Origin of the sequence: Providencia sp. wls1922 (genome assembly GCF_009706505.1) — a bacterium.
GTDB lineage: Bacteria > Pseudomonadota > Gammaproteobacteria > Enterobacterales > Enterobacteriaceae > Providencia > Providencia lanzhouensis.
On sequence record NZ_WLUG01000031.1, the window covers coordinates 1 to 57,671 of the forward strand.

A 57,671-nucleotide genomic window follows, 5' to 3' on the forward strand; every position below is an offset into this window, starting at 1 on the left:
CTGCTTTTTCTTTCACTGCTTTTGCAGATTCTTTATCGGCAGCTTTAGCTTTATCTGCTTTCTCTTTTACAGCTTTAGAGGTTTCTTTGTCAGCAGCTTTGGCTTTATCCGCTTTCTCTTTTACAGCTTTAGAGGTCTCTTTCTCTGTTGCTTTTGCCTTATCTTTCACCGCTTTCGATGTTTCTTTCTCAGCAGCTTTTGCCTTATCAGTTGCTTTTGATGCTTTATCTTTTGCAGTTTTACTCATGTTGTCACCTGTCTCTTTGATAGAATCTACCGCAGATGGTTTGCTGGACTGCTTTGCCACACCCGCCCCAATACCTGCACCAATACCTGCACTTTTATTGATTGAGTTTTTTAGCTCATTTGTACAGACTTGCTCTGAACGACTGGTTGTTCCGTCATTACAGATAAATTGCCCGCTATCACAACGAGCAATTCCGCCTTTAGCGCCTGAACAAGGGTAGTTACTTGCATTCGCAGAACCCATTGACGACATCATGACCGCCATGACAGTTAATAAACCTACAGATAATTTACGCATTGCTTTGCCTCATTAATAAGGGATATTACTAACTGAAGTGTAGGATATTTTTGAAAAAGCGAAAGAAAACCTACTATTTTTTTAAACAAAAATTTAGGTTTAGTTGAAGTTAAGACTATAGATAAAATACTGAATATATTAAACCATTATTAAATCAATGAATTACAAAATCAATAAACATAAAAAAGCCAGCTTGCGCTGGCTCTAGAAAATACTTTTTATTTTTACTGCTTGGCACCAGAAAGCATCTTAGTGTTTTGATTCGAAAGGTCTATTGCCATTTTCACCGTTTCATCTAAATACGGATCTGGCGCTTCATAGTCTTTCGGTAAATCATCAATTGACTTCAATAACGGTTTGCCTAGTTTTGCATTGCGTTCATTAATACGTTTCAGTTTGGTCGCATCAATTTCATCATCTTCTTTCTGACGTTGAGCATAGTTCAGAGAAATCAGATTCTTAGTTGCTTTCAATGACTTGTAACGCGCAATATCTTCATCGATATATTTGAACTCAGGGTCAACACTGATACGGGCTAAATGCTTGGTTTTAATCGGAGATAAATCAGCATTAATGTCCCCAGATTTAGTGTAATTCGCAGCCGGGATGCTATCCCAAGGCAATGCGTTATCTTCAAAGCTTTCACCTGTTTCTGCTGGATCTTGCCCTGTTGGCATAACCACATCTGGAGTCACACCTTCACGCTGAGTACTTCCACCATTTACACGATAGAACTTCTGAATAGTGTATTGCACTGAACCTAATGCTGGCCATTCTGGTTTTAGCATTTGGTCATAAACGCGGCTTAAACTTCTGTGCTGCTGTACCGTTCCTTTACCAAAAGTCGGTTCACCCACAATTAAAGCGCGACCATAATCTTGCATTGCTGCAGCAAAAATTTCTGATGCAGAAGCACTAAAACGATCAACCAGAACAACTAATGGACCTTTATAATAGATAACATCATCGTCATCCGCATCTTGGCGAACTTGACCATTGTTATCACGAACTTGAACAACCGGTCCTTTGTTAATAAACAGCCCAGATAATGCGACCGCTTCTGTTAATGCCCCACCGCCATTACCGCGCAGGTCAATAATCAGAGCCGAAACATTCTCTTTCGCCATTTTTTGTAGTTCAGTTTTGACATCGTTGGTCAAACCGACATAGAAACCTGGAATATCTAATACGCCAACTTTCTCTTTACCTTGCTGTTTGATAGACAGTTTTACCGCTCTATCTTCCAGTCGGATCTGTTCGCGAACAATTGTCACGATACGTGGCTTAGCACCTTTCGTATCTGAAACGACTTCTAAACGAACTTGGCTACCTTTTGGCCCTTTGATTAAGGCAACGACGTCGTCTAAACGCCAACCCACGACATCAACAATAGGTTTACCAACTTGACCAACACCAATGATTTTGTCGCCAACTTTTAGCTCTTTACTTTTAGCTGCAGGACCACCCGCAACTAAAGAATTAATTGTCGTATTATCATCATCTTGTTGTAACACGGCACCAATCCCCTCAAGGGATAAACTCATTTCTGAGTTAAATTGTTCAGTGCTACGAGGTGATAAATAACTGGTATGTGGGTCAATTTCGCGAGCAAACGCATTCATAATTAATTGGAATACGTCTTCGCTTTGTGCCTGAGATAAGCGTTTCAATGCAAAATTGTAACGCTTAGTCAGTTTGTCTTTGATCTCTTTGTCATCTTTGCCCGTTAATTTCAAACTTAACCAATCATAGCGAACCTTTTGGTCCCATAAACGGTCTAGTTCTTCTTTATCCTTCGGCCAAGGTGCTTTAGTTCGATCAACCTCAATAGAATCCGTCGCGTTTAAATCAATCGGTTGATCTAAACGCGCGAGTGCATATTTGAAACGTTCAAAACGACGTTGCTGAGAAAGGTTATACAGGTCATAGAACTTATCTAACTTGCCATCTTCAAGCCATTCACCCGTTTTTGCTTTATCTTTTGCATACTGGTCAACATCGGATTGAAGTAAAACATTATGTCCGTAATCAATCATATTGAGATAACGGTCAAATATTTTCCCAGAAAACTCTTTGTCTAAATCGAATTGACGATAGTGAGAGCGCGTAAAACGCGATGTCACACGCTCACTCACGGTTCCGTGCTGTGTATTCTGCTTTAAAAGAGGTAACTGAGCAGCAGTGACCGGAGTCACTGCCTGAGTATTAGCTATTGCTGTGCCGAAAGTCGCGAGACTCACAACAAATGCAACTTTGAGTAATTTGTTCATGACCTGAGTGACCTCCGTATCAGAACTTTAAATGTTCCGCGCGCACAATCATTGCCAGACCAGATGGCAATTGAACCCTAACACCATCTTTGGCAATTTCCAGCACAGAGGCATCCATCATACTGCTACCCACTTTCACTTTCAGAGTCTGACCGACTTTCAGTGTGTTGATATCAGTAACTGATTTCAAATTCTCTTCAGCTGGATTGCTACGAGGTTTTTTCGGAGCTGTATTTTGTGGGCGTTCTTTTTTGTCTGATGGACGGCGACGAGATGAGTTCTCTTTGTTCGCATCATTTTGACGAGGTGCTTTGTCGCTAGGCTTTTTCGCAGCAGGACGCTTTTGCGTTTTTTGTTGCTCTGCGCGTTGGGCTTGGACTCTCGCTTTCGCTTCAGCTAATTGTTGACGCGCATGGGCAATGTGCTCTGCATCTAATTCACCGCAGTCATCTCCATTTAAGTCAACACGTTTTGCGCCTTCTTTAACACCGTAAAGGTAACGCCAGCTAGAGGTATACATACGTAACGCAGAACGTAATTGCGTTTTGCTAATACCATCCTCTTCGGTCAAGTTCCCTACGATATCTTGAAAAATTCCGACTTTAAGCGGACGTGCTTCGCCTTCAGCGATAAAACAGCGTGGAAAACGCTCTGCCAAAAATGCGATAACTTCTTTACTACTATTCAACTTAGGTTGATTTTCCATGAAATTTCCTGATAACAACGATTTTGCCAACCTCACGGGCATGAACAAGCGGACATTATAATCGTGTTGCTGACAATTGCCACGTTCCTATTGATTTTACATACCAATAATTAATAATATTTTGGTATAGAACACATTGCCAAGTGCTGGCATAACTGGTCTGTAAGGTATTGAAGCCCTTTTTCATCCTCTTCATCGAATTGACCGATATTTGGGCTATCGATGTCTAAAACCCCAATTATCTTGCCATTTACACTCAGAGGAAAGACGATTTCCGAGTTACTAGCCGCATCACACGCGATGTGACCTGGAAAAGCATGCACATCTTCCACACGATGAACTTGCGCTTTGGAAAATGCAGCACCACAGACGCCTTTATCGAACGGGATCCGTACACAAGCGACTTTACCTTGGAATGGACCAAGAACCAGTTCCTTTCCATCACTCAAGTAAAAACCAACCCAGTTAATACCGGATAAACGTTCAAATAATAACGCACTGCTATTCGCTAAACTGGCAATTAAATCATACTCTCCAGCGATAAGTGCAGATAAACTATCTGAAAGTTCGTGATAATACTTCTTTTTATCCATATTTATTTTCAGTTATACGTAAACAAGTAAAAAATATTAGTAAGCGTAGACCGTAGGTTAGCAAGTTGTCACTTTTACGTAAATTTTTTTACACTAGATTACAAGCAAATTAATTCATACAATCAATATATATGACCCACATTAATCATACTGCCATGAATTTGCAACGTTGTTGCCATTGTAACCAAAAAATAGTGACTCCGCCTTTTCAACCGCGGCAAGTCATTGTTTGCCCAAGATGTTCTAGTCAATTAAATGATGGGCGTTCATGGTCACTCCGTCGTCTTGCACTATTATCTATCACTTTATTGCTTCTTGCGCCCATCGCTTTTTGGCAGCCATTGATTTCTATTCATCTATTTGGCACCCAAATCAATGCTAACGTGCTTGATGGCGTCCGCTTAATTAGCGAGCAAGGTGACCCTTTTACCGCCAGCATTGTGGCTTTTTGTGCGATAGCTGCACCGCTACTTTTGCCTATTTCGATTTTATCTTTGGTATTAGCACGTTATCTGGCCATCAACATGCGCCCCATTTTACTGATGATGAAGCATCTCAAAGAGTGGGTCATGCTGGATGTCTATCTTGTCGGTTTGGGTATCGCCGCGATTAAAATGCAAGATTACGCGACGGTTTACGTCGGGCATGGGTTGATTGCGTTTAGTACTATGTCTGTGATTAGTATTATTATTTTAATCCACATTAATCTCGATGAACTGTGGCGACGGCTTTATCCTTTAGAAGAAAATACAGATGCTCCTCATGCAGAAACCTGCCTAGCTTGCCATTTTACTGGCGAACCCAATAAGAAAGGCAAATGTCAGCGCTGCCACCGCCCACTTCACCATCGTGAACCCTTGAGCTTACAAAAAACATGGGCCGCACTGATTGCCGCCATGGTGCTGCTAATCCCTGCTAACCTATTGCCCATTTCGACGTTTTATTTAAATGGTCGACGTCTAGAAGACACAATTTATTCTGGGGTCGTTTCCTTAATTGACTCAGGAAACTGGCCGATTGCCATTATTGTTTTTATTGCCAGTATTTTGGTGCCCTTCGTAAAGATTATCATCATGATACTGTTACTATTTTCAATTCAATTTAAAAGCCATACAGACCCCGTGTTACGGATGAAATTACTGAAATTCGTTTCATGGATTGGGCGCTGGTCGATGTTAGATTTATTCGTCATCGCCTTGATGATGACCTTAGTTAATCGCGATATGCTAATGTCATTTACTATGGGGCCTGCGGCTTTATATTTTGGTACCGCTGTTATTTTAACTATCCTTGCTGTTGAGTGGTTAGACAGTCGATTAATATGGGATTCTTATGGAAAATCAAAACCATCAAAGTGAAGCTTCGGATGAAGTTTCGGAGGCTATCAGCCGTAAAAGGACGTCAATTTCGCCCTTTTGGCTGCTTCCCATCATCGCGATCATAATCGCAGGCTGGCTGCTATTCCAACAATGGGTGGAACGTGGCACGCAAATTACCATTCAATTTTCGTCTGCCTCTGGCGTTGTTGCAGGTCGAACGCCAATTCGCTACCAAGGTGTGGATGTTGGCATGGTGCAAACCGTTTCTATTAGTAGCGATATGAAAAGCGTAATTGTCACTGCCAATGTGAATAAAGACATGCGCACTGCACTCACTTCAGGAACGCGTTTTTGGTTGGTGACACCTAAGGCCTCTTTAGCCGGTGTATCAGGCTTAGATGCTCTGGTAGGTGGGAACTATATTGGTATGCAGCCAAGCACTGGCTCGCCAAAATCACAATTTGTGGCGCTTGATACGCCACCTCAAAGAAACTTAAACGAAGGTGAATTACTCATTTACCTTACCGCGAAAGATTTAGGCGCATTAAACGAAAACTCTCCTGTTTATTACCGTAAAGTTCCGGTCGGTTATATTTCTGATTATTCCTTATTACCTGAAAATAAAGGTGTATCCATCGCGGTTATTATTAAAAAACGCTACGTGAATCTCGTACGCTCGGATAGCCAATTTTGGAATATCTCTGGTATTGAGGGTGGATTTGACCTAAATACTGGTGCCAGTATCAAAATGGAAAGCCTTTCGGCTGTGATCAATGGCGCAGTCGCATTTGATTCCCCAGAAAACAGCCTGCCAGCGCAAACAGGGCAACAATATGAATTGCAGCCGAGTAAAGAAGATGTCAAACCGCTTGATCAGCAAGGCAATATAGACTTGCAACTTACCCTCACCGCATTGGATACCTTTGGGGTGAATGTAGGACAACCTGTTATTTACCGCGGAATAAAAATCGGCGAAGTGTTACAACGTCACTTAACGGATGACAATGTTCAGTTCCAAATTGCCGTGTTTAATGAATTTAAACATTTGGTTAAACAGGACAGTAAATTCGTCGCCAATAGTCGTGTCGATGTGCAGTTAGGTATGAGTGGACTGCAATTTCAAGGCGCGACACCTCAAGAATGGTTGGAAGGTGGCTTACATATCATTCCAGGAAAAGGGAAAGATACATTACCAGAGTCATTCCCGTTATATCGTACCGATGAAAATGCCAAAGCGGGTATTTTAGGTTCCGCACTACCGACCACCATTACGCTAAACACCAATACCCTTCCCGACATCCAACAAGGCTCAGTGGTGTTATATCGTCAATTTGAAGTCGGTAAAATTGTGTCAATTAAACCAAACAATGACGGCTTTGCAGTGAATGTGTATATCTCAGGTCAATATCGTAACTTATTGACCCCACAAAGCGTATTCTGGGCTGAAGGTGGCGCTAAAGTTCAGTTAAATGCTGGAGGTTTAACGGTTCAAGCTTCCCCGCTCAGCCGTGCTTTTAGTGGTGCAATTAGCTTTGACAATATTCAAACTGGCTCATTAGATACTTCACGTCAACATACACTTTATCCATCAGAAACGGCTGCAAAAGCGATTGGTAGTGCGGTGACGTTGACAACCTTTGATGCGTCTAAGCTGTCGGAAGGCATGCCTATTCGTTATTTAGGTATTAACATCGGACAAATCGAATCGCTGAAACTATCTGCGGATAACCGTGAAGTGAAAGCGAAAGCGATTCTATATCCTGAATATGTGGAAAACTTCACCAAAATTGGCAGCCGTTTCGCCATTGTGACCCCTGAACTTTCGCCATCAGGGGTTAACAACCTCGATACGCTGATCCAACCTTATATCAGTGCAGAGCCAGGGCGCAGTAATAAGAGCCGTTTCCAATTTGAATTGCAAACTGCCAACATTACAGACTCCCGTTATCTCGATGGTTTAACCATTATTCTTGATGCCAGTGAAGCGGGTTCTATCCAGGTGGGAACGCCAATTCTATTTAGAGGATTAGAAATCGGAACCGTAACGGGGCTTTATTTGGGAGAGCTTTCCGATCGCGTTTATGTTGCAACACGCATAGGTAAAGAATACCAATATCTGATCCGCGATAATACCCAGTTCTGGTTATCTTCCGGTTACAATCTCGCCTTTGGTTTAACAGGCGGCGTAGTGAAAAGCGGTACATTCAAGCAGTTTGTTCGTGGTGGAATTTCGCTGGCAACCCCGCCAACAGTGCCACTGGCACCTAAAGCTAAGCCTGATCAGCATTTCATTCTGAAATTAGAGCCACCTGCGGACTGGTTAGACTGGGGAACCCCTATTCCCAAAAAATAATCCCTCACAAGGCGTCATGTTTCACAGCATGACGCCTTTTTTATCTCCCATCGCTAAAAATATATTTTGGAAATGAATTCCATTTATACTATGCTTAATTTCGTTGGACTGATTTTTTATTGTAAAAATAAAGAGTAAAGAGGAAACGTTATGAGCATAGTTAAATTGAAAATCTCTTCCTATGAAATCAATGATGCAGTCATGGCTGATAAGCGTAGTGATACTGTGAGTATTCCTTGCGATTCCGATTCTGAGTTTTGTATGCAATTGGATGGTTGGGATGAACACACGAGTATCCCTGCGACACTGGATGAAAAACCGGTTCTGCTCTATCGCCAGCGTTATGATAAAGAAAATCATCATTGGCTAATGAGAATTGCTTGATGAAGATGGTGGTATTCAATAGAACGGTTAGATGGGAAATAACACAAAAAAAAGAGGCCTGGTAGATTCCGATTACCGGGCCTTGGGAAATGGCTCTGGCAGAGCCGTGCGCTAAAATTGCCATTGAGACGTAACAAAGTACTCCCTAATACTAGCGTTCAGCTTACGTTCTTACCACTTAAATTAGCAATTAATTTACATATTTTTAACACAATTTATTGCTTAATTTTCTAAGATTGAGCTATTTGCATGATAAGTTAAACCTATCTAAGCAATCAGCAAAACCTTTCAATTGCCATCTCCTTGATATTTCTAGCTAAAGGCTAACTACATCCTATTTGCTCTCACACAGTTTCTCGGCGGCTTGCTTCAGCGGTAATACTCGCTCTTCAACTGATTTAGTGGTTTCGATAGGCGCTAATAGCACATCAATCGGTTGTGCTTGGATCTCTTTCTTTTCCATTTGCGCCGTTGCAATATCATTCAATGGATGCTGCATTAACGTAGATGGGTTGATGACCACCAATGCGCCATTCGCTCGACACTCTAACATCACTTCTTCACGCTTTAGCGGCCAATCGTCGCCAAACTGTTTTTTACTGACACTCGCCAATGGCGCAGCTATCGCCGTACTGAATGTTCCACCCAGTACTAACGCACAAATTATGAATTTGAATTTCATTGAAAATGACCTTGTCAAACGGGGTTATACAAAGATATGCGCCATTATACAGGTTGATAGGTAGCAAAAATAGCCACCGCAAGGATGGCAATCGTACCAAGCAGCAATTCAGCCCAACTATTTATTATCAAATAATTAATCTGCCCTTGCTGTTGAAGACGTGGTACCACCCAATAACGATTCGTTAATGCCAATAGCACCATCAACCCAACTAACGCAATTTTTAGCCATAGCCAAGATTGGTATTCGGATAGTGTTGAGGTGAATGGCCAGCCCGGCAATAAAATCAGGCTATTAATAATTCCCGTTATTAGTACACAAATCACAGCAATATGCCCTAATTGCGAGTAACGCTTCATTGATACAACAATTTGCGTTTCTAGCCCTGCTTTTAACTGTTCTTTACTACGTAAAAATTGAATACAAATAAGGAAAGGCCACAAGCCCCCAAACCAATACGCACAACTAATTAAATGAATGAATTGATTAGTTTGATGAGCAATTCCCAGCCACCCTTCATGCATCGCCGCATGACCAATAAAGGCATGCAGACCCAGAATAATGACGGAGAAACCAAGAATGAGATAAAGTTTTAAGGTGATCGGGCGTATAAACAGAACGGCAAATAAACCGACAGCACTGAGGATTTCCCAACGCCAGATTTGACCAAAGGTAGTGCCAAGTACACCTTGCCAAATATCCATATTCAACGCATCTTCCCAGCCATCGCCCATCAAACCAGATTGTGCAATCATCCAGCAAAATGTGGTGATGATAGTAATAACTGCGCTAAATATAATGCTTTTTTTCAGTGCATCTTGGAGTAGTACGCGAAATTGCCCATGGGAAACTATCACCGCAAACATCGACATTCCACACATCAACATTGCGGCGATAAAATGAGCAAATCGCGTTAAGGTATAAAATGCTTCCAGTGACATATTATTTCACAGTGAAGCTATAGTTCCCTTTGGTTTTATGCCCATCAACAGAGACAACGCTCCATTGAACATCGTACTTACCTGCGGCTAATTTGCTTTCAACAGGAATAATAACTTTGGTGTTATTGCTAGGATCTAACGCGGCTTTACCCGTCTTGATTATTTGCTTGTTCTCATCCGTTACATTGACTTTAGTAAAGTTAACTTCAATACCTTCAGAAAAGTTTAATGTGATAGCTTCTGGTGCCTGCTCTAATGCCGCGCCCTCAGCAGGTAATTGATCTTTAAGATGCGCATGAGCAAATGCTTGTTGGAATGACATACCTAAGAACAGTACAGCGACCGCGCTTAATTTACGCCAAGAAGATTTTATTTGGTTGATTGGCATAGTAACCTCTTAATTTGCAGGTGAATTTAGATATATTGCCAATCATTATACGGAAAATAATATGCTACGCAGCGATAAAATCAGATTTTATCATTCAGCTTGTGAGGCTTGGCACAAAATGCGAATAAAACTCACTCGCAAAAATAAAACAAGCGCCATTCATCTCTGAATTGGCGCTTGATAAGTAACCCGAAAATCGAGTTATTGAAAAGAATAATTAAACGTGCGCAGCTGCCGCTAAACCTTTCAGATCTTTATCCAACAGGAATAATGATTTACCAGACTCACCCACCATGCCCAGTTTATCCAGTACAGATTTGAACAGTTTCTCTTCTTCATGCTGCTCTGCAACATACCATTGCAGGAAGTTGAATGTTGAGTAATCTTGGGTGGTCATGGCTAAATGCGCAAGTTTATTGATTTCTGAAGTAATTAATTGCTCATGCTCGTACGTTTTATTGAACACATCAGCGATAGAATTAAAATCTTCTGGTGGTGCAGCAATCGCGCCTAAACGTGGTAATGCCCCTGTATCGCTAAGGTAATTAAATAAACGCTGCATGTGCTCCATTTCTTCTTGTGAGTGAGCTTTCAAAAATGCAGCTGCACCTTCAAAACCTTTATCACTACACCAAGCACTCATTTGCAAATACAGATTAGCGGAGAAAAACTCAAGATTCAGTTGTTTATTTAACGCTTCAATCATGTCAGCTTTTAACATATCTTTACCTTAATGATGATGATTTTATGAAGTTATATCCCACAGTAACATAATAAATGCATTCAGAAAACATTCTTCCCATAAAAATTAATTTATTGATTAACAATAACTTTTTGTAAAAATAACACGAATCAGTCGCATTAGCTTTTATTCATCGTAATAATCCTAATTGCTTACTATTATCATGTTTGAATTTAATTTTATTCGCTAACCATCTCACTATTTCATCAAGATTTTTTGAACTTCAATTGCTACAATTCATGCTGATGTAGTTAACCGTTAGGATTTGAAATGAGCCATAATCTTGCCACCCTCCCAAAAGAAGAGATGGACAAAATTAACGTTGACCTTCTAGCTTCCGGTGTTGCTTTCAAGGAACGTTATAATATTCCCATTATTCCTGAAGCCATCGAACGTGAGCAGCCAGAACATTTGCGAGATTATTTTCGTGAAAGACTGGTTCACTATCGCCAATTATCAATGAATTTCGCTCGAATGCCTTACGAGCCAAGAAATCGCTAGGAATGAAATTTTAGGCACAAAAAAAGGAGAATGTAATTCTCCTTTGACCATTTTCAAACCTATAGTTTTGGAAATGGCTCTTTTGGGTTGTAAAATTAACAAGGAAAATCAATGTATTGATTTTCGCCTGATAACACAAAGAGGGAACAACCACGTTTTATCCCTCTTTGTCATCAACCTCAGGAGAGTTAGACTCTCCTTTTTCATTCTATAAACCCACAGATTATTTGCTGGTGTTATAGGTGATAGTATTGTTTTTACAATCCACAGCGACACGATAATGCAGATCGGATTTCGACCCTCTGACCACTAAAGGCAGCGAGTAGCCATCTTCCGTTTTCGTCACTTCACTGTCGTTGATCCATGCAACCGCTTTTTTACCCACGGCCGCTTTATCATCTGCCCAGCGTGGTAACCGGTTATTCATAAAATCATTTTTAACCTGTGCCGCAATTTGTGGCTCAGTAAGATTGCCACAGCTCACAAATGCAGCAGCTTTACCTTCTTCCTTGTTAGCACTGAATGCAAACGAACTTAATACAAGCGCACAACTGCCTAAAACCATTGCTATTTTTTTATTAACATTCATACCGTCCTCCGGCATCTACGAAATGTAGATGAAATTGAGATCCATTGTACTCACCAAAACTGCAGCATCATTAACAACGCGCGTATAGGCAGACGTTGTCTATTTAGTGTAGTTGTAAAAATAAAACCTATGAGCAAAATGACTTAACTGATATGAATTTATCAGAAATATTTTTAAATGTTAATAGGATGTTTATTAATTATTAATTTTCGTCATCGAATCGAGCAACAATTTGCTCTTTACCTTGATGGTTTTCCCTGATTTCTTGAGCAACCAGCGCAATCGCTTCTCCGCTGCTCATGCCTTCTGCCATCAGTTGGTGAATGCGTTCAACCGCTTCTTGTTGCTCTGCGTGGGAAAGTGCTGGCATACCTGAAAACATAATCAACCTCTTTAAATTGCAGACTTATTTCATACGTTAAGATTTTCAGCAAATTTTAACAGCTCTTGCCTTAATAAGGTAAGATTATATGGTAATCTGGCATTATTCACTTGTGGAACCTGATTTTAATTGATTGATATGGCTATTAATAAAATACAACTCCCTTACAGCCCCAATGTGGCATTAGATTATTTTGCATCGTTATCGCACCAACCATGGGCCATACTGCTTCATTCTGGTCAAGCTGAACACTCTCATAACCGTTACGATATGATTGTCGCTGATCCAGCTGTCACCCTATTAACGCGCGGTTTGCAAACGGAAATTCAAGCGCAAAATCAGCCGGCTCAGTTTTCAGAAAAAGATCCCTTTGCCCTTTTACAGCAATATATGGATCAATATCAAGCCGCCAAATTTACTGATGAAACTCTGCCGTTCCAAGGTGGCGCAATGGGAATTTGGAGCTATGACTTAGGTCGCCGTATCGAAAAACTTCCTGAACTTGCCACGACAGAACTGCAATTTCCCGATATGGCGGTGGGCATCTATTTATGGGCTCTTATTGTTGACCATCATGAACAGCGTGTGACCTTATTCAGCCATCAAGATGTCGAGCAACGACTCACTTGGTTACAGGCTCAAAAAGCCTCTCGTAAAAGTGCCTTCTCACTGACGTCTCCATGGCATGCCAACATGACCGAAGCGCAATACCATGAAAATATTGCCCGTATCCATCAATATTTACGTGAGGGGGATTGCTACCAAATCAACCTAGCTCAGCGCTTTAAAGCCAAATATAAGGGCAATGAGTGGGATGCATTTTTAACACTGAACGAAAGCAACCGCGCCCCATTCTCCTCGTTTATTCGCTTACCCGATAATGCGGTTATCAGTGTTTCTCCTGAACGCTTTATTTTATTAGAGAAAGGTGAAATTCAAACTCGCCCGATCAAAGGCACACTCCCTCGCTTAGACTCACCCGAGGAAGACCAACTCCAAGCAGAAAAATTAGCCAATTCGCCAAAAGATCGTGCTGAAAACTTGATGATTGTGGATTTGCTGCGTAATGACATTGGACGTGTTGCCAAGCCGGGTACCGTACGCGTTCCTGAGCTTTTCAAAGTGGAGCCTTTTCCCGCTGTTCATCACCTCGTTAGCACCATCACCGCCACATTAGACAGCCAATACCAAGCCACTGATTTACTGCGTGCCTGCTTCCCCGGTGGTTCCATTACGGGCGCACCTAAAATTCGTGCAATGCAGATTATTGAAGAATTAGAGCCCAATCGTCGACATGGATATTGTGGCGCAATCGGCTATATTAGTTTCTGTGGCAATATGGATACGAATATCACAATCCGTACGCTGATAACTGATAAAAAACAGATTTATTGCTGGGCTGGTGGCGGTATTGTTGCTGATAGCCAAGCAGATAAAGAGTACCAAGAAACCTTTGACAAATTACGCCTGATTTTGCCAAAACTAGGAAAACTCAATAGCGATGACTGAGCTAAATAGCTTTATTAACCGTTTTCAATTTACACTCCCGCTTTCTCGCCAACCCGCCACATCGGCGGGTAAAGCGGCCGCAGTGCTATTGCCAATTATTAATAAATCCAATCCGACATTATTGCTCACGCAACGGTCACCACTATTACGTTCTCATGCCGGTCAAGTGGCATTTCCAGGCGGTTCACGCGATCCTGAAGATTCAAACTTAATTGCGACCGCATTACGAGAAGCCTACGAAGAAGTCGCCATTCCACCAGAGAAAGTACAGGTCTTAGGGCAGCTTGCACCTATTTCCAGTATTGGGGGTTATCAAGTCACCCCAATTGTGGGTCTTGTACCCAATAATATTCGCTATCAGGCGAATCCTAGCGAAGTTTCCTCTATTTTTGAAATTCCCCTGTTTGATGCATTATCCCTGCAGAAACATAAATATGTGGATATCAATCGCTCTGGCCGCGAAAAACGGGTCTTTTTCTACTGGTATAACAATCACTTAGTCTGGGGCCTCACTGCATCCATCCTGCACCAGCTTGCCCTACAACTGGATTAGCCTTCATAGTCAACAATCCTTTTATTCAATCATTTTTTCACTATCCAAAATACAATTAGTGCTATTTATAACCAATCCACCTTATGTAACTACCTTATTTCAAAAAATACTTTAAACTTACTGGTTAACACTACGAAATAACAGTAAAGTAGCGCCCTTTAAAATAAATCACTATATCTTCATCTTTTGTTTAAGGAGTCCTGCGTGATAAGCGTTTTCGACATGTTTAAAGTGGGCATTGGCCCTTCAAGCTCTCATACCGTTGGTCCGATGAAAGCTGGGAAAGAATTTGTCGATGATTTGGTCAATAAGCAATTATTGCCATCCGTCACCCGTGTCGCAGTAGACGTTTATGGCTCTTTATCCCTAACAGGTAAAGGTCACCATACCGATATCGCCATTATTATGGGTTTAGCAGGTAACCTCCCTGCTACCGTTGACATTGAATCAATCCCATCCTTTATCAAGAATGTGGAAGAAACAGAAAAGCTGCTATTAGCCAATGGCACTCATACTGTTGATTTCCCACGTGAGGGTGGCATGAATTTTCGTCAAGATAACTTACCGTTACATGAAAACGGTATGACTATCCACGCCTTTACTGGCGATAAGGAAATTTACACTAAAACTTATTATTCCATCGGCGGTGGTTTCATTGTCGATGAAGAACATTTTGGTCAAACCTCTTCAGACAGTAAACCTGTCTCTTATCCGTTTAATTCCGCGAGTGAATTACTCCTAAAATGTAAAGAATCTGGCTTATCGATTTCTAGCCTGATGATGAAAAATGAGCTGGATTTGCACCCTCGTGAAGAAATTGACGCTTACTTTGCGGATGTATGGAAAACCATGCAAGCCTGTATTGAACGCGGTCTGAACACTGAAGGGGTCCTTCCAGGTCCATTGCGCGTTCCTCGTCGTGCACCGGCACTGAACCGCTTAGTGACCTCTGCAAGTAAACTGTCTAATGACCCGATGAACGTGGTTGATTTAATCAACATGTATGCATTGGCCGTTAACGAAGAAAACGCAGCGGGTGGTCGTGTTGTTACAGCGCCAACTAACGGTGCTTGTGGTATCGTTCCGGCTGTTTTGGCCTACTACAACCATTGCGTTGAACCCGTTACACCAGAACTTTACTTGCGCTATTTCTTAGCGTCCGGCGCCGTTGGTATTCTGTATAAAATGAATGCGTCTATCTCTGGCGCAGAAGTGGGTTGCCAAGGCGAAGTTGGTGTTGCCTGCTCAATGGCGGCGGCAGGTTTAGCAGAATTATTTGGCGCAAGCCCAGAGCAAGTCTGCATTGCAGCTGAAATTGGTATGGAACACAACTTAGGTTTAACCTGTGACCCTGTTGCCGGACAAGTTCAAGTACCTTGTATTGAACGTAACGCAATCGCCTCTGTTAAAGCTATCAATGCCGCACGCATGGCTTTACGTAGAACCAGCGAGCCTCGCGTTTCTCTCGATAAAGTTATCGAAACCATGTACGAAACAGGTAAAGATATGAATGCCAAATACCGCGAAACATCTCGTGGTGGCTTAGCTATCAAAGTCCAGTGTGATTAATCAGTAAGATTAAGCTTCCCTCTTCATTACTCATTTAAATGGTGAAGAGGGAGCTTTACCCTCACTCTTTCTGCGCTTATTTAATTTTTTTAATTAAGTCTATTAAACTCCAACACCTTCATCAAAATAACATCTCCCCTCTTTTTGCTTTTCTCGTTTCAGCTTTCGATTTTTATCGTCTACGAACGTTTTATTTCTTCAGTACTCTCACGCGGGATTCTATTTTTTGAATCGCTATTTCCATTCTGTTATTCCTTTAAATTCTATTGGTCAGCCCTATTTTTGCTCACTTTTTACTCTCCATGACGAATTTCTTATCAAATAAACCGATTTTTTGTTACCGATAACAGAGTGTCACTCTTTCTTATTGAAATAAACCAAAATTATACTCTGTAAATATTTATATATTTAGAGTTATAGGTTTATTTATCAGTAATATTTGGATCTGTTTTTATTTTTCTGACGCGAAACAAGTTTTTTAGATTAATCCTAGTGATATGATCAGACTGACCATTCAGCTAATAATTGCACTTAACTAATTATTAGCTAGCCACTTAGTTTGAATTTATTCAGCTACTATTTAAGGTGCAGGGGAAACACATAGAGAAGGAGTCCAGTTTCTAACTTCTATTCTATCGTCAATGATGTTTCGATTTATCTGTTAAGAGGGAAAAATAGTGAGTATAGCTATTATGATTGGTACCCACGGAGTTGCTGCTGAACAGCTACTCCGAACCACCGAGATGTTAATAGGCGAGCAAGAAAACGTCTCGTTTATTGACTTTGTCCCTGGGGAAAATGCTGACACCCTATTTGAAAAATACACACAAAAGCTGACTACTCTTGATACCTCAGCGGGTGTGCTATTTCTTGTTGATACATGGGGAGGTAGTCCATTTAATGCTGCTACACGCATTGCCAATGAGCATGACAATTACGAAATCATTACAGGCGTAAATGTCCCAATGCTCGTCGAGACCTTTATGTGCCGCGATGACAACCCATCCATGGATGAGCTGATCACCGTCGCGCTAGAAACAGGTCGCGGTGGCATCCGTCCATTCAAGTTTAAAGAAGCTGTTTCAGAAACTCCTGCGCCCGCAGCGGTCAGTGCACCTGCTCCACAACCTGTTATTGTAGGTCCGGGCGAACACATGATTATTGCTTTGGCGCGTGTTGATGACCGATTAATTCACGGTCAGGTGGCGACTCGCTGGACAAAAGAGATGCGTGTTAAACGCATTATCGTTGTCAGTGATGAAGTAGCCAAAGATACCGTTCGCTCTACCTTACTGAAACAAGTTGCACCTCCAGGTGTTACCGCCCACGTTGTTGACGTAGACAAATGTGTCCGTGTTTACAACAACCCGAAATATTCCGGCGAGCGCGTGATGCTGTTATTCACTAACCCAACAGATGTACAGCGTATTGTTGAGCAAGGCGTTGAGATTGACTCGGTCAATATTGGTGGGATGGCCTATACCGAAGGTAAAACCATGGTCACCAATGCCGTATCAATTAACCAAAAAGATATCGATGCATTCAATTATCTGAATGACAAAAATATTGAGTTAGAAGTTCGTAAAGTCGCTTCAGACAGTAAAGTCCACATGATGGATTTAATTAATAAACTCAAAAAATAATGTTTTAGAAATTAGTTCTTATTGAACCGTTACTCAAAAACAGACTTAGAAACTTGTTGGTTACAGGAGATTAAACAATGGAACTTACCGTTGTTCAAATAGTAATGGTCTTCGTCGTGGCTTGTATCGCCGGTATGGGATCGATCCTCGATGAATTCCAGTTCCACCGCCCTCTCATTGCCTGTACGCTTATTGGTATTGTTCTGGGTGATATGAAAACCGGTATTATTATCGGTGGTACACTGGAAATGATCGCGTTAGGTTGGATGAACATCGGTGCGGCCGTTGCACCAGATGCTGCATTAGCCTCCATCATTTCAACCATTCTGGTTATTGCAGGTGGTCAAAGTATCGGTGCCGGTATTGCACTGGCTATCCCACTGGCAGCAGCTGGACAAGTACTGACAATCATTGTTCGTACTATTACCGTTGCATTCCAACACGCCGCTGACCGTGCTGCGGTCTCCGGTAATTTAACCTCCCTGAGCATTATCCACGTTTCTGCGTTATTACTGCAAGCAATGCGTATCGCAATCCCTGCACTGATCGTCGCAATTTCAGTGGGAACTTCAGAAGTCCAGCACTTACTGAACTCTATCCCTGAAGTCGTTACCAACGGTCTGAACATTGCAGGTGGTATGATTGTTGTGGTCGGTTATGCGATGGTTATCAACATGATGCGCGCTGGCTATCTGATGCCGTTCTTCTATTTAGGCTTCGTGACTGCGGCCTTTACTAACTTCAACCTTGTTGCACTTGGTGTGATTGGTGTTGTGATGGCGATTCTGTACATCCAACTAAGCCCGAAATACAACAAATCCCAAGTTGTTGTCAGCCAATCAAACAGTAACAACAATCTTGATAACGAATTAGACTAGAAGGAACGTAAAAATGGTTGAACAAACTCAATCTACTGAAAAACGGCTGACAAAAAGCGATATTCGTGGGGTTTTCTTACGTTCTAACTTATTCCAAGGTTCATGGAACTTTGAACGTATGCAGGCTCTGGGTTTCTGTTTCTCAATGGTTCCCGTGATCCGTCGCTTATACCCAGAAAATAATGATGACCGTAAACAAGCGATTAAACGTCACTTAGAGTTCTTCAATACCCATCCTTACGTTGCTGCGCCTATTTTGGGTGTAACGATGGCGATGGAAGAAGAACGTGCTAATGGCGCGGACATCGACGATGGTGCAATCAACGGTATCAAAGTCGGTCTAATGGGACCATTGGCCGGTGTGGGTGACCCAATTTTCTGGGGAACTGTGCGCCCTGTATTCGCTGCTCTGGGTGCTGGTATCGCGATGACAGGTAGCTTGTTAGGTCCTGTACTGTTCTTCGTTCTGTTTAACCTTGTACGTCTGTTAACTCGCTATTATGGCGTGGCCTATGGCTACAAGAAAGGGATTGATATCGTTCAAGATATGGGCGGTGGATTCCTGCAAAAACTGACAGAAGGAGCATCGATTCTAGGCCTGTTTGTTATGGGGGCGCTGGTCAATAAATGGACTCACGTCAACATTCCACTCGAAGTTTCGCGGATCAAAAACCAAACCACGGGTGTGGAAGATATCACTACTGTTCAGATGATCCTCGACCAATTAATGCCTGGATTAGTTCCTCTATTGCTGACCTTCGCCTGTATGTGGCTGTTACGCCGTAAAGTGAATGCTTTATGGATCATTATCGGCTTCTTCGGTTTAGGTATTCTGGGTGCTTGGTTAAACTTCTTAGCGCCATAATTTCTGTTAAATAATAAAAAAGGGAGGTTGCAGCCTCCCTTTTTTACTTTTAAGCTTGGTAATTCGTCCACTTAGTCATGGGTACTCAAATGACCTTAAATGATGTCGTTTTAGCCATTATCATTTTGATCATGCTTGTATACGCAATCTATGATGAATTTATTCAAGGAACACTAAAAGGCAAAACTCTATTAAAAGTTAACTTAAAACGTAAACATCGAGTGGATGCCATCATTTTTATTGTTCTCATTTGTATAGTCATTTATACAAATATTGTTCGACATGGTAATTTATTAACCACTTATTTATTAATGATTACTATTTTTATGGCTATTTATTTAGCTTTTATTCGTCGCCCAAAAGTATTTTTTAAACAAACCGGCTTTTATTTAGCCAATACGTTTATTTTATATGAGCGAATTAAAACAATGAATTTATCTGAAGATGGTATTTTAATGATTGGATTAGAGCAAAAGAAAGTCCATATTCAAGTCAACCATCTTGATGATTTACAAAAGATTTATGATTTTTTTATTAATCATAAATAACTACTTTATATATTGGTATAAATATTAAGGTTAATTAAATGTTTAATTAACCTTAACTTTGTTAATATCGAAAATGAAAATTATTCTCATTTAAAAAATATATTTATTAATAATTAATATTTTGCCTTTATTAAAATCTATGATATCTTTCGTCCCACGTCATTGGGGAGTAGCCTGTTCTGGAATGTATTCTTTCCAGAAAATCCGTGTCAACATACTCGTTTGTTTTTAAACGTGGTGCGGATGCCATTTATTGGTTGGCAAGACCATAGACACATAAATACGCCTTTTGGTTGGGGGTAATTTATGTGTATATGGAAACACCCAACCGAGATTATTGTTATGAGCTTTTACGCAACTCTCATCCTCGCCTTCGCGCTCTCTATGGATGCTTTCGCTGTCGCTATTTGTAAGGGCGCAGTGCTCCATAAACCTCGTTTTCGTGAAATTCTTCGTACTGGCTTTATCTTTGGTTTTATTGAAGCTATCACACCGATCATTGGCTGGGGCATTGGTATTTTAGCCAGCCAGTATGTTATCCGTTGGGATCACTGGATTGCGTTTGCCCTGCTATTCATTCTTGGCGGACGTATGATCTGGCAAAGTCTAACCACCAAAGATGAAGATTGCTGCGCTAAACCATCTAGTCACAGTGCAGGAAATTTAGTGTTATCTGCCATCGCCACCAGTCTTGATGCTATGGCAATTGGTTTAGGTCTGGCTTTCCTGCAAGTAGATATCGTCCATACAGCGATGACTATCGGCTTAACCACGATGATAATGGCCACAATTGGAATGATGATTGGCCGTTACGTAGGTCCATTATTAGGAAAAAAAGCAGAGATTTTAGGCGGGCTGGTGCTTATTGCGATTGGATTTAATATCCTCTTTGAGCATCTCGAATTATTTATGTACGCACCATGATCTTCCTGTTCCCCCTGAGTCATTCAGGGGGAACAGTTTGAGATTTAATACGGGTTTTAGTCTTTATATTGATAAACTCGGATCAGAAAATCAGCAGTATAATCTTTCACGTTTTCCTGCTTTAATTGCTGTTTCACCTCTTCAGAAGCTCGCCATGCAAACGGCGTCATCTCTAACAATGCAAATGCCTCTTCTCCTTCAAGATCCATCACATAATTTAAGCGAGTCTCATCAATCAATTTAAAGTCTGGAAGGTCTTCGTCTTTTGCAGGGTGTAATTTCACTTCATCATAAATCAAGGCTTTTAATTCTTGCAGATGTTCTGCTGCCGGCGTTACCGTAATTAAAATTCCCATTGGTGTTAATACTCGGCTTAATTCTTGCGCCTTACAGGGTGCATAAATACGAATAATGGCACTCAAACTCGAATCCGCAAACGGTAAACGATGACTTGAAGCAACACAGAAATTAACTGATTTATAGCGCTTAGCAGCAAAACGGATTGCCACTTTCGATACATCCAGCCCATACACACTAACAGATTTAGATGCCGCCTTTAATGACTGAGCAAAATGATCAGTGTAATACCCTTCCCCACAACCGATATCGAGTATATTTTCACTGCTCTCAGGTAGATATTGAGCGAGCTTGTCAGCGACCTTATCGCGCATTGGCTGATAATGACCCGCATCTAAAAACTGACGACGAGAAACCATCATTTCTAGGCTATCACCTGGATCTTTAGAACGCTTATGCTGTACAGGGAGCAAGTTAACATAACCCTCTTTGGCACAATCAAACTGGTGATTTGCTTCACAACGATAGCTACTGTTAATTAAATTGAGGGGTTTAAAACACAAGGGGCATTGATAATTCATATGGTTACACTGATTTAAAAATAATGCTCAGTATACCATATAAGCTGTCAAGCAGCGCCATGGAATTATACCCCATGGCACCGTGACGTAATCTAGAGGAGTATAGCGAACTTATTTACCTGCTTTAGCCGCTTCAGGTGCTTTGACTTCACCTGACTGTTTCACTTCACTCTTTTTAACTTCTTTTTTACCATGCTCTGCTTTGGCAACTTCGTGCGTTTTCACACCATGGTTTACATGTTCAGTTTTTGCAGTGGTATTTGCTAATGCAGCACCAGAAACAGCTAATGACAGAACAGTCGCGATTGCTAATAATTTTTTCATTTTGAACGCCTTATTTAAATTCAAACTAACGAGTAATTGATATAAAACTTATATTTTGGTGTAGCTAAAAATTTAAATGGCTTTTTCGGCACTTTTATCTTTAGTTGCACTCACTTTTTTCTCAGTTTTCACTTTTGCGTGATGAGCTTTCGCTGAGTGATGAGCGACAGCAATTGGCGCTACTGGCTCAGTTTTGGTTGTTGTATTTGCTAATGCAGCACCAGAAATAGCTAATGACAATACAGTTGCGATTGCTAATAACTTTTTCATACTAAGTACCTTAAGATTAATTTATTAAGCAAGGATGTTCTTGCCACATTAATAAATCATATCTACAGATCATTTCGCAATAGGAGAATATTAAAGATTCTTAAGTTTTTTATAGGTTATTTTAATGAATAAATATTTTAATTTTGTTGATACTCCATTTACTTTTAAAGATTAATTTTTAATCGTTTTTTAACTTGCCAATAATTTTATTTTTCAATACATATCAAACAGATAAATTAAAATAAATCTTGGTGTTAATTTTTTGATTTTGAAAATCATCTTCATTCCAATTTATTTGATATCTATTTTTTCTTCATTTTTTTAAAAAATTCACTTTTCATCTTGCCAATTTAATAAAGTTTCTTTTTTTGAAGATAGGCTGACTTTTATTTTTATCTAAAAATAACTATTTCTGTTTACTTTAAACAAAAAAGCCATTCAACTTTGAATGGCTTTAAATTCACTATATTCAATTTAAAAATTAAAAATGAGCAAACTCAGGAATCGGTTTACGTCCATGAGCCTCTAAAAAGTCTAAAACACGGCGTGGTGTGGTATTCAAAATCCGGGACTCTGGAAAATCAATGGATTTCAACATCTCAACCACTTCATCAAAACGCCCTAAATAACTGACATGATGTGAATCTGAGCCTAAAGCAACCCAACCGCCTGCTTCTTTCACCGCTTTCGCTATTTCTATGCAGTTCTTCTTACTACCCGCTCTAGAATGCAAGAAAGAGGAGTTATTCATCTCTAGTGCTACGTTGCTCTCTTTAGCAGCTTGGGCTACAGCTTTAATATCAATTGGGTATTTAGGGTTGCCAGGGTGAGTAATAATTTGCACTTTTCCGCTACGAATAGTCGCAATCATCGCTTCTGTATTGTCTTCTAGACTTTGTGGTTCTAGAACTGGCTCATGGAATCCTGCTAGAATAATATCTAGATGACGAGCAATCTTTTCATTGCAGTCTGTCTCACCCTGCTTATTTTTAATGTTTGCTTCAATTCCATATAACAAACCAACACCATTAACAATGCGCGGCAATATTGGCATATTGCCAAAATGCCATTCATGTGGGGCATCTTGCATTTCAGGGCCATGATCGGTAATGGCAAATAGTTTCATTCCTCGAGCGGCAGCTTCCGCAAAGTATTCATTAACAGTGCTAAATGCATGGGTGCTGGCAATGGTGTGCGCATGTAAATCAACTTGATACATAAAATATCCTTCTAATTCTTCTATTTGCCTTCTGACATTATTCAGATTGAAAAGGTTATCCCAAGCTAACATATCGCCACCAAGGATTCGATAACAATTCTGTTAAACCGCACTTATCGGATCTCTATTGTAAATTGCAGTTTATCTGACTCCTATTTAGCCAATAAAAAAGCCCGCTTCATTCGTGCGGGCTTTTATTCACTAAATATGGTTTAGTTAACCAAAATACGCTTATTGGTTGCACCCCATAATATGGACATTTCAGTAAACAGCGCGCCGCTAATATCTTCAACCTCTTCAGCGGTTATTTCCCCTTTTCCTTGTTTACCAAAAAAGACAACCTCATCTCCTGGTTGTACATTTTTAATATCAGTAACATCGACCATCACAGTATTCATGGATGTTTTTCCAAGAACAGGCACACGTTGCCCATTGATTAAAACATGCCCAGCATTACTGAATACGCGACGGTAGCCATCCGCATAACCGACAGGAATATTTGCTAATACAGAATCACGCTTCAGTGTATAAGTTCTGTCATAACCAACGGTATTTCCTTTCGGATAGTGATTCACCGCCGCAATATTCGATTTAAATGTCATCACGCGTTTGTAGTCCTTAGTGGCAACCGTATCACCATAAAAAATACCACCAACACGCACCATATCCAACCACGATTCTGGTACGGTCAATGTTGCATAAGTATTCGCAACATGCAGAGTAACATCTTCGCGTTTCAATCCTGTCACATTCAGAACTTGTTGAGACTCTTTTTTGAATTTAGCCAGATCTTTTCGGATTTGTGCTTCATCCTCTTCAGGATAGTGAGACATAATCCCGACGATTTTTAAATTAGGTAACTGCGAGATTAGCTTAGCTTGTTGCAATCCTTCAGTATTACTGACTTCCAAACCATTTCGTGACATTCCTGCCGAGTTCAATGCAAGGTGAATCGGAATAACTTTGCCCTGTTTTGCCGCTACCGCATTTAAGCGCTGCGCCATTTCCAAGTTACCAATTAATTCTTCTACATTAAATTCAGTGGCTTGAGCCATTTCTTTTTCAGTGGCGTTACGCACTCGCATTAAACGACCTTTAAAGCCTAAATCACGAACTTGCTTCAATTCTGTGTTGCTAGTTAGCCCAATGCATTGAACATTATTTTCAATCATTACTGGGGTAACTAACGTCAGGTCATGCCCATATGCATCCCCTTTTAAAACAGCACACATTCCCGCTTTATCACCCAATAATGCTTGTACTTTCTTGATATTGTAATCCAATGCACTGTGAGAAATTTCTATCCATGCATTATTAACTAGTGCAGGTTGAATCTGTGCAGATGGGGTTTCTATGATGTTGGTTTTCGCAGGTTGCTGACATGCAGTCGCCACCAGCAGAGGAAGAAGAGCAAGATATTTCAGACGAAATGCCACGTTGTTATCCTTAGCCATGGATCAGTGAGTTTCCCCTCACCTTTATTATTATGATTACGGGGAGTGAACATATACTTTCGATGTATATAGACTACTGATAATAACAATATGAATTAATTGAACAAGCAATAATTACCAACATTTGAATAAAAAATCACTTTAAGTGAATTTATAATGAAAGTCACTCTGGAATTTCTTTTCTCATATCTTGTTTACTGCAATACAACTACCTCTAAACTGCCTCAATAATGTTTTTTACGAGGCTGCTCTCATAATCATTTTTTCTGCTTTAAATTACCTTGTTCGGGGTATGTTTTTCTTTTTGGATAATATTATTCTGGGTGCGTTTGTGTTTGGGGCTTGTGTTTTAATCCTCAGCCTTGTTGACTGTTCCGTTATCTCGTTTTTAACGCACGTTATTTTAACTAATAAGGGAAACTATGAATTGGATAATTCAAAAGATAATGAATCCTCTTACAGGAGGAGTTGGTTCCGCCTTAGCACTCAATGGTGCTATATCGCTTATCGTTCCATCTCTGATTTTAACAACCACTAATATTTATATTCTAGCGGCTATACTCAGCGTTATTTTCATCTATATCTCGATAAAATATGATTGAGTTTTTCCATCCACAAACAACACAAGCACTCAGCATATTTTACTTTACGCTTATTCTTGCTTACTTAGTTATTCACCTTATTTGGGAGCATTTTGATAAGTTTGCCGAAAATTTTTCGTTAATTCGTTTACCTCAAAAGGTGGCTGTTATCTATACCGCCGCCACCTTTGCGAGTAATTTATTTTTAATCGTGATTATGTTTAACCTAGATAACCCACTCAAAAATGATAGCGTCATGATTTTGCCGTTAAGCCTCGCAGGGCTAACTGGCCTATGCTATTCGTTAGGGGCTATTGTTCCTAGAAAGAAAGCAACTCATATTTAAAGTTCACTAATATGGACTTTAAATCATCTTTATACTGGCTGTGTCCCTATTTAAGGACGCTATGAATAAGAATGGAGTTCAATGAGTCTACGTTGAAAAAATTAAGGAAATGACAAGGTAGAAAGCAGCAACTAATCTCAAAGCAATACATTAGCAACAAAGGTAAAGAGCTAGAATGGTAATTCAATTAATGAAAAAACAAAAAGGCACCAGTAACTAACTGATGCCTTTGAATTTATCGACAACTAAACATTGTTATCAACAATAACTCTATTATTCCCACTCAATGGTCGCTGGTGGCTTGCCACTGATGTCATAAACTACGCGGGAAATGCCATTCACTTCATTGATAATGCGATTAGACACGCGACCTAAGAAGTCATATGGCAAGTGAGCCCAGTGAGCAGTCATAAAGTCGATGGTTTCAACTGCACGCAGAGAAACAACCCAGTCATACTTACGACCATCACCCATTACGCCAACAGAGCGCACTGGTAAGAATACGGTGAATGCTTGGCTAACTTTATTGTACAGATCCGCTTTGTGCAGCTCTTCGATAAAGATAGCATCTGCGCGACGTAGCAGATCACAATACTCTTTCTTCACTTCGCCCAGAACACGAACACCTAAACCTGGGCCTGGGAATGGATGACGATACAGCATATCGTATGGCAGGCCTAACTCCAGACCAATCTTACGCACTTCATCTTTGAACAGCTCTTTCAAAGGTTCAACCAGACCCAGCTTCATATCTTCCGGTAAGCCACCCACGTTATGGTGAGATTTAATAACGTGCGCTTTACCTGTTGCTGATGCCGCAGACTCGATAATATCTGGGTAAATCGTTCCTTGAGCCAACCATTTGATATTTGGCAGCTTAGACGACTCTTCATCGAACACTTCGATAAATACGTGACCAATTTTCTTACGCTTAGCTTCTGGATCTGAAATGCCAGCCAGTGCGTTCATAAAGCGGTCTTCTGCTTTCGCGTGGATGATGTTCAGGTCAAATTTACCTTGGAACATTTCCATGACTTGGTCAGCTTCATTTAAACGCAATAAACCGTTATCAACGAATACGCAGGTCAGGCGCTTACCAATCGCACGATTTAATAATAGCGCAGTAACAGAAGAATCCACACCGCCAGACAGTGCTAACAGAACATGGTCATCACCGATTTGTTCTTTCAGGCGAGCAACGGTATCTTCGATAATTGCGGCTGATGTCCACAGCGCTTCACATTGGCACAGATCCAATACGAAACGTTTTAAAATATTTAAACCTTGATGAGTGTGAGTCACTTCTGGGTGGAACTGAACACCGTAGAAACGCTTCTCAACGTCAGCCATGATGGCATATGGACAGCTTGGCGTGCTTGCAATCGTTTTGAAGCTAGACGGGATAGCGGTCACTTTATCGCCATGGCTCATCCACACATCTAAAACTGGCTTGCCATCTTCGTTCAGCGCATCTTGGATGCCGCGGAACAGGTCGCAATCTTCCAGAATTTCAACGTTCGCATAACCAAACTCACGTTCGCCAGACACTTCAACCGCACCACCTAATTGCATGGACATAGTTTGCATGCCGTAGCAGATACCTAAAACAGGGACGCCCGCATTAAATACATACTCTGGTGCACGTGGGCTATCCGCTTCTGTCGTACTTTCTGGGCCACCAGACAAGATAATCCCGTTAGGATTAAACTCTCTGATTTGCTCTTCGGTTACATCCCACGCCCACAGTTCACAGTAGACGCCAATTTCACGGATACGACGCGCAATCAGCTGAGTATACTGAGAGCCGAAATCAAGGATAAGAATGCGATGCTTATGGATATTTGTAGTCATTTGAGGAGAATTCCAGCAATTCAAGTCAAAATAAAAGGTGGTGACGCCATCAATATGGGCGCCACCCTGAAACTTTTTGATTACTGTTTTAAAAGATAATAGCACCCCGAAATGGCGTTATTATCCTAAACAATAATTACTGCCCTAAGCGATAGTTAGGAGACTCTTTAGTGATAGTCACATCATGAACGTGGCTTTCTTGAATACCTGCTCCACTGATACGCACGAATTCAGCTTTCGTTCTCAGCATATCGATAGTACCGCAGCCTGTCAGACCCATACATGAGCGTAAGCCACCCATTTGTTGGTGAATGATCTCTTTTAAGCGACCTTTGTAAGCCACGCGACCTTCGATACCTTCAGGCACCAGTTTATCTGCTGCATTATCAGATTGGAAATAACGGTCTGAAGAACCTTTAGACATTGCCCCCAGAGAACCCATGCCGCGGTATGCTTTATAGGTACGACCTTGGAACAGGATAGTTTCACCCGGAGATTCTTCGGTACCTGCAAACATGGAACCGACCATCACACACGCTGCACCTGCCGCGATAGCTTTAGAGATATCGCCAGAGAAGCGGATACCACCATCTGCAATAACAGGAATGCCAGTGCCTTCTAATGCACCCGCGGCTTCAGCAATTGCCGTGATTTGAGGTACACCCACACCAGTCACGATACGAGTCGTACAAATTGAACCTGGGCCGATCCCCACTTTCACTGCGCTAACGCCAGCGTCTGCTAACGCTTTCGCGCCTTCCGCTGTTGCAACGTTACCACCAATGATTTGCAAATCAGGGTATTTTTGGCGAGTTTCACGAATACGCTGTAAAACCCCTTCAGAATGACCGTGTGATGAGTCAATGAGCAGAACGTCAACGCCTGCTGCAACCAGTGCATCAACACGTTCTTCGTTACCTGCGCCGGCACCAACAGCCGCACCCACACGCAGACGACCTTGCTCGTCTTTACATGCGTTTGGTTTACGTTCTGCTTTTTGGAAATCTTTAACGGTGATCATACCTAACAGATGGAAGTTATCATCGATAACTAAGGCTTTCTCAACACGTTGCTCATGCATTTTTTGTAAAACGACTTCGCGTGCTTCGCCTTCTTTCACGGTGACTAAACGCTCTTTTGGCGTCATCACCGCAGTTACTGGTTGGTCTAAATCCGTCACGAAACGTACGTCACGACCTGTAATAATACCCACTAAAGAATTATCTTTAGAAACCACAGGATAACCCGCGAAACCATTACGTTCAGCCATTTCTTGCACTTCACGAATTGTGGTTTCTGGGGTAACAGTGACAGGATCAGTCACGACGCCGCTTTCATGTTTTTTCACACGACGGACTTCTTCAGCTTGGCGCTCAATGGACATGTTTTTATGGATAAATCCAATACCACCTTCTTGAGCCAGTGCGATAGCCAGATCAGATTCGGTGACAGTATCCATCGCTGCGGAGAGCATAGGAATGTTCAGGCGGATTTTTGCGGTCAGTTGAGTGGACAGATCTGCCGTGTTTGGCAGTACAGTTGAGTGTGCAGGGACGAGTAAAACATCGTCGAAAGTTAGTGCTTCTTTTTTAATGCGTAACATAGGCAATATCCCACCAGGCAGCGTTATGAAAGGTATAAAATATTGCCGCGGCATTATACACACCGTAATCGGTTGCTTCCAGCACTTTTTTCAAAAAAAACTTGATAAGTCCGTCGGCTACGTTAGTATCAGTCAATTAAGTCATTGTTTTAAAGTTTGATCTAGCTCACATGTCGACTCAACAAAATAGCGCAATTTACTCAGTCAGCAAGCTCAACCAAACGGTAAGAGAACTTCTTGATACCCAAATGGGACGAATTTGGTTAACGGCCGAAATATCCAATTTTTCGCAACCAAGTTCGGGACATTGGTACCTGACACTCAAAGATGATCGTGCCCAAGTTCGCGCGGCGATGTTCCGTGGGCAAAATACTCGCGTCACTTTCCGTCCGCAAAATGGGCAACAGGTGTTAGTCCGTGCCACTGTCACACTGTATGAGCCGCGTGGAGACTATCAGCTAATCATTGAAAGCATGCAGCCCGCTGGTGAAGGTTTATTGCAACAGCGCTTTGAGCTACTCAAACAAACCCTCAATGCCCAAGGGCTATTTGATGTTATTCACAAGCAGGCCTTACCATCTCCAGCAAAACGTGTGGGGATTATTACCTCTGCAACCGGTGCTGCCCTGCATGACATTTTAAATATCCTGCATCGCCGTGATCCATCCCTACCCGTAGTTATCTACCCGACGGCAGTTCAAGGGGATTTAGCGCCGGCACAAATCGCCAGAGCCATCGAGCTGGCAAACCTACGCAATGAATGCGACGTTCTCATTGTGGGGCGTGGAGGCGGGTCACTGGAAGATTTATGGGCATTCAACGAAGAGGTCGTAGCGCGCGCTATTTTTGCTAGCCGATTACCAATCATAAGCGCCGTTGGGCATGAAACGGATGTGACCATCGCCGATTATGTTGCCGACGTACGCGCACCTACGCCATCTGCAGCCGCAGAGCTTGTCAGTCGCAATCAAACAGAAATGCTTCGCCAATTGAAATCAGGGCAACAGCACCTAGAGATGGCGATGGATTATTATTTGGCAGCTCAGCAGCAACGTTTCGCACGTCTTCAGCACCGTTTACAGCAGCAACACCCACAATTACGCCTTGCTCGGCAACAAAATCAGCTTTCAGCCTTACGCCAAAAACTGACCAATGCCATCAGCCGCCAGCTACAATTTGCCTCCTTTACATTCGATAAAAACCAACGCCGTTTGATGCAAAATGACCTGCGCCCTCAATTGCAACGCCAACAGCGCCAATTGCAGCAAACTCAATACCATTTGCAGAATATGCTGACCCAGTTAGTGAATAACTACCGCCAGCGTTTTGCTGTTGCCTGCTCAAAAATGGAGGCTGTCAGCCCTCTTGCTACCCTCGCCCGAGGTTTCAGTATCAGCGAAACCACGGATGGCGCGGTATTAAAAAAAACCAGCCAGGTGAAATTAGGTCAACAGCTCAAAACTCGCTTAAATGATGGATGGGTTGAAAGCCAAGTTACCAATATTCAGAAGGTTCGAGCAAAAAAATCACCCAAATAGCCGTTTTTTAAAATATTCCGCGCCATCTCGAATGGCGCTATCTGCCGTTGGCATAAGGCGCGAATAATGCAAAAAGGCATGTAGCACTCCTGGATACATTTTATATTCACAAGGTATTTTATGTGATTGGAGCGTTTGAAATAATGTTGCGCTATCATCAAGTAACGGGTCATATTCCGCACTTGCAATAAAACATGGTGGAACATCTCGCGTAAGATCGTTATTGAACAAGCAATAGTAAGGTTCTTCACGGCTTCCTTGTTCGCCTAAGTATGCATTGTCATACTCTTGGAGTTCTTCTCGTCTTAGCCCATCCCATTCACCACCATATAAACGGCGGCTGCCGGAATCTTGTAAACCATATAACCCATACCACAGTAAAACTGCGCAGATATCACCACAGTAGATTCGTTTATCTCGCAACCATAACACGGTAGCAAGAGATAACATCGCGCCAGCAGAATCCCCCGCAAATCCAATGTGATGCATATTTAGCGCATATTTTTCAGCATGTTGATAATAAAACTGGCATACCGCCGTCGCTTCTTCAATCGCTTGAGGATAACGTGCTTCAGGGGAAAGTGAATAATCAATACCGATGACCGTACAGCCAGAATACAACGCTAATAAACGCATAATTCGGTCATGAGTATCAAGATTGCCGAGGATAAACCCGCCACCGTGTAGATAAAACAGTGTGGCAGGTGTATGTTCAATAGGGTGATAAATTTTCGTGACAACGTCACCTTTGACGGTTTTAACCGTCATGTTTTCAACACGAAAAAGTTCAGGTGCGTTGGCGTTCCAATAACGGCGATCTTCGTTATAAGCAATACGCTGAGCGTCATAGCTTCCATCAGTTGGCTCAGCTGGTATCTGTTGTTCATAATATTGAATAACTTTTTGCATTTCTGGCGAAATTAAATCAAGCACATTGATTTTATTGATAGTTTTCATTGCAATCTCCATACTTTTATTAGTTGATTGTAATGAATCCAAAGGGATAAACTGAGAGTCGAGTATCCAATATTGAAAAGCGTTTAGATAATAAGCCTATCAATCTTCCTTAGAAAGTAAGACTAAAAATAATACTAAACGCTTTCCGTTAGCAATTTCCTGATTAGAAGCGCACTTGACCGCCAATCATATAACTGCGCCCTCTTCCCGTTTCATTGTTTCTGCCGCGTTCTTCCATCACTGCGCCAGAGTTCGCACGGTTTAGCACGTCGGTGTAGTTTTCATTAGTGAGGTTATTAATCGCCATCATTAATTTGAAATGTTTATTGATTTCATAGTCTGCGTACAGATCAACGATAGTTGGCTGTTTTTCATACTTTTCCGTCATTGCATCCCCGTTCATGTCACCGTCAGGAATTGGACTGATACGTTTAGATGGACCCGTCCATGTCACTGTCGAGCCTACGGTCAGTTTTTCATCAAACAGGCGAACTCCCGAATCTAAAGTCACGTAATATTCAGGTAATTGAGTAAAGTCCCCTGCACTAAATACCGATGTACTGTTGATTGATACTGGTTGTTTGCCAGACTCTTTGGTGTAAGAAACCATGGAGTAAAACACGCCAGCATCGTAGTTAGCTTGCAACTCATAACCGCGCAAATTAACATCTCGAGGGTCGTTCACATACATATCAGCACGTTGAAAAATATCTGGATTTTCTTTATCCCACACATCATCGTTAATTAAGCACCAATCAAATTCTTCTTGAGAGGTTGCACGGCATAACATGAAGGATTTACTGGTAATGTAGTCTTTAATATGAGTATGGAACCACAGTGCTTTTAGGTTAAATTGGTCTCCTTCCACCACTAGGTCCGGCTTGAAACTATTAAAACCAATTTGCCAAGTTTGTGCTTTTTCCCCTTTTAAGAATGGATTCATACTCTGACCGCCATTTTGGGAGAAAAAGGCTTCTTGAGAATTTGGCGCACGCATCGAATGCGCGTAACTCACAAATGGCTGAAATTCAGGAATAATTTGTGCCGAAACTAACACTCCTGGGTTAATACCACTTTCTCGTAAATTTAACGTACTGGCTTCTTGAGGGAAGCATTTCTCAGTTTCATCACAAGCGGGTTTATACCCTTGAACGCGATAATTTAAATAATTGAGGTCGAATGTAGCAGTATAAATATCGTACTGCGCCTCAAATTGCGTATACAAGCTCGCAATATCTTGTGTGCCACTCGGCGAGAATGGGTTGTAAGTAATCGTATTTGGATCTTCTACAGGCTTTGTGATTTTTTGGTATTTGGTCTTCATTAATTTCGAACCAATCTGCCACTTAAAATCAGTGTCACCATAAGAAAAACGGCTGGTATTGGAAATATTAATACTGTCAGATTTATTCTCTGATTCGGCGTCTTTTAATGCACCACCAATTGGCTCACCTTGGAATTTTTGGGTATTAAATCCATGGCTCGCCAGCACTTCCACATCAATCAATTCGTTAATTGGCGTGTATTTATATTTAAGATAATAATCTTCACTATTAATCTTACGGCTGGTTAATTTATTTTGTAAAAATCGACCGCTGAATTCGACTTCATGGCTATCATTCGGTTTATATTTTAATTTGGTTAATTGGGATTGCGGTTTTTGTTTGAATGTCGGATCCGTTGCAAATTCATCTGTATCAAATCCATCACCATTTTTATAACTGCCTGGGATATTGTGCCCACTCACGGCAATTAAGCCGCCAAAATACCCATCACCCTCATTTAATAATGATTTTCCCGCGACAGAAACCATGCCGTTATAGCCGAGTCCATTATCTCCCCAGCTCCCTTTGCTACGTACTCCCCACAAATTATCTTTGAAAATCACATCATCAATCGATAAGGTTCGAAAGTTGGCGCTTCCCGCTAAGGCGTTAACGCTGTTGCTGCCATTCAATTGCCCCTTTTCTACCTCAACCTCCACAATAAAGTTAGGGTCAATAAGTGAACCAAAGTCATTACTCGGCTGCATACCGTGAGTGAATTTACTCGGCGATATTCCGTAATAGCTTTGTGTGACACCATCCACCATCATGTTTACGCGCCCAAAGCCACTCAGCCCGCGAATATTCACATTGATGGTGCCTTGGCTCGCATCCATTTGGGTATAGGTTCCGGGCATCGAACGGATAATCTTATCCATGGATTGCAATTTATTTTCGGTGCCGACTGCGCTATAGGCGCCTGGTTTTTCCAATGCTTTGACCAACGGCGTTTGTTTTTGCGCGCCCGACACTTTTAATTGGCTAAAATTAACCACATCATCTTTCTGTTTATTTGTCTGCTGTGTGTTTTCAGACAAAGCGAAGCCGTGGAAGCCAGCGGAAATAGTCCCAGCCACCATGATTATTATTTTATTATTCATTAAACCATTCCTGTAAACGTACTGATAAAACAGTCGCTCACATTGCAAACGCAGAATAAAAATAATGTCTGCGAATAGGATCAGCTACAGTGTTTATAAACCGTACAGCTGATCCTTAATAGCCTTATTTTTGGCTAATTATTATGGGTAACGCTATTTTAAATCTGGAAAATATTTTGCTTTATTTTCTAACATCAGAATAAAGCTATATTCTCTCGCAATATCATCCAAAGCATTAAAGCGGCCGGATTTTCCACCGTGTCCGGCATTCATATTGGTTTCTAATAACAATAAAGAATTGCCTTGTTTCAGCTCTCGCAGTTTTGCTACCCACTTTGCAGGCTCCCAATATTGTACTTGAGAATCATGCAGCCCTGTGGTGACCAAAATATGCGGGTAATGTTGGGCTTTGATATTGTCATATGGGCTATAGGCTTTAATGCGCCAGTAATCTTCCTCATTCTCTGGATTACCCCACTCATCATATTCCCCTGTAGTCAGTGGAATTGAAGGGTCAAGCATGGTCGTGACAACATCAACAAATGGCACTGCAGAAACCACACCTTCATACAGATCAGGTGCCATATTGACAACAGCGCCCATCAGTAAGCCACCTGCGCTACCGCCCATGGCATAGACATGACCTTTTTCCCCATAGCCTTGCGTCAACAAGGCATTAGTCACATCAATGAAGTCCGTAAAGGTGTTCATCTTATGGACGGTTTTACCCTGAATGTACCAATTCTTTCCTAAGTCCCCTCCACCACGAATATGGGCAATAGCATACACAAATCCGCGATCAAGCAGGGATAAGCGAGAAGAACTAAATGACGGATCGATACCATATCCATATGCACCGTAACCGTAAACCAGAAGTGGGTTTTTACCTTGTTTGAAACTATCTTTGCGATAAACTAACGAAACCGGTACTTTCACTCCATCTTGAGCAGTGATCCAAATACGTTCACTTTGATAATTCGCTTTATTGAAATCCTTCACTTCCTCTTGTTTTAATAGCTGTTTCTCTTGAGTCAGCATATTAATTTCATACACCGAGGATGGTGTTGTCATGGAGGAGTAGCCGTAGCGTAATTTATCCGTATCTGGCTCTGGGTTGTTACCAATCCACGCCATATAAGCCGGATCATCAAAGCTCACAGAATGCTCTTTGTGGGTTAACCAACTAATTTGTCGAATATTCACTAAGCCGTTTTGGCGCTCTTCAATCACCAACCAGTTATTAAATAACGCAAAATCTTCAAGGTCGACATCATCACGAGGCGCGATAAAGCTTACCCATGGTGCCGTGGCATTATCCGCAATATACAGCCCGAATAATGGATGCTGATGATTAGAGCGAATATAGAATTTGCCGTTAAAATGATCAGGGTAATATTCCACACCTGTTTTGCGAGGTTGTAGCACTATCGCATCACGTTCAGGTTGGTTTGCATCCAAAAGACGATATTCTGAGGTTTCGGTGCTGGTGATCCCAATCAGAATATAATCTTTGGAGGTGGATTTAGCTAAACTGACGAAGTAAGTATCATCTTTTTCTTCATACACCAATTTATCAGCGGATTGCGCTGTTCCATATTGGTGCTTAACCACTTGATAAGGCAATAGTGTTTGCTTGTCTTTATTAACATAAAACAGTGTGCGGTTGTCATTTGCCCACACAATATTACCGGAAGTGTTAGTTAGAACATTTTCTTGCCACTTTGCATCATCAACTTTACGGAACGAAACTGCATAATCATTACGACCTTGGCGGTCTTCAGCGATCGCTATCGTGGTGTTATCGGGGGAAATGGCTAGCGCCCCCATTCGGTAATATTCAGTACCTTCCGCACGTTGGTTACCATCAACCAAAACTGTCCATTCGCCATCACTATTAATTGGGCGTCTTTCATAAATGGAATAGTTTTTACCGGCGACAACGCGAGAACGGTATGTATAGCCATTGTAGTTGTATGGCACAGACTCATCATCTTGCTTTACGCGAGATAATAATTCGTCGTAAATTTCCTGTTTTAATGGCTCCCCCAATTCAAGCTGCTGCGTGGTGTAGGCATTTTCTTGATTCAGATATTCAAGGATCTCAGGAGCTTCACGGTTATCGTCTCTTAACCAATAATAGTTATCAACGCGTTGATCCCCATGAATAGACATAGTGTGGGGCTGTTTTTTCGCTATTGGTGCTAGCATTTTGTCCTCCGCAGCACTGCTGGCTGCATATAACCCAAGTAGTGTGACCACGCAATAAGTGGTGATTCTATTACTCATGGTTTTATTATGTATGGTTTTATGACGCATGGTGAGTCCAATCTATTTATCATTAAGAGTAAAATCAATAGGTAACCTGACTGTTATCCGCCCATTCTTAAGTATTTCTGCTGGCGGTACGGGTAACGGTGCCGCGCGAGATAACACCTGCTGCGCTTCTTTGTCTAAAGAACGTGTGCCTGATGAATTCGCTAGACTGCTATCAAGTAAAAAGCCTTGGCTATCTACCGTAAACATCACCACGGGTTTACCTACGCGATTACGCCTTCCTGCATCTTCAGGGTAACGTTTATATTTATTCAATTTTCCAAGCACCATCGCTTCCCACTCTTTTTGAAGGCTATCGAGGGCTTCGGACTGGCTATTAAGTTCCGCTGCAATTTGCTGGCTTTGGACAAGTGCCGCCGCATCGCTGGTCACTGGCGCATCGCTGGCTTTCGAATCTGTGGTTTGCACCTTCTTCACTTGCTGCTGTTCTTGTTTCTGCTTTTTCAACTCAGGCTTTGGTTTTTTCGCCGTTGTTTTCGTGAGTTGCACTTCCGCTTGCTCATTAACAGGCAGTGTGGGAATAATGGCGTCCTCTGCTTGTGCTTTATGGGATTCACTCGCCACTGCTAGCTCTTGAGTTTGACCAATGTTCACTTCCGTTAATTGTTTGGCTTGTGCTTCGATAGATAACTCCATCACCACCGAGGGCGGCGGCAGGGATTCTTCCCATCGCGCATTGTGTGTTACCCAGATAAAAAACCCCACAATGACAATATGCAGTGCCACGGCTAAAACCAGCCAGCCGCCCATTTTGGAAGTTCTACTCACATACCCACTTTCAAACGTTATTGTGCTCATATTCATCTTACGTGCTTTTACAGAGTTGCAAATGATAATTAATAACGAATGCAAATGGAAATTATTTGTAAATAAATGTGATGATTACTTCACAAAATTAACGATTTTAAATCATCATATTGCTTATCTTTGTTGATTATTTAGGCGTGTACCAAACATAATCCGCATGCAAGTTATCGATTTCCTCGCCTTGCTCCGAAATAATCAATACTTTCAATGGCTCATCTGGTGCTAAATCGAGCATATGTAACGGCACACCAATCGCTCGCGTTGCATGATAACCACCTGCAAATAACAATGCGGGAGCCGGAGCATCTAATAATCCTTGAGCCATCGCCCTATCTCTTAGTTGCTGGATCACCAGCATCTTTTTCGCTTGTTTATCATCCAACTCACCATTGTGTGAGCGTTTAATGGTTTCACTGATCAGTTCCTGAATAACAGGCTGAGTTGAATGTGTTCCTGTGATCGTAGGCGGATTGTCATAAGCCTTCAGCACAGCATCTCGATTAATATTCGCGGCTAAAACTGGGGATGGCTGAGCCAGTAAATACTTCACGAGTTCCCCATATTGCGCCCACGGCCAACCACTATTCCAATGTAAAATTTCTTGCAGTTTTTCATCTCGAATATACGGGTTCCCTTGCATCTGTTTTTGGACATTGTTAACTCGACTCTGTTGATCTGGGGTGAGCATTTCCAACAGCACCGCACCTTGAGGACGTATTTGCTGCATTTCCTGGGCGACCCATTGCTCAATTTGATGATGGTAAATATTGTCGTGTTTCTCCCCGACAATCACGCGAGGAGAGGCAGCAAGCTCTTGAATTAACTGCTGTGGAGTGATGGATTTGCCAGAATCCAAGTCAATAATTTTTCCCACTTGTGTCAATTGAGGATCTAATTGCTGAGCGGGTTTTGGTGTTTGTGAGGTACATCCTAACTGTGTGAAACTCAAAACGAAAAGCATCCCTAAACTCAACAGTGAGGTGTTTTTCGTTAAATAATTCAAAGAACGTGCTGATATCATTATCTTTTCCATATAGTGACTTTGAAGCCATTCAAAATACAGATAATGATAATCATTTTCAAATAAAAAAGACTCCCATTAACCACAATGGAAGTCTTTATGCGGAACTCGATGATTAATCAATCATTCGAGAAACTATTATAATGAAGCTAATTACAGTGGATTCGTTTGAGCTTCCACTGCGGCTAACGCCACCATGTTGACAATACGACGAACAGATGCGATTGGCGTTAAGACGTGGACAGGTTTCGCAACCCCCATCAGTACAGGACCCACAGTAACACCATCAGAACTGGTGACGCGCAGCAAGTTATAGCTAATACGCGCCGCTTCCATATTTGGCATAATCAGTAAGTTTGCTGAGCCTTTCAGTGGGCTATCTGGCATCACATCTTTACGGATTGATTCAATCAATGCCGCATCCGCATGCATTTCCCCGTCAATTTCCAAGTTTGGCTCACGCGCTTTCACTAATGCCAGTGTATCGCGCATTTTTTGTGCTGAACCACAATCTGAAGAGCCAAAGCTTGAGCGAGATAACAGCGCAACTTTAGGCTCAATACCAAATCGACGAACGGTATCCGCTGCCATTAATGTGATTTCCGCTAACTCTTCTGGTGTTGGATCTTCGTTCACATAAGTATCTGCAATAAAGGTATTACCGGTTGGTAATAACAAGGCATTCATTGCCCCTGCAGTATGTGCACCTTCACGGAAACCGAACAGGTCTTTGACGACCTGGTAGTGTTCACTGTAGCTACCGATTGAGCCACATATCATCCCATCAGCTTCACCACGTAGAACCATGATACCGCCGATAATAGTTGGGTTTGCAACTAATGCACGGCGCGCCATTTCTTGAGAAACACCACGGCGTTTCATAATTTGATAATATTCTTGCCAGTACTCTTTAAAGCGTGGGTCATTTTCATTGTTGACCACTTCAAAATCTTTACCTAGCTCAATATGCAGACCCAGTTTTTGGATACGCATTTCAATCACGCTAGGGCGACCTACCAGAATAGGGAATGCTAAACCAAGAGAAACCAGCTCTTGAGTTGCGTGTAATACGCGCTCTTCTTCCCCTTCCGCTAATACGATGCGTTTTAGCTCTTTTTTCGCTTGGGAGAAAATTGGCTTCATAAATAAGTTTGTTTTATGAACAAACTGATTCAGTTTTTCAACATACGCATCCATATCCGTGATTGGACGTGTCGCGACGCCTGATTCCATTGCTGCTTTTGCTACTGCTGGCGCAATTTTCACGATAAGGCGCGGGTCGAATGGTTTTGGAATGATATATTCAGGTCCAAAGAATAAATCTTGGTTCCCGTACGCTGAAGCGACTTCTTCACTTTGTTCCGCCAGCGCTAAGTCAGCAATAGCGTAAACGCAAGCCAGTTTCATTTCTTCGTTGATTGTCGTTGCGCCAACATCCAGCGCACCGCGGAAGATGAATGGGAAGCACAGAACGTTGTTAACTTGGTTCGGATAGTCAGAGCGCCCTGTACAGATAATGGCATCTGGGCGAACTTCTTTTGCTAATGGTGGCAGAATTTCCGGCTCAGGGTTGGCTAATGCTAAAATCAGCGGGTCTTTCGCCATGGTTTTCACCATTTCAGGTGTTAATACGCGAGGACCTGAGCAACCTAAGAAAATGTCAGCATCAGGAATAGCATCCGCTAATGTGCGCTGACCATTATCGTCAATCGCATACGCGGCTTTAGTCGCATCCATTCGTTCATCGCGACCTTTATAAATCACCCCTTTTGAATCGCAAACGGTGATATTTTCGCGCTTTAATCCTAACGCCACTAATAAGTTCATACAGGCAATCGATGCGGCACCCGCACCGGATACCACTAAACGCACATCGCCAATGTCTTTTTTAACGATACGTAGACCGTTAATCACCGCCGCAGTACAAATAATGGCGGTTCCGTGTTGGTCATCATGGAACACAGGAATATTCATGCGTTCACGTAATTTTTGTTCAATATAGAAGCACTCTGGCGCTTTAATATCTTCGAGGTTGATACCGCCGAATGTAGGTTCCAGCGACGCGATGATATCAATCAGCTTATCAGGATCGGTTTCATCGACTTCAATATCGAAAACATCAATACCCGAGAATTTCTTAAATAGCACCCCTTTCCCTTCCATGACAGGCTTACCTGCCAATGCACCGATATTCCCTAATCCTAGTACCGCAGTACCGTTAGAGATAACCCCCACAAGGTTACCTTTCGCTGTATAACGGTATGCTTTTAGTGGTTCTTCTGCGATTTCTAGGCAAGGTACCGCTACGCCAGGAGAATAAGCTAAGGCTAGGTCACGTTGAGTGGTTAACGGTTTGGTTGGTGTTACAGTAATTTTCCCAGGATGAGGAAACTCATGAAAATCGAGAGCACTTTGTTTTAATTTATCATCCATCATCAAGTCCTTTCAAAATTTGGTAAGGTAAGAGCCATCACAGTATAAACACATCTTGTTAGCAAATCATGATCACGTCTATGATTTCCAGAAAAATCTTTCAGTTACAAGAAATTTACACAGATTTGCCACAAAAATACAATGGCGAATTTATAGACATACATAATATTGTTATTATTTTTATTCATATCATTTTTTAAATCACTTTAATTTTTTTCAATCTTAGTTATTATTTTTTTGAAATTAATGTATTATTCTAAAGCTCGTTTCTTTTTAGCCTTAATATATCCAGCTCCATAATATTCGCTCCCATTATTCATGCTTTTATGCGGCTAATTAATTCATCAATTAAGAATAATGATTTCATGTAATCTTAAATATATTATATTTTAACTATATCAATTCTAGTTAATCTAATAAGTTGTCAGACATAAAAAAGGAACCCACTATGTCTAATCACACGGTTATGATTATCGATGAACACCCTATCTTTCGTTTTGGACTGTCTCATTTATTAAAATCAAAAGCTGACTTTGACGTAACGGCAGAAGTTTCAAATAGTAAAGAAGCGCTGAATATCGCCACCAGCAAACAACCCAACATGATACTGATAGATACTATTCTTCATGGTAATAAAACATTCGAAACGATTCGATTACTACGTAAGCATTGCGCTAATAGTTATTTGCTGGTTCTTTCGCTCTCAACGATGAAGACTGATATCTACGCCGCTATCGATGCCGGTGCCCAAGGTTATTTATTAAAAAATAGCGAACTCGATATGTTGCTTAATAGTATGAAAAAAGCGATGGATGGACACCATGTATTTAGCGAAAAAGTTTATCAGCATCTGATTACTCGGCATCAATCTAAAGATCCACTCTCCACATTAACTCGCCGTGAATGCGAAATATTGCACGAAATGGCGGCAGGGTTAAAGAACAGAGAAATCTCTCAACTATTATTTATTTCTGAAGAAACCGTTAAAGTTCACATTCGAAATGTTTTAAAGAAATTACGAGTCCGATCTCGTTTAGAAGCCAGCTTAATATACATGCGTTCAAAATAATTTAATCTGATTTAATTTAATTAACGTAAGTTGCCTAAATTAATTATTTTATTATTTATATATAAAATTATGAATATTAACTCTGCCTTAGTTATTATTAAATCGCTTATTAGATTAATAAATCTTTTCGATTCAAAGGGGTAGACCATAATTGTATTTTCCCGCATTATGTATGGCATACATTGTTCGCCATCAGAGGAAAATCATATGTCCAACACCCCTGCATCCCCTTATATCATGTACGGAATTAAAAACTGCGATACCATTAAGAAAGCTCGCCGTTACTTAGACGATAACGCAGTCAGCTACCAATTCCATGATTACCGCGTTGATGGCATCACTGATGAACTCCTCTCTACATTTTTGCAACACATCGATTGGGAAACCTTGGTAAATAAACGAGGTACAACTTGGCGTAAGCTCAGTGATGAAGAGAAAAATGCAGTTGTTGATGCTGATAGCGCGAAAAAAGTCTTACTGGCTGAACCTGCGATGATCAAGCGCCCTGTTCTTGTTTCCGCTAATGGTCATTATCTTGTCGGGTTTAACACCGACGACTACAAAAAATTCACAAAATAAAGGTGACTCAATGAATTGCCCTGTCATTGAACTTGCAAAACAACTTATCGCCCGCCCCTCTATCAGCCCAGATGACCAAGGTTGCCAAGATTTACTCATCGAACGTTTGAATAAAATCGGCTTTACGGTAGAAAAAATGCCATTTGGGGATACTCTCAATTTTTGGGCTCACCGTGGTGATAATGGCAAAACTCTCGCCTTTGCGGGTCATACCGATGTCGTCCCTGCTGGGGATCACAGTAAATGGCAAACTCCGCCATTTACGCCAACAATTATCAATCAACATTTATATGGTCGTGGTGCTGCCGACATGAAAGGCTCTATTGCCGCCATGGTCGTTGCCGCTGAGCGCTTTGTAGAAAAACACCCAGCTCATACTGGTCGTCTCGCGTTTTTGATTACCTCCGATGAGGAAGCTAAAGCGACCCACGGAACCGTAAAAGTGGTAGAGACGTTACAAGCCCGTCATGAGCCAGTCGATTACTGCTTAGTAGGGGAACCATCCAGCCAGTCTGCGCTTGGTGACATCATTAAGAATGGTCGTCGCGGCTCTATCACCGCTCACTTAACTATTTTGGGCACCCAAGGGCACGTTGCCTATCCACATCTGGCGGATAACCCAGTACATCGTGCAACTGGCTTTCTGCAAGAGTTAGTCTCCACTAAATGGGACGATGGCAACCAATATTTCCCAGCTACCAGCATGCAAATAGCCAATATCAATGCAGGTACAGGCGCCGATAACGTCATTCCTGGTGAACTAAAAGTACAATTTAATTTCCGTTTTAGCACCGAACTGACAGATACCGTGATCCGCGAACGTGTAGTTGGCATGTTAGAGCGCCATGGGCTGAATTATCATTTAGATTGGTTCTTATCAGGTCAGCCATTCTTGACGGGCGACAGTGAATTAGTAAGTGCAACAGTACAAGCGATCCAAGAAGTCACAGGGCGCGCAACCACCTTATCTACCAGCGGCGGCACCTCTGACGGGCGTTTTATCGCCCAAATGGGTACCCATGTTATCGAGCTAGGTCCATTGAATGCGACAATCCATAAAGTGGATGAGTGCGTTAGCGTCGATGATTTACAACAGCTCGCCGTGATCTACGAACGTATCATGGAGCTACTATTACTATGACTCTCTCCATCGAGATGTTAACAGGGCACTCAACCGACCATTTAGTGACTTTGGGCGGTAATCACCGCCTACAGTTTAATACCACTAAAGCATTCCTTGCCATGCAGCAAGTGGCGGCACGCGCCGGGTTTAAACTACAATCCGCCAGTGCTTTTCGTGATTTTGCTCGTCAGCAGATCATTTGGAATGAAAAATTTGCTGGTAAGCGCCCTGTTCTTGATACCCACAGTCAGCCGTTAGATATTTCAACATTATCTGAAGGGGAATTATGTGAGGCAATCTTGCATTGGTCTGCGCTACCAGGGGCTAGCCGCCACCACTGGGGTACAGAGATTGATGTTTACGACCCGCTACGCATTCCTGCTGGACAAACTTTGCAACTAGAACCGTGGGAATATCAAGAAGAGGGATATTTTGCTGAGCTTAATCACTGGTTAACCGACAATATGGCGACCTTTGATTTTTACCGCCCTTTCACCGCAACTAATGCAGGTGTAGCGGAAGAACCTTGGCACATTAGTTATTGGCCGTTGTCTCATGAAGCTGAGCAGCTATTAACGCCAGGAATTGTTAGGCAGGTACTAACCGAGGAAGATATCAGTGGAAAAACCTGGTTATTAGATAACCTTGAGTATGTTTTCAACCGCTATATTAAAGTGCCTGAATGATTTATCTGTCACTCAGTCTCTTGCTGAGTGACAACTTTCCTTATTACGAACCTTCGTTATTCTGATCCGAATTTGACACATCCACGACAGGCAAGCGGTACATAAAAATCAGTAACCAACACATCCCTAAAAATAACCCAATTTTTAGCCAGCCATAGCTGACCACCCAAATCGAAAAAGCAAACGTAATAACAATTAATGTCATGGCTTTCGGTTTTACACCTTTTGGTAGCGCGCGATGCGTTTGCCAGTGACGTAAATACCCGCCGAACCATGAACGATATAGCAACCAGTTATGAAAGCGTGGTGAGGAACGCGAAAAACACCATGCCGCTAATAATAAAAAACAGGTCGTTGGCATGACGGGTAAAATAGCGCCAAGAAAAGCTAAGCCAACAGCAATCCATCCTACTGTAATGAATATGATTTTCTTTATATTCACTCAGGCTCTCCCGTTACAACAAAAAACATGGTTAAATGACCCCACTAAAACCTACCAACTGCGTCATGTGGGCAGGGCTACACATTATTATGATTAAAATAAGAAGGCAAATATGCATTGGTTAGCCGATTACTGGTGGATCATCCTACTGTTATTAGTCGGGGTCATTTGGAACTCAGTAAAAGAGATGATGCGACTCGACCCCAAAAAGTATTTAGATGACAAACCTGAAATTCCACCTCACAAAGATAATAATCACCTCTGGGATGATGAAGACGACGACTGGCCTAAAGACAAAAAGCGCTAATTTGTTGCCTTAAACTTTTCACCACTTCAGGGTAATAGTCATTCAGCCACTGCGCAACTTCGGCTCTTGCGTGTTTTAACCACTGTTTTTGCCCTACTAACCCTAAGTGCATAGCAATACACTCCACAGATAGCCCTTGATGATAATACTTCGCAAGGGTAGAACCTGTTATTTCAGCCGAATGTTGTTGCTGTAAAATCGCTAAAAAACGCTGTAATGACGGCTCACTGGCGGCTAACGAACGATGGTAGTCGCTAAAGCCGACCAATTCTAGCCAATCTCCAGCGTCAAGATGCTGTTCAAATGTGCTTTTCAGACTAAATTCATTCAGATCATGACGCCAGAATAGATCTCGCTCTAATCTCTGTTGCCCTAAATGGCAAATTGACTGCGCTTCTGCGGATAATGGCAATATCGCCATCGCCGTGAAACAACCGCTACTCGCCTCAACATGCCGCCCAATTCGCACGATCTGGAACCCTGATGATTGCCAAAAAGCCAATAATTCTGGGGTTAAACCAAAGCTGACCGATAGGAAGTCTAAACCGTCCTGAATGCCTTGCTCGATTTGCGATTCTAATAACCGGTAGCCAATTTTTTGGCGACGATATCCAGCATTTACAGCGATACGCATCACTCGTCGAGAACGTAATGTCGGGGCTTGAGGGAAATAGCAATGCGCCGCAAGGGATTGAGCAACCAGATTTCCCCGTGGGCGCCGCTGTCCTGCCCAAATTTGCCAGCTCAGTTTTTCATCTAAACCGCCTTCATCCACCATCCATACTGCGGCAATAACATCCTGATTATGATGGCTTGCGACAGCAAAGTGCTGGTGTTGCGCATCCAATAATCGGCGTAAATCTAACGGCGAAGTCCGATAATGCGCTGCGGTCAATAAACCATAAAATGCGTGGAGTTGTTTGGGATCATGAGCCAGTTGCTGCTGGCTAAGTGACTTAAGAATAATCGGTTCTGACACAACATTCACCGATATAGCGCTTTCCAATAATAAACTTTGGTTAATAACCTTTTCGAGCGGGTCATGTTCTGCAAAGCGAATCGGCTGAGTGAGCCACAGCGAGGTAAAATTTTCGAGGCTATCACAAAATTTCATCATAAACCCACGCCCCGTACCTTCATAACCTTCCACCGTCGTGGTCATAAGGACCCGAGGGAAAAAGGCGATAATCTGACGCAGGATATGGGAAGGAATGGCGGCAGCTTCATCAATAATTAGCCAATCAGCCTCAATTTTCTGCCCTGATTGGCAATAGTGAAGTAGCGCATCAGGCGCCCAAAATTTAAGTTCATGCTCTGCATATTCAGCAATCACACCAGTGGTCACTTTCGCTGGCGCACAACACCAACACACACCTTTCCATGCTTTTATCAGCATACCCGCAACGGTGGACTTGCCTCGTCCGCGAGGGGCTATTAACCCCCATACTCCGTTTTCTGCTGACAGCAATTGTCCAAGCGCATCTTGTTGCTGTTGGGTCGGCTGACCACTGGGTGCTATCCATTTGGGGTGATCGGGTAGCAAATTCAGTACGCCAGGTTGGTTTTGCTCCTCTCGCTGTTGATCAACAAACAGTACATCAGGGAGATTCTGGAAAGTGCGTTGTAAATGATGGACAAAATTCGGTGTGGGGATTTCACCAAATTGCTCATTCCATCTCACACTATCCTCATCATTTTGCTGCGCCCACAGAGATTGGGGTGGAGTGCAAAGCACCAACAAACTTCCTGCTTTTAGGGTTCCCGCTAAGATAGCCAGCGCTTCGCTGTGTAACCCTTTACGCGCATCAAAAATACCATGAACAAATTCACGACCAAGCAATAGTTGGGCTTTTTCTGGTGGAATGCTATTAGGTAATTCAGGTGAAATACAGAGCCAATCCCCTGCTAAGAAATCTTGAAATTCCTCAAGCTGAGATATGACCCACTCATGCTCCCCAGATAACACCAGCAAGCGGCGAAAACCGATATGATGTAGTTGCTCAACAATCGCTTGTAATGAATTTTTCATCGCCAAGATTACGATTTACCAATAAGTAATGACAGAATCCCTGCGGCAATCAATGGTCCAACAGGAACGCCTCGGAATAAGGCAACACCAATCACCGTGCCCACCAATAGCCCTGCCACCGTCGAAGGCTGGCTCCCCATCAGCGCTACACCCCGACTGCCTAGCCAAGAAACCAATATACCAATCACTATTGCCAGTAATGATTTCCAATTCAAAAAGGAGCTTAATACATCATTTGCTGAGATTTTTCCGCTCGCAATGGGCGCCATGACACCTATAGTCAAGATTAAAATTCCGATGGTTAACCCATATTTTTCGACCCAAGGGAAGAAATTATTCAGCGGCGTGATCCGCACCACCAGCAAAAATAGCATGGCTAACGTTACTGTCATGTTGTGGCTGATAATGCCTAATCCTGCCAATACCAGCAAAATGATCAGTGTAGGATCCACTTGGCTCATAATTTTTCCCCTGTAAAATAAATGCATTGCGACAACACAGTTCCACCGCGTCAATTGAGTGAGTATGTTATTGATCTCGCGTTGAAGAGGCAAATCATCCTTCACCTTCAAACGCTATTTTCTGTAGTCTATCTGAAAAAAGTTTATCTTAGAAAATAGGTTTCCCTTCATTCATGGAACCCTAATAAAACTTAAGTTAAATAATCAGAATATTCGATACTCCCCATTGTTTTTTCATCCACTATTCCGACCTTCTTGATCAATATTTTTTAAGATACAGAGTGTTTCACTAAAAAAAACCAAAAAAAATGTCTTTAACAGACAGCAATTTATCTATTCGTATAATAGATTGCCGTAATCTATAAACACGATTCACTAGGATCTCGGCTATGTCTCACGATTTAACCACTTATTCAAACGCTCGCTTTATCGCACTGCGTCTACGTCCAGGGGAAGATGTCATTCTTACCTTACGTGAACAGGTCAAACATCATCAGTTGCAAGCCGCATTTATTGCTGGATGTGTGGGTAGCTTGACCGATGTCGCCTTGCGTTTTGCTGGGCAGGAAAATACCCATCTTACCTCAGGTAAATTTGAAATTGTGTCACTGATAGGCACCCTTGATGCTCAGGGTGAACATCTGCATTTGGCGGTTTCCGATGAAAACGGGCAAATGAGCGGTGGACATATGATGCCGGGTTGCACCGTCAGAACTACCCTCGAATTGATTATTGGCGAACTGGAAAACAAAACCTTTACCCGTGAGCCTTGCGCGCTCTCAGGATATGAAGAATTGGTCGTCACTTCTCGTTAATTTTTGTTCTATTTTGATTTCATTCTAGCTTTAATTTACAACTTATTAGGGATATTAAATTCATGGCAAACTCGTCAATCATTTCCAGCCGAACATTGGCTTTAATTGTTTTTTCGATTGCAATCAACATGGTAGTTGGGCAATTAAGTTCCATGCTAAAACTACCTATCTTCCTTGATTCTATTGGCACGATTATCTGTGCGCTGCTCGCAGGTCCGTGGGCAGCTATCTTTAGTGGTTTAGCGACTAACTTGCTTTGGGGTCTTTTAACTGGGCCTATCGCAGCAGCATTTGCCCCAGTCGCGATGATGATCGGCTTAAGTGCTGGTTTGCTAGCGCGTGCCGGCGGTTTTCGTACCCTACCACGCGTTATTTTATCGGGAGTGGTGATCACTATCGCACTGATGATTGTTGCGGTACCTATTCGCACCTACTTATTTGCAGGAACCACTGGTAGCGGAGCAGACTTTTTTGTGGCTTATTTCCATGCTGTCGGTGAAAACTTATTAGAGTCTGTGGCTATCACTGTTTTAGGCGCCAATATTGCGGATAAGATAATTTCAGCCATTGTGGCTTGGTTGCTTGTCCGCCGTTTACCTGAGCGCGTTCAGCGTACTTTCCCGAATATGGCTAAAGTTCGCTAGGGGTTAGGATGCACCCTTTTACTTCATTGGCCTTATGGTTCTGGTTTAGCGCTAGCACATTGATGCTACCGCTAGGCTGGGGATTAGTTATCGTTGCTTTCGCTACCCTTGCCGCAGTCATCTTGCGCTCAGCATCATTCCATCGCTGGAAATTTATCGCGGGAATAATGTTACCAATGGCGGTAGGACTTTGGCTAATCCACGGAGGGTGGCTAAGTGAATTATTAACAGGCTCACCGCCACAAGCCCTTCAGCAGCAAAAAGCCATGGCTTTATGGCTGCGTCTGCTCGCCATCATTAGTGCCTCTCAGTTATGGCTACAGTATGTTCCCACTGAACGGTTTATCCGAGCGCTATTTGCCAGTCGCCTCCCGGCCAGCTTTGCCTATGTGCTTGCGGGTCCACTTTTACTTGTTGAACAACTTCGTCAGCAGCTTGCCACGATTCGTGAGGCTCAGCTTGCCCGAGGGGTTCCCTTAGATGGCCACTTTTGGCAACGATTAACGACGTTACCCGCCCTATTGCTTCCCCTGGCGAGCCAAGCACTCAGTGAGCTAACTGTCCGCAGTGCAGCCCTTGATATGCGAGGTTTTCGCTACACTCGCCATCGCACCACATTGAATAAACCTGCGGATAGCCGCCTTCAATATGCATTGCGTCTTGGCTTATTAGCACTAATCGTGATTGAAGCAGGGGTGGCGCTATGTTGGTAAACATGATGGAAAATAGGGTGGTAAGTCTACAGCAACTAACATTTACGCCTCAAGACAGCGAGAAACCTATTCTGTCAGAGATTAACCTAGCTCTATCACACGGAAATTGGCATTGTGTGTTAGGCGGAAATGGTAGCGGAAAAACCACATTAGCCCAACTATTAGCGGGTTGGTTGCCTGATCAGCTAACCGGAAATATCACGGGTAATGGCATGATCCTTGCTCAACCATTAGGGGAGCAATCTTTAGTTGAACTCTCTATTGAGCGTCAACTCGTGCAACAATCTCCGCAGTTACAACTCTCTGGCTGTACGTTTACCGTTGAACAAGAAGTAGCTTTTGGTCCCGAAAATTTAGGGCTTCCGCCTGAAGAAATCGTTCAACGGGTTGAACAGGCTCTTGAGTTAACATTCAGCCAAAATTTACGCACTCGTCACCCGGCAACACTCTCCGGCGGAGAAGCTCAGCGCATTGTATTGGCGAGTGTTCTTGCTATGCAACCTCGATTATTACTATTAGATGAAGCCTTTAGCCGCTTAACGCCCGTAGCCACACATCGATTACTCACTCAGTTAAAAAATTACAGTGAACAAACCGGCTGTTGTGTAATTTTGTTCGAACGGCATTTACTGCCAGCTCTGCATTTTTGCGAAGATTTTTCGTTGCTGGAACAAGGCAGTATTACTGCTCAAGGGAATATTGACGCCATATTTTTACCCGCACAGCAGACAATCAATATGCCCGATGCATGGCGTGTTGTCGGGAAATTAATGGAGCGTGGTAGTTGGCACTCCCCAGTGCCTCGCAATGAACAACAACTGATTCAAAGTATTGAGGCGTGTTATGCTGCAAATTAATCAATTAAGCTTTCAATACACTCCGAAAACCGCACATGCCATTGAGGATCTCACACTGACAATTCACTCTGGGGAATGGGTGGCATTGGTGGGAGACAATGGCGCAGGCAAATCCACCTTATTGCGTTTAATGGCCGGTTTATTGCTGCCTTCACAAGGGGAAATCGATTTTAATCAACAACCTCTCAGTGGATTGAAAGCAGCAAAACGCGCTCCGCAGATTGGGATTTTATTCCAAGAGGCTGAAAAACAGATTTTTCATAGCACGGTGAAAGATGAAATTATGTTTGGATTACGCCGCCAAAAATTATCCTCATCGGATATCGCTGAAAAATTAAAGCGAGCTTTAACACTCTGCCATTTAACAGATGTTGCGGATAAACACCCGCTTGATTTACATTCCGCTCAGCGGCGCATGGTCGCAGTGGCCTGTTTAACCGCTATTCAGCCTAAATTACTGCTGTTAGATGAGCCAAGCCGTGATTTCGATACACAGTGGTTAGGGTATTTTGAGCAATGGCTCGATTATCAAAAACAATTGGGTGCTACGGTTGTCACGATCAGTCATGATTTGGATTTTGTGGCTCGCCATTTTGCGCGTGCGCTACATTTATCCCAAGGTCGCTTAGTGGCAGATGGTAATATTGAGACGGTATTACGCCACTCTGAGTTACAGCCAGATTCTGTTTTACCTTCCCCAACTTTGCATTCTCTCAGCCATCAGCTAAATCTACCTATCGAAAACCAAGCTGAGCGTTGGGTTCAGCGATTTCTGGCACAGTCATGATTTGAAGACAAAAAAATAGCCTGCTGTTGGCAGGCTATCATTCTTCATATTAGCGAAGCTTTAGAAACTTAATCGAGTTTAACGCCGATACGACGAGCAACTTCTTCATAAGCTTCAATCAAGCCACCAAGGCTTTGACGGAAACGGTCTTTGTCCATTTTGTTCAGGGTTTCTTTATCCCACAAACGGCTACCGTCTGGAGAGAATTCATCACCCAGCACAACTTCACCTTTAAATAGACCAAACTCAAGTTTGAAATCGACTAAGATAAGACCTGCGTCCGCAAAAATCTTGCTTAAAACATCGTTCGCTTTGTAGCTCAGTTCGCGCATTTTCGCTAAGTTTTCTTTGCTCACCCAACCAAACGTTTCGCAGTAAGACTCGTTCACCATTGGGTCATGCTTAGCGTCATCTTTCAGGAATAAGTCGAACAGAGGCGGGTTTAAAATCATCCCTTCTTCAACCCCAAGGCGCTTAACCAGAGAGCCTGCCGCACGGTTACGGATAACGCATTCAACCGGCACCATATCCAGTTTTTTAACCAATGCTTCAGTGTCAGATAATAAGGCTTCCATCTGTGTAGGAATGCCTGCTTCTTGCAACTTAGTCATGATGAAATGGTTAAATTTGTTATTAACCATTCCCTTACGGTCAAACTGTTCGATACGCTCGCCATCGAGTGCTGATGTATCATTACGGAACTCCAGAACTAATAAATCTGGATCCTCTGTGGTATAGACCGTTTTTGCCTTACCACGATACAACTCAGCTTTCTTTTGCATCTTAAACACTCCAGGGATGTGATTACACTCAATAGAAATCAACCTGCACAGCAGATTCAGATAAGTAACAGTAGAATAGATCGCTAAAAATAGCGGGTTCATTGTTAATTTTCTGCTCTGATTCAGTCAGTTATCCCAAAAACATTGATACAGCGCTAACTAACTGATATTCAATATTTTATGATTAACTGCTAATTATGATAATAAAATTCTCTCGCATACGCAAACGATTACTTAGCTGCAAATACTGATTTTTTGTCCATTTGTTTCACCGAGAATTTTATGAAGGATAGATGTGCAGATGGGTAGTTAAAGTAATGGATGTTTGCTGATTACAATCAGTTTGTGGGTATATACGTCGATATCTCTACCCCAAAGTTGATTAATCCATTGCTCAAAGAATTCAGATTCAGTATGGATTTGCGTTAGTGGCCTGTCTTCGAGCGTGCCATCGGAAGCATAAATATAATAGCATTGATAAAATGCCCAAGAAATCATGATTTCCCAGAAGCGCTGTCCATCTCGGGTATGCTCTTCATCCGTTACCATGATGCTATGATTGTCGAGTAAATGAATGAAAAATATTCGAGGTAAATCGCCAATATTATTCCGGTGTAGATGGGATATAGTGCGCCAAACTTTAATTTGCGTGCATGTGGTTTCACCAAAGACAATATCGGTACGCAGTTTCAATTCTAGCAAATATATCGTTTCTGGCTCTTCTCCAGTAGTCACCATCCGATATTGGTTTTTCTTACATGATTTCATTAATCGGTATCCTTGAGGTACCACATAATTTGGTAAATCAAAAACAGTGGCCCCCTCCTCTAGAAAACTTCTTGTATGAGCAATATTATTTAATGAATTTAGTAAATTATCATTAAAGCTTGTCCCAGCAATTCTTCTTGGTATCGTTATATTATTCCTACTATCCATTGGTTTCGATGCGCTATTATCCATAACTTTTCTTTCACTGTTAGCCATTAGAGCCTGAAGTTTATCCGAAAAAAAACGCCATCCCATAGGACGGCGTTTTCACTTGATAGAACAAATAAGTTAGCTATGTAAACTTATTTTTTAGTCGGTGCTTTACTGAAAGCGGCTTTCAGTGCGGCGACCATTTCATCATTCTGTTTCTGAGTTAATGGCACGCCTTTAGTGTTGATAAACTGTAGGCTACTACGGTTATTCAAATCACCCACTTGAACTTTATAGTCATCTTCAGGTACCGATGGGTCATCAATACCCAGCGCTTGCCACTCAGAGCTGCTCAAGCCTTTGTAAGTCACCATGACGGAACCTGCTGAGCGGCTACGGTCACCCACTTTCATACCAACACTTTCTAATGCGTGAGGTAAACGCTCCCAAACTGCATCGTACGGTGCACGAACGATAACCACTGGTAAGCCAGTGTCATTGCTACCTGTTTGAACATCAATGATGCCATAGGCGCTTTGCAAGCTATTTTTGCTTGAGGTATCACGCAGTGTGTACAGAGCGTCGGTTAAATCGTTTAATAACAGTTTGTTATAGCGTTGAATTTCCGCTGCATCTGTTACCGTTTCATCACCTTGGCGTAAGCCTAAGTTAGTCACTGTTAATGCAATCATGCCATTTTCTGGCTGAACAGTGACTTTATGACGGCTCTCTAATGGGACGTTTTCGTCTGCACGATCCCATTTAATCCAGTCAGTTTCGATAGAGCGAGAACCATCGTTCTTCGTAGAGACTGGGATGCCACGCTGTTCTAAAATCATGGTCACTTGTGACCATAAAGCATTATTTTCAGGAGTATTATCTAGCAACAAACGGCTGGCTTCTGCACTGTTTTCAGTGCGTGAACCTGCTAATTGTGAAATCGTCAGTACTGGTGGGCGAATATCTAACGCTTTCCCAACCGCCCCTGTTGAGGTGGTTTTAGGAATGTCATATTCTCCATTAGTTGCTGGTAAAGTGATCCCCTGCGGCGCATTCAGCACTTTCAATGGCGCAGCATTAAGATATTCCTCATCACCACTAACCTGACGTTTATAGCGCTGATCGCTGGAGCAGGCTGCCAGTAACACGACAAGTGACAGGCCAGCAACCTTCATAACCTTCGATTTTTGCAATAATGTTGCCATTAAAATTCCCTAAATTTTACAGTAAACCCGCGAGTTTCAAGGCATCTTCAACCTTTTGCTGTCCAGATACAGTTAACGGTGTCATTGGTAACCGTAAAGTATCATCCGCAATAAGACCTAAACGATGACAAGCCCATTTCGCAGGGATTGGATTCGGCTCAACAAATAACTGATGATGAAGTCCCATCAGCTGTTTATTCAATTCACGGGCCTCAGTATATTTGCCCGCAAGCGCTAAGTCACACATTTTTACCATCTGCGCAGCCGCGACGTTGGAGGTGACCGAAATGACGCCCTTTCCACCGAGTTGCATAAAATCAAGTGCGGTCGCATCATCGCCAGAAAGTAGAACAAAATGGTCATCAACCAACTCTTTGATTTGATGAACCCGTGCTAAGTTCCCTGTGGCTTCTTTAATTGCCACAATATTCGCCAATTTCGCCAAGCGGCCCACAGTTTCAGGTAATAAATCACATCCAGTGCGCGATGGTACATTATAGAGAACTTGTGGCAAGCTGGTGTTTTCTGAAATAGCTTTAAAATGCTGATATAAACCTTCTTGTGACGGTCTATTATAATAAGGTGTTACTGTTAGGCACGCAACTACACCACTGTTTTCAAACTCATTTGTTAGTGAAATCGCTTCTGCGGTTGCATTTGCACCTGTTCCCGCAATAATTGGGATACGTCCATCAGCTAACTCAAGCGTCGCTTTCACTACATCAACATGCTCTTTATGGTTTAATGTTGCTGATTCCCCCGTTGTTCCCACTGACACAATCGCAGAGGTTTTGTTTGCGACATGGTAATCCACCAGTTGTTTCAAGCTTTTTCTATCAACGTTACCCGCTGAATCCATTGGTGTGATCACAGCAACAATACTGCCTTGTAAAAAGTCTTTGTAGTTTACGTTTTGATTAGCCATCGCAATGCCCCCTAAATAGTGAGTTTCCATGTTACGTTTTCATTTCACAGAAGAAAACCACCCAAACGCAAGATTTTAATGAATTTTGTTAATGCCGATGACATTAACTTAAATAGAAGTAATAATTCAGCCATATTTGTCGCAAGAGTGAATCGCCCCACTTGGCAGATTCACAATTTTATGGTTTCCTTACCACCATCCTGAGTCAATATCATTGACCTAAATTTAGTCAAAATAAGGAAGATACTTTGCCTAAGACTGAACCGCAATTTCTTGTTATTACTGCGCTGGGAACAGATCGTCCGGGCATTGTGAATACAATTACACGCCTTGTCAGTGAATGTGATTGTAATATTGAGGATAGTCGACTCGCTATGTTTGGCGAGGAATTTACTTTTATAATGATGTTATCCGGCAGTTGGAATGCTATCACGCTTCTAGAAGCGATTTTACCGACTAAAGGGGCTGAGTTAGATTTGCTGATTGTTATGAAACGCACGCATAGTGTACAAAAAACCTACTATCCGTCTACTGTAACTGTGAATGTGATGGTGGACGATGCGCCGCGTATTATTGAACAGTTTACCAATTTGTTTACCACTCAACAGTGCAACATCGCAGAATTAATTTCTAAAACACAGCCTGCAAATGATACTCAACCGGCTCAATTGGAAATTCAAATTACAGCCCATGACCCACTGGATGATAATGGCATAATTATAAAGAATAAATTTCAACAACTATGTACAATGCTAAATGCCAAAGGCAACATCAGTATTGTTAACAACCCCAAAATGCAGAGTTAACGGAGATATATGTAATGAACCCATTGAAAGCCGGTGATAAGGCACCTCAATTTAGCCTTCCTGACCAAGATGGTGAAATCATCAATCTTTCTGATTTCCAGGGTCAACGCGTATTAGTTTACTTTTATCCTAAAGCGATGACACCAGGCTGTACAGTTCAAGCATGTGGACTGCGTGATGAGATGGATACACTAAAAGCAAAAGGTGTCGAAGTTTTAGGTATTAGTACAGACAAACCAGAAAAATTGGCTCGTTTCGCTGAAAAAGAGTTATTAAACTTCACACTGTTATCCGATGAAGATCATCAAATTTGTGAACAATTTGGTGTGTGGGGTGAAAAACAATTTATGGGTAAAACTTATGACGGTATCCACCGCATTAGTTTCCTTGTCGATGCAAATGGTACCATCGAGCACGTATTTGACGATTTTAAAACCAGTAATCACCATGAAATCGTATTAGCGTACATCAACGCTAACGCCTAATACTGATACATAGTGACTAAAACCTAATCACTAAAAAGGGTTGCTTATTTTGCAACCCTTTTTTCTTATTGGCTCTTTTAGCCTTCTGTTTTTTCTATTGTTTCACTATCACTCAAATCTTGTGGCCACGCGTTAATTACCGCTTTGATTAAGGTTGCGAGCGGGATCGCAAAAAATACGCCCCAGAATCCCCATAAACCACCAAAAATCACCACCGACAAGATAATCACGAGTGGGTGTAAGTTCACGGCTTCTGAGTACAACAGCGGCACAACGATGTTACTGTCTAGCCCTTGGATCACCAGATAAACAATAAACAGTGACCAGAACTCAGTACCTATACCCCATTGGAATAGTGCGACTAAAACCACCGGAATGGTGGCTGCCACTGCACCGATGTACGGGATCAAAACAGAAACGCCAACCAATACCGATAACAGCACTGAGTAACGCAAATCAAAATAGGCAAAACCAATATAGGTACAGACGCCAACAATCACCATTTCCGTGACTTTACCACGTAAATAGTTGGTAATTTGTTGATTCATTTCCAACCAGACTTTACTCACTAACTGGCGATTTTTTGGAAGAAGTTTAACAAAGCTTTTGGTGATCCTTTCTTTATCTTTTAATAAGAAAAACATCATCAATGGCACTAAAACCAGATAGACGGCTAACGTAAAAATACCAATTAATGAAGCGACTGACGCTTTCACCACAGACTCCGCAACAACTGACAACCTACTGCGCACATTATCTGCCATCATATCAATGATGCCAGCATCAACGAGTGCAGGATATTGCTCCGGTAATCGGCGAGCAAACTCGCTAAAGCGATTAACCATGTTAGGTAAATCCGCCACGAGGTTGATCCCTTGTTGCCACGCTGTAGGAGCAATAATTAAGATCACCATGGCACTTATTCCAGCAAACAAGGTCAAAATGATGCTAACCGCTAAAACGCGGGATAAACCAAGTCGTTGGAGTAAATGTGTTGGCCATTCAAGTAAATATGCTAAGACAATTGCGACTAATAATGGAGCCAGTATACTGCTGAAAAAAAAGATGACCAGAAAGCCAATAACCAGCAAACTAAACAAGGCAACTGCTTGCG

Annotated in this window: 57 protein-coding genes and 1 riboswitch (1 of these 58 running past the window's edge); of the genes, 26 read left to right on the forward strand and 31 right to left on the reverse strand. The window is 42.1% G+C overall.

The features are described from left to right. The 4 genes from GKR71_RS01510 to GKR71_RS01525 form a co-directional block, all read right to left on the reverse strand. Nucleotides 1-544 (reverse strand): cell envelope biogenesis protein TolA (locus GKR71_RS01510; RefSeq protein WP_154633858.1); only part of this gene is annotated, 544 nt, incomplete at its 3' end. Nucleotides 545-768: 224 nt separating this feature from the next. Continuing rightward, nucleotides 769-2,814: a carboxy terminal-processing peptidase gene (prc, locus tag GKR71_RS01515; RefSeq protein ID WP_036954866.1), complete on the reverse strand. Its 2,046-nt coding sequence runs from the start codon at nucleotides 2,812-2,814 to the stop codon at nucleotides 769-771. A gap of 19 nt (nucleotides 2,815-2,833) precedes the next feature. Continuing rightward, entirely contained in the window at nucleotides 2,834-3,520 is a 687-nt protein-coding gene (gene proQ, locus GKR71_RS01520) for an RNA chaperone ProQ (protein ID WP_036954864.1), read from the reverse strand. Between the two features lie 110 nt (nucleotides 3,521-3,630). Continuing rightward, nucleotides 3,631-4,113 (reverse strand): GAF domain-containing protein, encoded by a 483-nt coding sequence (locus tag GKR71_RS01525; protein WP_036954861.1) that lies wholly within the window; start codon nucleotides 4,111-4,113, stop codon nucleotides 3,631-3,633. A gap of 131 nt (nucleotides 4,114-4,244) precedes the next feature. Here GKR71_RS01525 and yebS point away from each other — a divergent pair, with 131 nt between their 5' ends. The 3 genes from yebS to GKR71_RS01540 all read left to right on the forward strand — a co-directional run bounded on the left by yebS (nucleotide 4,245) and on the right by GKR71_RS01540 (nucleotide 8,169). Continuing rightward, the gene (gene yebS / locus GKR71_RS01530) at nucleotides 4,245-5,471 is read left to right on the forward strand and encodes a membrane integrity lipid transport subunit YebS (RefSeq protein WP_108478057.1); all 1,227 of its coding nucleotides are present in this window, start codon (nucleotides 4,245-4,247) and stop codon (nucleotides 5,469-5,471) included. After that, a complete protein-coding gene (locus GKR71_RS01535) occupies nucleotides 5,446-7,785 on the forward strand; it encodes an MlaD family protein (protein ID WP_154633859.1) in 2,340 nt (779 codons plus the stop codon). Before yebS ends, GKR71_RS01535 begins: the two co-directional genes overlap by 26 nt. A 150-nt stretch (nucleotides 7,786-7,935) precedes the next feature. Continuing rightward, nucleotides 7,936-8,169 (forward strand): DUF1480 family protein, encoded by a 234-nt coding sequence (locus GKR71_RS01540; protein ID WP_036954855.1) that lies wholly within the window; start codon nucleotides 7,936-7,938, stop codon nucleotides 8,167-8,169. A 334-nt stretch (nucleotides 8,170-8,503) separates the two neighbouring features. On the opposite strand, the gene GKR71_RS01550 is transcribed toward GKR71_RS01540, so the two are convergent. From GKR71_RS01550 to ftnA, 4 genes are all read right to left on the reverse strand, one after another. Beyond that, complete coding sequence (locus tag GKR71_RS01550) at nucleotides 8,504-8,851, reverse strand: DUF2511 domain-containing protein (protein WP_036954847.1); 348 nt, start codon at nucleotides 8,849-8,851, stop codon at nucleotides 8,504-8,506. 44 nt (nucleotides 8,852-8,895) lie between these two features. Further along, on the reverse strand, nucleotides 8,896-9,792 hold the full coding sequence (gene copD, locus GKR71_RS01555; RefSeq protein WP_036954843.1) for a copper homeostasis membrane protein CopD: 897 nt from the start codon (nucleotides 9,790-9,792) through the stop codon (nucleotides 8,896-8,898). Nucleotide 9,793: 1 nt separating this feature from the next. Beyond that, complete coding sequence (gene copC / locus GKR71_RS01560) at nucleotides 9,794-10,180, reverse strand: copper homeostasis periplasmic binding protein CopC (protein WP_036954840.1); 387 nt, start codon at nucleotides 10,178-10,180, stop codon at nucleotides 9,794-9,796. Nucleotides 10,181-10,397: 217 nt separating this feature from the next. Beyond that, nucleotides 10,398-10,901 (reverse strand): non-heme ferritin, encoded by a 504-nt coding sequence (gene ftnA, locus GKR71_RS01565; protein WP_036954837.1) that lies wholly within the window; start codon nucleotides 10,899-10,901, stop codon nucleotides 10,398-10,400. A 291-nt stretch (nucleotides 10,902-11,192) separates the two neighbouring features. Between ftnA and GKR71_RS01570 the strand changes: the two genes are divergently transcribed. Continuing rightward, nucleotides 11,193-11,423, forward strand: a complete 231-nt coding sequence (locus GKR71_RS01570; RefSeq protein WP_154599213.1) for a DNA polymerase III subunit theta — start codon at nucleotides 11,193-11,195, stop codon at nucleotides 11,421-11,423. Nucleotides 11,424-11,646: 223 nt separating this feature from the next. Here the strand turns inward: GKR71_RS01570 and yebF are convergent, their stop codons facing one another. Further along, on the reverse strand, nucleotides 11,647-12,012 hold the full coding sequence (yebF, locus tag GKR71_RS01575; protein WP_154633860.1) for a protein YebF: 366 nt from the start codon (nucleotides 12,010-12,012) through the stop codon (nucleotides 11,647-11,649). A gap of 202 nt (nucleotides 12,013-12,214) precedes the next feature. Beyond that, nucleotides 12,215-12,394 carry a YoaH family protein gene (locus tag GKR71_RS01580; RefSeq protein ID WP_036954826.1) on the reverse strand — a complete coding sequence of 60 codons (180 nt, stop codon included), beginning with the start codon at nucleotides 12,392-12,394 and terminating at the stop codon, nucleotides 12,215-12,217. 138 nt (nucleotides 12,395-12,532) lie between these two features. Between GKR71_RS01580 and pabB the strand changes: the two genes are divergently transcribed. The 8 genes from pabB to mntP all read left to right on the forward strand — a co-directional run bounded on the left by pabB (nucleotide 12,533) and on the right by mntP (nucleotide 20,883). Then, complete coding sequence (gene pabB, locus GKR71_RS01585) at nucleotides 12,533-13,903, forward strand: aminodeoxychorismate synthase component 1 (protein ID WP_154633861.1); 1,371 nt, start codon at nucleotides 12,533-12,535, stop codon at nucleotides 13,901-13,903. Then, entirely contained in the window at nucleotides 13,896-14,456 is a 561-nt protein-coding gene (locus tag GKR71_RS01590; RefSeq protein ID WP_036983648.1) for a CoA pyrophosphatase, read from the forward strand. The genes pabB and GKR71_RS01590 overlap by 8 nt, the downstream gene beginning before the upstream one ends. Before the next feature lie 204 nt (nucleotides 14,457-14,660). Then, nucleotides 14,661-16,025, forward strand: a complete 1,365-nt coding sequence (locus GKR71_RS01595; RefSeq protein ID WP_230084999.1) for an L-serine ammonia-lyase — start codon at nucleotides 14,661-14,663, stop codon at nucleotides 16,023-16,025. A 677-nt stretch (nucleotides 16,026-16,702) separates the two neighbouring features. After that, the gene (manX, locus tag GKR71_RS01600) at nucleotides 16,703-17,668 is read left to right on the forward strand and encodes a PTS mannose transporter subunit IIAB (protein WP_230085000.1); all 966 of its coding nucleotides are present in this window, start codon (nucleotides 16,703-16,705) and stop codon (nucleotides 17,666-17,668) included. A gap of 77 nt (nucleotides 17,669-17,745) precedes the next feature. Next, nucleotides 17,746-18,546, forward strand: coding sequence for a PTS mannose/fructose/sorbose transporter subunit IIC (locus tag GKR71_RS01605; protein WP_036953378.1), 801 nt, complete (start codon nucleotides 17,746-17,748; stop codon nucleotides 18,544-18,546). 13 nt (nucleotides 18,547-18,559) lie between these two features. Continuing rightward, nucleotides 18,560-19,411 (forward strand): PTS mannose transporter subunit IID, encoded by an 852-nt coding sequence (locus GKR71_RS01610; RefSeq protein ID WP_036953376.1) that lies wholly within the window; start codon nucleotides 18,560-18,562, stop codon nucleotides 19,409-19,411. Between the two features lie 89 nt (nucleotides 19,412-19,500). Beyond that, nucleotides 19,501-19,959, forward strand: coding sequence for a DUF986 family protein (locus GKR71_RS01615; RefSeq protein WP_036953374.1), 459 nt, complete (start codon nucleotides 19,501-19,503; stop codon nucleotides 19,957-19,959). Between the two features lie 152 nt (nucleotides 19,960-20,111). Further along, nucleotides 20,112-20,295, forward strand: a riboswitch (yybP-ykoY riboswitch). Nucleotides 20,296-20,301: 6 nt separating this feature from the next. After that, nucleotides 20,302-20,883 (forward strand): manganese efflux pump MntP, encoded by a 582-nt coding sequence (gene mntP / locus GKR71_RS01620; RefSeq protein ID WP_148444745.1) that lies wholly within the window; start codon nucleotides 20,302-20,304, stop codon nucleotides 20,881-20,883. 56 nt (nucleotides 20,884-20,939) lie between these two features. Here mntP and rlmA read toward each other — a convergent pair whose 3' ends face one another. The 5 genes from rlmA to alr form a co-directional block, all read right to left on the reverse strand. Continuing rightward, entirely contained in the window at nucleotides 20,940-21,761 is an 822-nt protein-coding gene (gene rlmA / locus GKR71_RS01625; RefSeq protein WP_154633862.1) for a 23S rRNA (guanine(745)-N(1))-methyltransferase, read from the reverse strand. Between the two features lie 111 nt (nucleotides 21,762-21,872). Continuing rightward, nucleotides 21,873-22,085 (reverse strand): acid-shock protein, encoded by a 213-nt coding sequence (locus tag GKR71_RS01630; protein WP_154599210.1) that lies wholly within the window; start codon nucleotides 22,083-22,085, stop codon nucleotides 21,873-21,875. Nucleotides 22,086-22,157: 72 nt separating this feature from the next. Further along, nucleotides 22,158-22,355 (reverse strand): acid-shock protein, encoded by a 198-nt coding sequence (locus GKR71_RS01635; RefSeq protein ID WP_154633863.1) that lies wholly within the window; start codon nucleotides 22,353-22,355, stop codon nucleotides 22,158-22,160. Between the two features lie 481 nt (nucleotides 22,356-22,836). Beyond that, nucleotides 22,837-23,574, reverse strand: a complete 738-nt coding sequence (locus GKR71_RS01640; protein ID WP_036953364.1) for a phosphatase — start codon at nucleotides 23,572-23,574, stop codon at nucleotides 22,837-22,839. A gap of 212 nt (nucleotides 23,575-23,786) precedes the next feature. Then, entirely contained in the window at nucleotides 23,787-25,010 is a 1,224-nt protein-coding gene (gene alr, locus GKR71_RS01645; RefSeq protein ID WP_036953439.1) for an alanine racemase, read from the reverse strand. A 612-nt stretch (nucleotides 25,011-25,622) separates the two neighbouring features. Between alr and GKR71_RS01650 the strand changes: the two genes are divergently transcribed. Beyond that, a complete protein-coding gene (locus GKR71_RS01650; protein WP_036953354.1) occupies nucleotides 25,623-25,955 on the forward strand; it encodes a hypothetical protein in 333 nt (110 codons plus the stop codon). 273 nt (nucleotides 25,956-26,228) lie between these two features. Here GKR71_RS01650 and guaA read toward each other — a convergent pair whose 3' ends face one another. Together guaA and guaB are read right to left on the reverse strand one after the other, a co-directional pair. After that, complete coding sequence (gene guaA, locus GKR71_RS01655) at nucleotides 26,229-27,806, reverse strand: glutamine-hydrolyzing GMP synthase (RefSeq protein ID WP_036953431.1); 1,578 nt, start codon at nucleotides 27,804-27,806, stop codon at nucleotides 26,229-26,231. Between the two features lie 136 nt (nucleotides 27,807-27,942). After that, a complete protein-coding gene (gene guaB, locus GKR71_RS01660; protein WP_036953269.1) occupies nucleotides 27,943-29,409 on the reverse strand; it encodes an IMP dehydrogenase in 1,467 nt (488 codons plus the stop codon). A gap of 170 nt (nucleotides 29,410-29,579) precedes the next feature. Between guaB and xseA the strand changes: the two genes are divergently transcribed. Then, nucleotides 29,580-30,947 carry an exodeoxyribonuclease VII large subunit gene (gene xseA, locus GKR71_RS01670; RefSeq protein ID WP_036953267.1) on the forward strand — a complete coding sequence of 456 codons (1,368 nt, stop codon included), beginning with the start codon at nucleotides 29,580-29,582 and terminating at the stop codon, nucleotides 30,945-30,947. Here xseA and aes read toward each other — a convergent pair. The 6 genes from aes to maeB form a co-directional block, all read right to left on the reverse strand. After that, nucleotides 30,936-31,904: an acetyl esterase gene (aes, locus tag GKR71_RS01675; protein ID WP_154633865.1), complete on the reverse strand. Its 969-nt coding sequence runs from the start codon at nucleotides 31,902-31,904 to the stop codon at nucleotides 30,936-30,938. The two genes, xseA and aes, sit on opposite strands and share 12 nt — an antisense overlap. Nucleotides 31,905-32,067: 163 nt before the next feature. Next, nucleotides 32,068-34,329: a TonB-dependent receptor domain-containing protein gene (locus GKR71_RS01680; protein WP_036953263.1), complete on the reverse strand. Its 2,262-nt coding sequence runs from the start codon at nucleotides 34,327-34,329 to the stop codon at nucleotides 32,068-32,070. A 153-nt stretch (nucleotides 34,330-34,482) separates the two neighbouring features. Further along, complete coding sequence (locus GKR71_RS01685; RefSeq protein WP_154633873.1) at nucleotides 34,483-36,615, reverse strand: S9 family peptidase; 2,133 nt, start codon at nucleotides 36,613-36,615, stop codon at nucleotides 34,483-34,485. Between the two features lie 42 nt (nucleotides 36,616-36,657). Continuing rightward, nucleotides 36,658-37,431 carry an energy transducer TonB gene (locus GKR71_RS01690; protein ID WP_320205277.1) on the reverse strand — a complete coding sequence of 258 codons (774 nt, stop codon included), beginning with the start codon at nucleotides 37,429-37,431 and terminating at the stop codon, nucleotides 36,658-36,660. Nucleotides 37,432-37,597: 166 nt separating this feature from the next. Further along, a complete protein-coding gene (locus tag GKR71_RS01695) occupies nucleotides 37,598-38,491 on the reverse strand; it encodes a ChaN family lipoprotein (RefSeq protein WP_230085001.1) in 894 nt (297 codons plus the stop codon). Between the two features lie 153 nt (nucleotides 38,492-38,644). Continuing rightward, on the reverse strand, nucleotides 38,645-40,924 hold the full coding sequence (gene maeB, locus GKR71_RS01700; RefSeq protein WP_036953259.1) for an NADP-dependent oxaloacetate-decarboxylating malate dehydrogenase: 2,280 nt from the start codon (nucleotides 40,922-40,924) through the stop codon (nucleotides 38,645-38,647). A gap of 448 nt (nucleotides 40,925-41,372) precedes the next feature. Between maeB and GKR71_RS01705 the strand changes: the two genes are divergently transcribed. The 4 genes from GKR71_RS01705 to GKR71_RS01720 all read left to right on the forward strand — a co-directional run bounded on the left by GKR71_RS01705 (nucleotide 41,373) and on the right by GKR71_RS01720 (nucleotide 44,381). Further along, on the forward strand, nucleotides 41,373-41,993 hold the full coding sequence (locus tag GKR71_RS01705) for a LuxR C-terminal-related transcriptional regulator (protein WP_036953257.1): 621 nt from the start codon (nucleotides 41,373-41,375) through the stop codon (nucleotides 41,991-41,993). A 207-nt stretch (nucleotides 41,994-42,200) separates the two neighbouring features. Further along, the gene (locus GKR71_RS01710) at nucleotides 42,201-42,572 is read left to right on the forward strand and encodes an ArsC family reductase (RefSeq protein WP_108478044.1); all 372 of its coding nucleotides are present in this window, start codon (nucleotides 42,201-42,203) and stop codon (nucleotides 42,570-42,572) included. A gap of 10 nt (nucleotides 42,573-42,582) precedes the next feature. After that, nucleotides 42,583-43,713: a succinyl-diaminopimelate desuccinylase gene (gene dapE / locus GKR71_RS01715; RefSeq protein WP_036953255.1), complete on the forward strand. Its 1,131-nt coding sequence runs from the start codon at nucleotides 42,583-42,585 to the stop codon at nucleotides 43,711-43,713. Then, entirely contained in the window at nucleotides 43,710-44,381 is a 672-nt protein-coding gene (locus GKR71_RS01720) for a M15 family metallopeptidase (RefSeq protein ID WP_154633867.1), read from the forward strand. Before dapE ends, GKR71_RS01720 begins: the two co-directional genes overlap by 4 nt. Before the next feature lie 43 nt (nucleotides 44,382-44,424). Here GKR71_RS01720 and GKR71_RS01725 read toward each other — a convergent pair whose 3' ends face one another. Further along, entirely contained in the window at nucleotides 44,425-44,817 is a 393-nt protein-coding gene (locus GKR71_RS01725; RefSeq protein ID WP_036953425.1) for a DUF454 family protein, read from the reverse strand. Nucleotides 44,818-44,935: 118 nt separating this feature from the next. On the opposite strand from GKR71_RS01725, the gene GKR71_RS01730 reads away from it, so the two are divergent. Beyond that, nucleotides 44,936-45,130, forward strand: coding sequence for a YpfN family protein (locus tag GKR71_RS01730; protein ID WP_036953252.1), 195 nt, complete (start codon nucleotides 44,936-44,938; stop codon nucleotides 45,128-45,130). On the opposite strand, the gene GKR71_RS01735 is transcribed toward GKR71_RS01730, so the two are convergent. Both GKR71_RS01735 and GKR71_RS01740 read right to left on the reverse strand, forming a co-directional pair. Then, complete coding sequence (locus GKR71_RS01735) at nucleotides 45,111-47,159, reverse strand: tRNA(Met) cytidine acetyltransferase TmcA (RefSeq protein WP_154609540.1); 2,049 nt, start codon at nucleotides 47,157-47,159, stop codon at nucleotides 45,111-45,113. The two genes, GKR71_RS01730 and GKR71_RS01735, sit on opposite strands and share 20 nt — an antisense overlap. An 8-nt stretch (nucleotides 47,160-47,167) precedes the next feature. Further along, nucleotides 47,168-47,620 (reverse strand): DUF441 domain-containing protein, encoded by a 453-nt coding sequence (locus GKR71_RS01740; protein ID WP_036953250.1) that lies wholly within the window; start codon nucleotides 47,618-47,620, stop codon nucleotides 47,168-47,170. A gap of 389 nt (nucleotides 47,621-48,009) precedes the next feature. Here GKR71_RS01740 and GKR71_RS01745 point away from each other — a divergent pair, with 389 nt between their 5' ends. From GKR71_RS01745 to GKR71_RS01765, 5 genes are all read left to right on the forward strand, one after another. Further along, a complete protein-coding gene (locus tag GKR71_RS01745) occupies nucleotides 48,010-48,435 on the forward strand; it encodes a PPC domain-containing DNA-binding protein (RefSeq protein WP_036953248.1) in 426 nt (141 codons plus the stop codon). A 62-nt stretch (nucleotides 48,436-48,497) separates the two neighbouring features. Further along, complete coding sequence (locus tag GKR71_RS01750) at nucleotides 48,498-49,079, forward strand: membrane protein (RefSeq protein ID WP_036953246.1); 582 nt, start codon at nucleotides 48,498-48,500, stop codon at nucleotides 49,077-49,079. A gap of 8 nt (nucleotides 49,080-49,087) precedes the next feature. Further along, nucleotides 49,088-49,792 (forward strand): energy-coupling factor transporter transmembrane component T, encoded by a 705-nt coding sequence (locus tag GKR71_RS01755; protein ID WP_195848030.1) that lies wholly within the window; start codon nucleotides 49,088-49,090, stop codon nucleotides 49,790-49,792. Next, a complete protein-coding gene (locus tag GKR71_RS01760; protein WP_230082428.1) occupies nucleotides 49,783-50,649 on the forward strand; it encodes an energy-coupling factor ABC transporter ATP-binding protein in 867 nt (288 codons plus the stop codon). The genes GKR71_RS01755 and GKR71_RS01760 overlap by 10 nt, the downstream gene beginning before the upstream one ends. Continuing rightward, nucleotides 50,636-51,436: an energy-coupling factor ABC transporter ATP-binding protein gene (locus GKR71_RS01765; protein WP_108478042.1), complete on the forward strand. Its 801-nt coding sequence runs from the start codon at nucleotides 50,636-50,638 to the stop codon at nucleotides 51,434-51,436. Before GKR71_RS01760 ends, GKR71_RS01765 begins: the two co-directional genes overlap by 14 nt. Before the next feature lie 68 nt (nucleotides 51,437-51,504). Here the strand turns inward: GKR71_RS01765 and purC are convergent, their stop codons facing one another. The 4 genes from purC to dapA all read right to left on the reverse strand — a co-directional run bounded on the left by purC (nucleotide 51,505) and on the right by dapA (nucleotide 55,266). After that, a complete protein-coding gene (gene purC, locus GKR71_RS01770) occupies nucleotides 51,505-52,218 on the reverse strand; it encodes a phosphoribosylaminoimidazolesuccinocarboxamide synthase (RefSeq protein ID WP_036953240.1) in 714 nt (237 codons plus the stop codon). A 309-nt stretch (nucleotides 52,219-52,527) separates the two neighbouring features. Continuing rightward, a complete protein-coding gene (locus GKR71_RS19980) occupies nucleotides 52,528-52,986 on the reverse strand; it encodes a hypothetical protein (protein WP_230085002.1) in 459 nt (152 codons plus the stop codon). A gap of 302 nt (nucleotides 52,987-53,288) precedes the next feature. Further along, nucleotides 53,289-54,341 carry an outer membrane protein assembly factor BamC gene (gene bamC, locus GKR71_RS01780; RefSeq protein WP_036953238.1) on the reverse strand — a complete coding sequence of 351 codons (1,053 nt, stop codon included), beginning with the start codon at nucleotides 54,339-54,341 and terminating at the stop codon, nucleotides 53,289-53,291. Between the two features lie 16 nt (nucleotides 54,342-54,357). Continuing rightward, nucleotides 54,358-55,266 (reverse strand): 4-hydroxy-tetrahydrodipicolinate synthase, encoded by a 909-nt coding sequence (gene dapA / locus GKR71_RS01785; protein WP_051422710.1) that lies wholly within the window; start codon nucleotides 55,264-55,266, stop codon nucleotides 54,358-54,360. A gap of 248 nt (nucleotides 55,267-55,514) precedes the next feature. Here dapA and GKR71_RS01790 point away from each other — a divergent pair, with 248 nt between their 5' ends. Next, the gene (locus tag GKR71_RS01790) at nucleotides 55,515-56,072 is read left to right on the forward strand and encodes a glycine cleavage system transcriptional repressor (RefSeq protein WP_036953236.1); all 558 of its coding nucleotides are present in this window, start codon (nucleotides 55,515-55,517) and stop codon (nucleotides 56,070-56,072) included. Nucleotides 56,073-56,086: 14 nt separating this feature from the next. Next, entirely contained in the window at nucleotides 56,087-56,557 is a 471-nt protein-coding gene (gene bcp, locus GKR71_RS01795; RefSeq protein WP_036953234.1) for a thioredoxin-dependent thiol peroxidase, read from the forward strand. A gap of 77 nt (nucleotides 56,558-56,634) precedes the next feature. On the opposite strand, the gene GKR71_RS01800 is transcribed toward bcp, so the two are convergent. Next, nucleotides 56,635-57,671, reverse strand: partial view of an AI-2E family transporter gene (locus GKR71_RS01800; RefSeq protein ID WP_036953232.1) — the 3' portion only. The gene runs 46 nt beyond the window's last position; only the last 1,037 of its 1,083 coding nucleotides appear in the window; the start codon falls outside the window, past its right edge; its stop codon occupies nucleotides 56,635-56,637.

Excerpts from the sequence above, each read along its gene's own strand:
- prc (WP_036954866.1), bottom strand. The coding sequence starts at position 2,814 with ATGAACAAATTACTCAAAGTTGCATTTGTTGTGAGTCTCGCGACTTTC.
- proQ (WP_036954864.1), bottom strand. The coding sequence starts at position 3,520 with ATGGAAAATCAACCTAAGTTGAATAGTAGTAAAGAAGTTATCGCATTT.
- GKR71_RS01525 (WP_036954861.1), bottom strand. The coding sequence starts at position 4,113 with ATGGATAAAAAGAAGTATTATCACGAACTTTCAGATAGTTTATCTGCA.
- yebS (WP_108478057.1), top strand. The coding sequence starts at position 4,245 with ATGACCCACATTAATCATACTGCCATGAATTTGCAACGTTGTTGCCAT.
- GKR71_RS01535 (WP_154633859.1), top strand. The coding sequence starts at position 5,446 with ATGGAAAATCAAAACCATCAAAGTGAAGCTTCGGATGAAGTTTCGGAG.
- GKR71_RS01540 (WP_036954855.1), top strand. The coding sequence starts at position 7,936 with ATGAGCATAGTTAAATTGAAAATCTCTTCCTATGAAATCAATGATGCA.
- GKR71_RS01550 (WP_036954847.1), bottom strand. The coding sequence starts at position 8,851 with ATGAAATTCAAATTCATAATTTGTGCGTTAGTACTGGGTGGAACATTC.
- copD (WP_036954843.1), bottom strand. The coding sequence starts at position 9,792 with ATGTCACTGGAAGCATTTTATACCTTAACGCGATTTGCTCATTTTATC.
- copC (WP_036954840.1), bottom strand. The coding sequence starts at position 10,180 with ATGCCAATCAACCAAATAAAATCTTCTTGGCGTAAATTAAGCGCGGTC.
- ftnA (WP_036954837.1), bottom strand. The coding sequence starts at position 10,901 with ATGTTAAAAGCTGACATGATTGAAGCGTTAAATAAACAACTGAATCTT.
- GKR71_RS01570 (WP_154599213.1), top strand. The coding sequence starts at position 11,193 with ATGAGCCATAATCTTGCCACCCTCCCAAAAGAAGAGATGGACAAAATT.
- yebF (WP_154633860.1), bottom strand. The coding sequence starts at position 12,012 with ATGAATGTTAATAAAAAAATAGCAATGGTTTTAGGCAGTTGTGCGCTT.
- GKR71_RS01580 (WP_036954826.1), bottom strand. The coding sequence starts at position 12,394 with ATGTTTTCAGGTATGCCAGCACTTTCCCACGCAGAGCAACAAGAAGCG.
- pabB (WP_154633861.1), top strand. The coding sequence starts at position 12,533 with ATGGCTATTAATAAAATACAACTCCCTTACAGCCCCAATGTGGCATTA.
- GKR71_RS01590 (WP_036983648.1), top strand. The coding sequence starts at position 13,896 with ATGACTGAGCTAAATAGCTTTATTAACCGTTTTCAATTTACACTCCCG.
- GKR71_RS01605 (WP_036953378.1), top strand. The coding sequence starts at position 17,746 with ATGGAACTTACCGTTGTTCAAATAGTAATGGTCTTCGTCGTGGCTTGT.
- GKR71_RS01610 (WP_036953376.1), top strand. The coding sequence starts at position 18,560 with ATGGTTGAACAAACTCAATCTACTGAAAAACGGCTGACAAAAAGCGAT.
- GKR71_RS01615 (WP_036953374.1), top strand. The coding sequence starts at position 19,501 with ATGACCTTAAATGATGTCGTTTTAGCCATTATCATTTTGATCATGCTT.
- mntP (WP_148444745.1), top strand. The coding sequence starts at position 20,302 with ATGAGCTTTTACGCAACTCTCATCCTCGCCTTCGCGCTCTCTATGGAT.
- rlmA (WP_154633862.1), bottom strand. The coding sequence starts at position 21,761 with ATGAATTATCAATGCCCCTTGTGTTTTAAACCCCTCAATTTAATTAAC.
- GKR71_RS01630 (WP_154599210.1), bottom strand. The coding sequence starts at position 22,085 with ATGAAAAAATTATTAGCAATCGCGACTGTTCTGTCATTAGCTGTTTCT.
- GKR71_RS01635 (WP_154633863.1), bottom strand. The coding sequence starts at position 22,355 with ATGAAAAAGTTATTAGCAATCGCAACTGTATTGTCATTAGCTATTTCT.
- GKR71_RS01640 (WP_036953364.1), bottom strand. The coding sequence starts at position 23,574 with ATGTATCAAGTTGATTTACATGCGCACACCATTGCCAGCACCCATGCA.
- GKR71_RS01650 (WP_036953354.1), top strand. The coding sequence starts at position 25,623 with ATGATTGAGTTTTTCCATCCACAAACAACACAAGCACTCAGCATATTT.
- guaA (WP_036953431.1), bottom strand. The coding sequence starts at position 27,806 with ATGACTACAAATATCCATAAGCATCGCATTCTTATCCTTGATTTCGGC.
- guaB (WP_036953269.1), bottom strand. The coding sequence starts at position 29,409 with ATGTTACGCATTAAAAAAGAAGCACTAACTTTCGACGATGTTTTACTC.
- xseA (WP_036953267.1), top strand. The coding sequence starts at position 29,580 with ATGTCGACTCAACAAAATAGCGCAATTTACTCAGTCAGCAAGCTCAAC.
- aes (WP_154633865.1), bottom strand. The coding sequence starts at position 31,904 with ATGAAAACTATCAATAAAATCAATGTGCTTGATTTAATTTCGCCAGAA.
- GKR71_RS01680 (WP_036953263.1), bottom strand. The coding sequence starts at position 34,329 with ATGAATAATAAAATAATAATCATGGTGGCTGGGACTATTTCCGCTGGC.
- GKR71_RS01685 (WP_154633873.1), bottom strand. The coding sequence starts at position 36,615 with ATGAGTAATAGAATCACCACTTATTGCGTGGTCACACTACTTGGGTTA.
- GKR71_RS01695 (WP_230085001.1), bottom strand. The coding sequence starts at position 38,491 with ATGATATCAGCACGTTCTTTGAATTATTTAACGAAAAACACCTCACTG.
- maeB (WP_036953259.1), bottom strand. The coding sequence starts at position 40,924 with ATGGATGATAAATTAAAACAAAGTGCTCTCGATTTTCATGAGTTTCCT.
- GKR71_RS01705 (WP_036953257.1), top strand. The coding sequence starts at position 41,373 with ATGTCTAATCACACGGTTATGATTATCGATGAACACCCTATCTTTCGT.
- GKR71_RS01710 (WP_108478044.1), top strand. The coding sequence starts at position 42,201 with ATGTCCAACACCCCTGCATCCCCTTATATCATGTACGGAATTAAAAAC.
- dapE (WP_036953255.1), top strand. The coding sequence starts at position 42,583 with ATGAATTGCCCTGTCATTGAACTTGCAAAACAACTTATCGCCCGCCCC.
- GKR71_RS01720 (WP_154633867.1), top strand. The coding sequence starts at position 43,710 with ATGACTCTCTCCATCGAGATGTTAACAGGGCACTCAACCGACCATTTA.
- GKR71_RS01730 (WP_036953252.1), top strand. The coding sequence starts at position 44,936 with ATGCATTGGTTAGCCGATTACTGGTGGATCATCCTACTGTTATTAGTC.
- GKR71_RS01735 (WP_154609540.1), bottom strand. The coding sequence starts at position 47,159 with ATGAAAAATTCATTACAAGCGATTGTTGAGCAACTACATCATATCGGT.
- GKR71_RS01740 (WP_036953250.1), bottom strand. The coding sequence starts at position 47,620 with ATGAGCCAAGTGGATCCTACACTGATCATTTTGCTGGTATTGGCAGGA.
- GKR71_RS01745 (WP_036953248.1), top strand. The coding sequence starts at position 48,010 with ATGTCTCACGATTTAACCACTTATTCAAACGCTCGCTTTATCGCACTG.
- GKR71_RS01750 (WP_036953246.1), top strand. The coding sequence starts at position 48,498 with ATGGCAAACTCGTCAATCATTTCCAGCCGAACATTGGCTTTAATTGTT.
- GKR71_RS01755 (WP_195848030.1), top strand. The coding sequence starts at position 49,088 with ATGCACCCTTTTACTTCATTGGCCTTATGGTTCTGGTTTAGCGCTAGC.
- GKR71_RS01760 (WP_230082428.1), top strand. The coding sequence starts at position 49,783 with ATGTTGGTAAACATGATGGAAAATAGGGTGGTAAGTCTACAGCAACTA.
- GKR71_RS01765 (WP_108478042.1), top strand. The coding sequence starts at position 50,636 with ATGCTGCAAATTAATCAATTAAGCTTTCAATACACTCCGAAAACCGCA.
- purC (WP_036953240.1), bottom strand. The coding sequence starts at position 52,218 with ATGCAAAAGAAAGCTGAGTTGTATCGTGGTAAGGCAAAAACGGTCTAT.
- GKR71_RS19980 (WP_230085002.1), bottom strand. The coding sequence starts at position 52,986 with ATGAAATCATGTAAGAAAAACCAATATCGGATGGTGACTACTGGAGAA.
- bamC (WP_036953238.1), bottom strand. The coding sequence starts at position 54,341 with ATGGCAACATTATTGCAAAAATCGAAGGTTATGAAGGTTGCTGGCCTG.
- dapA (WP_051422710.1), bottom strand. The coding sequence starts at position 55,266 with ATGGCTAATCAAAACGTAAACTACAAAGACTTTTTACAAGGCAGTATT.
- bcp (WP_036953234.1), top strand. The coding sequence starts at position 56,087 with ATGAACCCATTGAAAGCCGGTGATAAGGCACCTCAATTTAGCCTTCCT.